This window comes from Fusibacter sp. A1 (assembly GCF_004125825.1).
Classification (GTDB): Bacteria; Bacillota; Clostridia; order Peptostreptococcales; family Acidaminobacteraceae; genus QQWI01.
The window spans coordinates 173,014-230,684 of sequence record NZ_QQWI01000005.1; the positions used below are offsets into that span (position 1 = coordinate 173,014).

Sequence of the window (57,671 nt, forward strand, 5' to 3'; positions counted from 1 at the left end):
CAAGGCTGACTATAAAGACTTCGAGCCTGAGAAATCGCTCGATGTGAAGGTTATGACGCAATTACTCAAAGAGGGAATCGACACACTTCCAGAAAGAGAAAGGTTAATCATCAGCTTGTATTATTATGATGAACTGACTTATAAGGAAATTGCTGCGGTTTTAGGCATTTCCGAATCTCGAATTTCACAGTTACATACAAAGGCGATTGCACGCCTTCAAAATATCTTAAAAGATTGATCGTCTGAATTGTAAGATTCTATGATGATGATCTTCTTTTGATGTTCAATAAAGGGTACAGGGGGATTTATGAGTAAAGTCACTAGCGGTATAAACAGCACCGGGCACGAGATCATCGTCAACGTTTCCAACGACTATTATCAGGCGTTTATTACGATCATCGTTCACGATGCGGATACGGTAATTAAGATGGACGAGCTTACTGAAGCGCTTAAGAAAAAGAACATTACTTTCGGTATTGACAATAACGCCTTGGATAAAATCATTCAAAGTCCCACTTTGGCGGAAAACGTTCTCGTAGCTCAAGGGAAACCCCATGTGAATGGTATAGACGGCGAGATCACCTATAACTTCAATATGGATATGAAAGCAAAACCGACGATGAACGCGGACGGTAGTGTGGATTTTAAGAACATGAATTTTCTACAGACCTGCTTCAAGGGGGATGTTTTAGCGACAAGAACGATGCCCACAGAAGGAAGTCTCGGCATGACGGTTACCGAAAAGAATATCCGTCCTAAGCCAGGGAAAATCGTGAATTTCAAGTTTGGTAAAAATATTGAGCAGACCGAGGACGGCTTATCGATTGTAGCTACAGAAACCGGTTCGATCCAGCTTGAAGGCGAAAGAGTAAGCATCATCAAAGTACTTGAAATCAAGGATGATGTCGGTATAAAAACTGGAAATATCGAGTTTAGAGGTAAAGTCATCATCAATGGCAATGTGACGACCGGTCATTCGGTAATTGCGGATGATGAAATCATCATCAACGGGATTGTAGAAGGGGCTACGGTTAAAACCACAGGCAACTTGTTTATCAACGGTGGAGTTCAGGGTCACGACCAGGCCGAGCTCAACGTTGGTGGAAACTTGGTCTCGAAATTCTTGAACAACGCAAACATCTATTGTAAGGGTAATATCGAAGCGGATGCGATCATGCATTCTACAATCAATTGCGACGGTTCGATTGTTGTTACGGGTAGAAAGGCCTTGATCGTCGGTGGCGAGATCAATGTCAGATACAACATCACAGCAAGAGTGATCGGTTCTGAGATGGGAACGATGACTAAACTCAGGATGGGTGTAGATTCTACGGTGATGAACGAATATCAGAAGCACCTAGAAGAAGTAAAGGATATGAAAGAGACGATCACGAAATTGAGCCAGGCATCACGAATGCTTAGAAAGCAATTTGACCAGACTAGGAATCCTGAGATCAAAGCGATGCTTGATAAGACAGAAATTTCGAGAACAGACTATACAAGACAGATGGCGGAAGCCTCGCAGAAGTTGAGAGATGTGACTGATCTAATTGAGACACTAAAGGGTTCACAGGTCAAGTCCAATGAAATCTTCCCAGGTGTGAAAATACGCATGGGTAATTCATATTACAATGTCAAAGCGAGACTTGATCATGTGATCATTAAACGAGATGAAGGCGATATTAGGGCAGTTTCTTATTAATTGGAGGATCTTATGCCGATTAGACCGATAGACATGCAAGTTTTAATTCCCAAGGCAATCAAAATCGATCATGCCAAACCGTCTGTCGTCAACAAAGCGGCAAATGCACTTCAAACTGTTCAGGCTGAGCAAGAGGCTCAACGTGAAATCAAGCAAAAGAAAGTGAATCAACTGGAGCGGCGTGAACCCACAAAAGTGAAACGCGATCTGGAGCAGGATCAAAAGAAAAAGAAGAACAACGATGCTGACAAAAAGAAAAAGCGCAATACGGCTAAGCATCTGGACCTGAAGATATGATGGAGTATAGTCTCATACTCATAGGAATCGGTCTGGTAATCGCAGGCCTATACCAGATCACTAGATTCCTAATGGACTTTTCATCAAAACTTGTCTTGCTCGATGAAGTGATGGGAACAGAAGGATTTGACGACTACCAAGCGCTCAGGTTGGAGCTGGATGAGTTGAACTACAGCTATTACGAAATTTTGAGCGATTTGGAGGAAAGAATGTCATTACTTGAGGATTCAAGAGCGCTTGACTCCTCTTCAGTGGAAAGGCAAAGTCCCCTTCAAGTCGAAGCGGAGTCTAATGACCTTGTTGCCGGCGTCAGCGTAGACAGCTCGGTTAAGGAAGAAAAAACAATGATCCAGAGCTTGATCGATCAGGGGTTTGGCGATGCGGAAATCGCTAAGATCTTAAATGTCGGTACGGGCAAGGTGGCCTTGATTAGAAAGTTATACCGTGGTTAAAGATAAAGATCGACATTCGATGTTGAATTTATACTTGATGCGTGATATACTAATACAGTTGAGTCAAAGGGACTTAAACATGCACGTATCATAATTTACAGTCGGGTGCCAAAAATATTGGTTCGCTGTAGAGATGATTGATACGGAAGAAAAACTCGGAGGTGCAAGAATGGCAGTAGTATCAATGAAACAACTACTAGAAGCTGGTGTACACTTTGGTCACCAGACTAGAAGATGGAACCCAAAAATGGCGAAGTACATCTTCACAGAAAGAAACGGTATCTACATTATCGATTTGCAAAAAACAACAAAACAAATCGATAAAGCTTACAAACAAATTAAAGATGTTGCAGCTGAAGGCGGAACAGTTCTATTTGTAGGAACTAAGAAGCAAGCTCAAGAAGCAATCGAGCAAGAAGCAAGACGTTCTGGTCAATACTTTGTAAGCCAAAGATGGTTGGGCGGTATGCTTACTAACTACGCTACAATCAAAAAATCAATCGATTTACTATTCAAACTTGAAAAACAAGAGTTAGACGGTACTTTCGAAAAATTACCTAAAAAAGAAGTTCTTGAGCTTCGTAAGCGTAAAGAAAGACTAGAGAAGTTCTTAGGTGGTATCAAACACATGAAAAAACTTCCTGACGTACTTTTCGTTGTTGACCCAAGAAAAGAAAAAATCGCTATCAATGAAGCAAGAGTTCTTGGTATCCCAGTAATCTCTATCGTAGATACTAACTGTGATCCAGATGAAGTTGACTTGGTTATCCCTGGTAACGACGATGCTATCCGTGCTGTAAAACTTATTACTGGCGCAATGGCTAACGCTGTTATCGAAGGTAGACAAGGCGCTCAAGATGAAGAAGCGGCTGCACCTGTTCAAGAAACTGCAACTGAAGCTTAATTAAAACTAAAATACTGAAAAGCGAGAGGTTACTCTTGCTTTTCACTTAAAATAGGAGGATTCTCATGGCTGTAACAGCTCAAATGGTTAAAGAACTGCGCGAAATCTCAGGCGCAGGCATGATGGATTGCAAAAACGTATTGGTTGAAACAGATGGTAACATCGAAGAGGCTATCAAAGTACTACGTGAAAAAGGCTTAGCAAAAGCTGCTAAAAAAGCTGGTAGAATCGCAGCAGAAGGCGCTGTAATTTCTTACATCCACGGTGGTAGAATTGGAGTTCTTTTGGAAATCAACTCTGAAACAGATTTCGTTGCTAAACTTGACGAGTTCCAGACTTTTGCTAAAGACGTTGCTATGCAAGTAGCTGCAGCAAATCCTAAATTCGTTAGACGTGAAGAAGTTTCACAAGCTGACCTTGACGCTGAAAGAGAAATCTTAAGAGCTCAAGCGCTTAACGAAGGAAAACCAGAAAAAATCATCGATAAAATGGTTGAAGGCCGTATCGAGAAATACTACAAAGAAAATTGTCTTTTGGAGCAACCTTTCATTAAAGATGGCGACAAAACAGTTAATGAACTATTGATGGAAAAAGTAGCTAAAATCGGCGAAAACATCTCTATCAGAAGATTTGTTCGTTTTGAAGTTGGCGAAGGTATCGAAAAGAAAGTTGAAAACTTTGCAGCTGAAGTTGCAGCTACGATTGCCAATAAATAAAAAAACAGGGAGCACACAATGTGTGCTCTTTTTTTGAGAGTTTTTTTAGTGAATTTACGGTATAATAGGATTAAAGCGAATAATGATTGGAGGAATCTGGGTGAATGCAAAATACAAACGTATACTTTTAAAGCTTAGTGGTGAGGCTTTAGCAGGTGATAAAGGAACAGGTATCGATCACGAAGTGGTGATTAAGGTTGCCGAGCAGATCAAGTTTCTTATCAACAACGGAATTGAAGTAGCTATCGTCATAGGTGGAGGCAATTTCTGGAGAGGCAGAACCAGCGAGGATATGGATCGCGGAACAGCCGACTACATGGGAATGCTTGCAACCGTCATCAATTCTTTAGCAATTCAAGACGCACTTGATAATCTTGATGTTCCATGCAGGGTTATGAGCGCGATAGAGATGAGACAGATCGCCGAGCCTTACATAAAGAGAAGAGCCAACAGACACCTTGAAAAGGGTAGGGTCGTAATTTTCGCAGCAGGAACAGGAAGTCCTTTCTTTTCGACAGACACAACTGCTGCGCTTAGAGCTGCGGAGGTTGATGCCGAAGTCATCTTGCTTGCTAAGAAAGTGGACGGCGTCTACAGTGCGGATCCGAATGTGGATCCTACAGCGATTAAATTTGATAAGCTGACATACAAGCAGATCATCGATCAGGGCCTTGGTGTCATGGATCAGACTGCGGCTACGCTTTGCATGGAAAACAATATACCGATCATGGTTTTCGCACTTAAGGATACAGACAATATAAGACGCGTTATCGAAGGTGAATCAGTAGGGACAATAGTGAAGGGAGAATTTTAATGCACGTTCAAGTACACGATGAAATGAAAACAAAAATGACGAAAACAGTAAGTGTTTTAAAAGAAGAATTGATGTCGATTCGCGCCGGTCGCGCAAATCCTCACATTCTTGACCGGGTCATGGTTTCTTATTACGGTTCCGAAACGCCACTAAGTCAGATGGCGAACATCTCGGCACCAGAACCAAGGATGATTCAGGTTCAACCTTATGACACGACGGTTATCTCCGATATCGAACGTGCGATCATGATGGCCGACCTTGGCATCAATCCATCGAACGACGGCAAAATGATCCGAATCGCGATGCCTATCTTGACAGAGGAACGTCGTAAGGACCTTGTGAAGATGGTAAAGAAAATCGGTGAGGAATCTAAAGTGGCTCTGCGAAACGAGCGAAGAGAAGCAAACGATAAGCTTAAAAAGCTGAATAAGAACAATGAGCTGACTGAGGATGATTTGAAGAGATCAGAAAAGGAAGTTCAGGAGACAACAGACAAGTTCATGAAGGAAGTTGATGAGCTGGTAGTCCGTAAAGAAGCTGAGGTTATGGAAGTATAACCTCTGTGCATATACAGCCGCTGCGTCCAGCACGCAGTGGCTTGAATTTTAAGGAGATACAATGTTGAAGCAAGTGAATTCAGCGCCACTTCATGTGCCTGAGCATATCGCCATCATCATGGATGGTAATGGAAGATGGGGTACATCTAGAAACCTTCCACGGGTAGCCGGTCATAAGGCTGGCGGAGATACGCTTAAAAAAATTGTAAGAGCAGCTGGCGAACTCGGAATTGGACATTTGTCGGTCTATGCATTTTCTACTGAAAACTGGACTAGGCCTCAGGATGAAGTAGACGGTCTCATGAAACTCCTGGTCGAGTTTTGCAAAAGGGAAGTCCCTGAACTTAAAAAGACAAATACTCGAATTAAATTTGTCGGTGATATAGATAACATGCCTGACAAGCAAAAGAATGCTGCCAGAAATGCCGAAAAGGACTTGGAGGCTTGCACGGGCATGCAACTTAATGTATGCCTCAATTATGGCGGACGAGGTGACATCGTTCATGCGGTCAAAGAAATTGTGAAGGCAGGTTATAAGGAATCTGAGATCACTGACGAGCTTGTGGCAAGCCACTTATACACGCAATCTATTCCTGATCCGGATCTACTGATTAGAACAAGTGGTGAATACCGTATCAGCAACTACTACTTATGGCAAGTCGCTTATAGCGAATTCGTATTTGTAGACAAATATTGGCCTGATTTTACAAAAGAGGATCTTGTGGCTTGCATTGAAGAGTACAATCTAAGGACGCGTAGGTTCGGTGGAATTTAGGAGGAATTATGACTCAATCATTTAAAAGTAGGTTGATCAGTGCCATAGTTGGTGGCGCCTTGATCATCTTTTTACTTATTGTAAAAGGATACTTTGTAATTATACCTGCATCGATCTTAGCGATTATCGGAGTCTTTGAGTTTCATAAGGTGTTTGAAAAGGTTCAAGTTAAACCGATGTATCTTACAGGCATCCTTTTATCCCTCGGAGTGATACTTGCATATCTTTTATATCAACCTGCCTATTTCAGTTATCTGATCGCAGGTGGAATTCTGTGCTTTTATAGCATATTGGCGTATCATGTGTTTTCTGAGCATCACATTCTTGATGTGGTGGTCAGTATTTTCAGTATCTTGTATGTTGTCGTTCCATTCATTCTAATCATGGAGCTTGCTAAGCGCGACGACTACTTCATTTGGCTGGTTTTCATCCTTGCATTTTCTACAGATACCTTCGGATATGTCTTCGGCAAGAAGTTCGGCAAACGCAAGTTGACGGATGTAAGCCCTAAAAAGACGGTAGAAGGCGCGCTAGGTGGCGTTTTAGGATGCATCTTATCCGTAGGTGTTTTCAAGCTCCTTGTCATGCCTGAACTTACTTGGATTGCGGTCTTCCTACTCGCTAGTACAGGATCTGTGGCATCTATCATCGGTGATTTGACAGCTAGTAAGATCAAACGCTTTACAGGTGTGAAGGATTTTGGAAAACTCATTCCAGGACACGGAGGCGTACTTGACAGGTTTGATTCGATCTTGTTTACTGCCCCTGTCATCTATATTTTCACTTGGTTTCTGACTTTGAATTAATAGGTATTTTAACATTATGAAGTGTAAGACAGGCTGCTCCTTTGAGTGGCTTTTTTTATAGCTGGCTTTTAGGCTTTACTTCACATAGTAGTACGCTTATTTTTGTGCCTGTCAAATTAGATGCTGAAATAAGTTCTTGATTAAAGTATAATAGTATTCAAGCGAGAAAAATAAGGAGCAATTATGAAACTAGCTATTTTAGGATCAACAGGTTCCATAGGAACCCAGGCACTGAATATTATCGAAAATCAAAACATAAAGGTATCGGTCTTGTCCTGTTCTAGGAATGTCGACCTGATACTTGAGCAATACAAAAAATTTAAACCGGAATGGATCGTCATAGAAAATTCACAAAGTTATGAGAAAGTTAAACTGGAGTTATCTCAGGAACCGGTCAAGATACTATGCTCACTTGAAGGACTCATCGAGGTCGCTCAAGTCGCAGACTATGACGTGATGTTGACTTCTGTAGTCGGAGCTGTTGGTCTCAGACCGACAATCGAAGCTGTGAAAAGAGGAAAGCGTATCGCACTTGCCAATAAGGAGACCTTGGTTGTTTTCGGCGAGCAGATCATGAGACTTGCCGCTGAGACAGGTAGTGAGATCATTCCTGTGGATAGTGAACATAGCGCCCTTTTTCAAGCGCTTCAAGGCAATTCCTATTCTGAGATTGAAAAATTGATTTTGACAGCCTCAGGCGGACCTTTTAGAGGACGCAGCAGGGATGAGCTTTTGGGAGTCACCAAGCATGAGGCTTTACGACATCCCAACTGGTCTATGGGAGCAAAAATCACAATCGATTCATCGACATTGATGAACAAAGGTCTTGAAGTGATTGAAGCCCGGTGGTTGTTTGGCATCAGAAGCGAAGCGATCGATGTGGTGGTTCATCCGGAAAGCATCGTTCACAGTTTAGTACAATATGTGGATGGTTCGGTGATGGCCCAGATGGGACTTCCCGACATGATGCTACCGATTCATTACGCGCTTCATTATCCCAATAGGATCAAGACTGACCTTGCAAGACTTGATTTGGCTGAAATCGGCTGTTTGAATTTTTCGAAGCCTGATCTGAAGACCTTCCCATGTCTGCAACTTGCCTATGACTCGCTTGAGGAAGGCGGAAGCAGCAGCTGTGTCTTAAATGCGGCCAATGAAGTACTCGTTGAGAAATTTCTAAAGGAAGAGATCGGATTCTATGACATACCAAGAGGTATTGAAATGGCAATGTCTAAGATCGACCTGGTTAGAAATCCTGATTTAGAAACCGTTTTGAGCATCGACAACGAAACCCGCTCGTTTATACGTACTCTAAAATTTTGAGGTGAAATAAGTTATGTTGACATTTATCAGTTTTATTTTTGTTTTTGGTATGATTGTATTCATCCATGAATTCGGTCATTTTCTGCTCGCTAGAGCTAACGGAATCTTTGTTAAGGAGTTTTCCTTAGGAATGGGTCCTAGGTTGTATAGCAGACAGGGAAAAGAAACCTTGTACAGTATCAAGGCTTTTCCCATAGGCGGTTCTGTACAGATGATCGGCGAGGATGAGGAATCCGATTTGCCGAATAGTTTTGGACAGAAGGCCGCATGGAGAAGGTTTACTGTCATCGTCGCAGGTCCTGTGATGAATTTTGTACTCGCGATCTTCCTTTTATTCGTGATCAGTCTGTCGATCGGCTTTCAAACGACTACCATTGGGGAATTCGTAACCGGTTTACCTGCCGGTGACAGCACCTTAAACGTAGGGGATGAGATCATCGTCGTCAACGACACGAAAATCGAGGCTTGGAACCAGTTGACTGTGGCGATCAACGAATCTGGTGGCGAGCCTGTAAGGATACAGACGATAAATAACGGAAAAATTGCTGCTCATGACATATTGCCGATCTACAATGAAGAAGAAGACAGGTATCTTATAGGCATCGTACCTACTGTGGAAAAATCCGTGCTTAAGGCGATGGATTATTCCCTTACGACGACTGCTGAACTCACAAAGATGATACTTGAGTTTATCCCTAGACTTGTTAGTGGACAGGAGTCAATGCAGAATGTCGCCGGTCCTGTTGGAATAGCAAAGGTAGTCGGTCAGGCGGCCAGCATGGGACTTGCCCCATTACTGACCTTTACGGCGTTTATCTCGATCAACCTTGGAATCATGAACCTGCTGCCTATTCCTGCGCTTGACGGCGGAAGAATTCTTTTGATCGCCTATGAGATGATCTTTAGACGCAAAGTCAATCCTAAGATTGAAGAACGAATTCATTATGTGGGCTTCTTGTTGCTGATGGCACTTATGGTCGTTGTGCTCTTTAATGACGTGTTCAATTTGATACGAGGCTAACATGAGAAAAAAAACAAAAAAAATACAGGTCGGCGATCTTTTTATAGGCGGTGACGCCCCGATTTCGATACAATCGATGACGACTACCTATACGGAGGATGTCGATAAGACCGTCGAGCAGATCAAGGCGCTTCTTATCGCAGGGTGTGAAATAGTAAGAGTCGCAGTTCCTACGTTGGAAGCCGCCAGAGCGATCAGGGAAATCAAGAAGCAGGTCTCCTGTCCGATCGTCGCGGATATACATTTCGATTATAGACTTGCCCTCGCGGCGATTGAGGCGGGGGTCGACAAGGTTAGACTGAACCCAGGTAATATCGGGAGCGAAGAGCGGATCAAAGAAGTGGTCGAAGCGCTCAAGAGTAAGAGAATACCTGTGAGAATCGGAGTCAATTCGGGTTCTGTAGAAAAGGATCTGTTGGAAAAGTATGGGGCTCCGACACCAGAAGCGATGGTGGAGAGCGCACTTAGGCATGTACGGCTTGTTGAAAAATACGGCTATGATCAAATTGCGATTTCAATCAAGAGTTCGGATGTTGTAAATACGGTAAAAGCCTATAGGTTGCTATCAGAAGCCGTCGATTATCCTCTTCATGTAGGCGTAACCGAGGCAGGCACCCTTTTTCAGGCCAGTATCAAATCAGCTATGGGGATCGGATCTCTATTGCTAGACGGTATCGGAGATACCATTCGCGTCTCTGTCACTGGAGATCCTGTTCAAGAAATCAGGGTTGCTAAAGGCATTCTTGCATCGGCGGGAGTTAGGGAGTTCGGTCTGAAGATCGTATCTTGTCCTACTTGCGGCAGATGCCATATCGGACTTGAAACACTTGTGAATGAGGTGGAAGCCGCCTTATCACATATTACCGCTCCTGTCACAATCGCCATCATGGGTTGTGCTGTAAACGGCCCGGGAGAAGCGCGCGAGGCTGATTTTGGCATCGCAGGCGGGATCGGTGAGGCGCTTTTGTTCAAAAAGGGAGAGATCATTAAGAAAATCCCGCAGGAAAGCGTTGTTGATGAACTTAAAAAAGAGGTAGAGTCATGGATTGGAGAACTACGTGAGCTTTGATTTAAAACAGTTTCTAGAGTCTCAGACAAATCTTAAAATAGAAAAGGTCGCATTCGATCAAAACTCCAATGCGATCCACCTCGCTTTCGAAGGCCTGTCACTGGTGTCTGCAGAAGATGAAATCGCCATACAGGAATCGATTAAGCGTGAACTTAAATTTATTGAAGCGGTAACGACTCAAATTCGTTACCGCTTTGAATGTAGCCCTGAGCAAATGTTCAATTATGCAATCAGTAAAATGGTCAGAAGCGACCGGATCATGAGTCTAGTCGCCAAAATGCAGGTCACTGTCGAACCCAATGGTATCAAGTGGATGCCTGAGGATCCGGGAACCTACTATCAGGTGCTTAACCTAAAGCTTGAAGACCGAATCACCAGTTTCATCAACGACCGGTTCTCAAAGGCGATAAGGATCGATATCGTTGAGCCTGCGGATCTTGTGACACTTGATGATGAAGCTATCAACGAGAGAATGATCAACATGGTCGAGGCGTCAAAGCCGTCGTATGTCCCTAAGGAGGATCGTCCGGTTGCCAAGAAGTCGAAAGAGGTGCCTGAGGACGAGCTGGTCATCTATAAAAGAGCGATCAAGACGGAGCCTTCTCTTTTAACAGAACAGTTCGAGGAAGAGCAGGTAATCTGCATTGAAGGAGAAGCCTTCTCATTTGATTCAAGGGTCTTGTCTTCTGGAAAGACGATCTTCAGCTTTGCCTTATCAGATCACACCGATGCGATAAAGTGCAAGGTGTTCCTGGATAAGAAGGACGCCCAGTCTGTTCCGCCTAGAATGAGCAGCGGCAATTATTATCGTGTAGAGGGACGTCTTAGATACGATACCTACGAGAAAGACACGATACTTAACATATTGGCTATAAACGCCGCAAGTAGTCCTGAAAAGAGAAAGGATACTTCCGACCTTAAAAGAATTGAGCTGCATGCCCATACGAACATGAGCGCGATGGATGCCACGCCAAGTGCCAAGGCGATGGTCAAGCGCGCGATCAGTTGGGGACATCCAGCGATTGCGATCACAGACCATGGTGTTATCCAGTCGTTTCCAGATGCCATGAACGCTGCCGGCAAGGACATCAAGGTCATTTACGGTGTTGAGGGGTACCTGGTCAACGATGATATGCAAATCGTCGAGAACGTGCATGAGTACGGTCTGAACGACACTTTTATCGTGTTTGACATAGAAACAACAGGATTCTCACCAAGATATGACGGCATCACCGAAATTGGTGCCGTGAAGATAAGAAACGGCGAAGTGATCGACCGCTTCAGCAGATTTGTGAATCCAGAAAAGCAGATTCCACAGGTGGTTGTCGAGCTGACAGGCATCACAGATGAGATGGTCATGAACGAACCCACCATTTCTGAGATCCTGCCTGAGTTCATCGCCTTTTGTGAAGGTTGTCCCGTTGTCGCCCATAACGCCAAGTTCGATATGTCCTTTATGAGAGAAAAGGCGAGGCTCAACGGGTTGACCTTTGAACCTATGGTGCTATGCACACTGAAGCTTTCAAGAATGATCATGAAGGAGCTTGGCAGGCATAAACTAAATTATGTCGCGAAGAAACTCGGGATCAAACTTGAGAACCACCACAGGGCGGTTCATGACGCCGCGGCTACAGCAAAAATATTCGCTCGGTTTGTGGAGATGCTCTCTGAAAGGGATGTTTGTGATATCGATCAACTGATAGCGTACGGAAAAACGGCGATGGATATGAAGGATTACGACTCTTATCATGTGATCCTGCTGGTTAAGAACTATGCCGGTTTAAGAAACCTATATGAGATGATCAGTCATTCCCATATCAAAACCTTCTATAGAAAACCGCTGATTCCAAAGAGTCTCTTAAATGAAAAAAGAGAAGGCATACTTATCGGATCAGCATGTGAAGCAGGTGAAGTCTATCAGGCGATTCTCGCTCAAAAAGAGGACGATGAAGTTTCAGAGATCGCCCAGTTCTATGATTACCTTGAAGTACAGCCTGTCGGCAACAATCAGTTCCTTATTGAAAAAGGGCTGGTCAAGGACGTAGCGGAGCTGCAGCAGATCAATAGAAAGATCATCGACCTTGCAAAAGAGCAGGAAAAACCTTGCGTAGCCACATCGGACAGTCACTTCCTTGATCCTGAGGATGAAGTGTATAGACGCATACTGATGGCAGGTCAAGGATTTAAAGATGCGGATAACCAGCCTCCGCTATACTTAAAGACGACACAGGAGATGCTCGATGAGTTCTCCTATTTGGATAAAGAAACTGCCGAAGAGGTGGTCATTCATGCGACACATAAGGTAAACGACATGATCGAGTCGATTCTACCTGTTCCTGACGGAACGTTTCCTCCTGAAATCGAAGGTTCCAATGAGGAGCTAAGGGAAATGTGTTACCAGAAGGCGAAAAGGATTTATGGAGAGCCTTTACCCGACATCGTTGAAAAAAGACTCGAAAGGGAATTGCAGTCGATTATCGGTAACGGATACGCGGTGATGTACATTATCGCCCAGAAGCTCGTGACAAAGTCGATGGAAGACGGTTATCTTGTAGGCTCGAGGGGGTCTGTCGGATCTTCTTTCGCTGCGACCATGTCGGACATCACAGAGGTTAATCCGCTACCGCCGCATTATCACTGCAGAAGCTGCCTGTACAGCGAGTTCATCACAGACGGTAGTATCGCAAGCGGTGCGGACTTAAAGGATAAGACTTGTCCAAAGTGTGGTGACAATCTTAAAAAAGACGGTCATGATATTCCCTTTGAGACATTCCTAGGATTTGAGGGTGATAAGGAACCCGATATCGACCTCAACTTCGCCGGTGTCTATCAGGCGACCTCGCATGCCTACACAGAAGAGCTGTTTGGCGAAGGTTTTGTCTACAAGGCTGGTACCATCGGTACTGTCGCTGAGAAAACCGCCTTCGGATTCGTGAAGAAGTATGTTGAGGAAAAAGAGAAGAAGATGAATTATCATGAGGTCGTAAGGCTCGCTCAGGGGTGTGTCGGCGTCAGAAGGACTTCCGGACAGCATCCGGGCGGAATCATGGTTATTCCCCATTATAAGAACGTACATGATTTCACACCTATACAGTATCCTGCCAATGACAGTTCGAGCGGTGTCATCACAACGCATTTCGACTACCACTCGATCAGCGGTAGGATTCTAAAGCTTGACATACTCGGACACGATGTTCCGACTATCATTAAGATGACAGAAGATTTCACAGGTATCGACGCGATGGAGATTCCGCTTGACGATCCAGACACGCTAAAGATATTCACTTCAGTCAAATCACTTAAGATAGTCGACAAGGATTACCCGATCAAGATCGGAAGCCTCGGGATCCCCGAGTTTGGTACGAAATTTGTAAGACAGATGCTAGTGGACACTCAACCTACGAGCTTCGCGGAACTTGTTCAGATTTCGGGCCTTTCACACGGTACCGATGTTTGGATCAACAACGCTGCGGATCTTGTAGCCGATGGCATTGTTTCCTTAAAGGATGTTATTGGAACACGTGACGACATCATGGTCTATCTCATGTATGCCGGTCTTCCACCGAAGGATTCCTTCTTTATCATGGAAGGGGTCCGAAAAGGAAAGGGCCTAAAGCCTGAGCAGGAAGAGCAGATGAGGTCGTTCAACGTGCCTAAGTGGTATATTGAATCCTGTAAAAAGATCAAATACATGTTCCCTAAAGCCCATGCGGTAGCTTATGTCATGATGTCTGTGCGTATCGCCTACTTTAAAGTGCATCATCCGCTCGCCTTCTATGCGACCTTCTTTACGATTAAGGTAGACGACTTCGACGCCCATCTTGTTTCCCAGGGAAGAGATGCGATCAAGCAGAGGATGCAGGAGCTTGAGGAAATACCAAAGATGTCGACCAAGGAGCAAAACCAATATACCATTCTTGAAGCGACGTTTGAAATGTATGCCAGGGGTTTCGCCTGTAAGCCTGTGCATCTATACAATTCGGATGCTGAAAAGTTCAAGATAGAAGATGGACAGATACTCCCACCCTTAAGAGCGCTTCAGGGTGTCGGAGAGAACGCGGCTAAAAGTATCGTAGCCGCTAGGGAAGAAAGTGAATTTATTTCGATCAACGATGTCAAGACAAGAGGCAAGGCGAACAGATCCGTCATCGAGGCACTCGTCAACCATGGTGTTCTCAGAGGCCTTCCTGAGAGCAATCAGCTTAGTTTTGACATGTTTCTGACCGATGGTTTTTAAGATTTGCTAAAAATTTGCTTTTATCTGACACTTGTGGTATACTTACGTTAATTGAATCTATAATGACGAAAGAGTGGGCTGAAGCCCACTCTTTGTTATTATATGACTGTTCGAAAGCATTTAAGTGCACAAATATAATTGAAAGAACGTGAAGGAGGTTGTTATGAAAGGCAAGAAAGTGCGTGTTGTCGACTTGGTCGCCGACACTTTTAAGAAACTGGCTCAAAGCGAGCTTGAGAAATACGAGCTTGTGGATGTTGAGTTCGTAAAAGAAGGTAAACACCGTTATTTAAGGGTATATATCGATACGATTGATCCGAATGAAGGTGTGAGTATCGATGATTGCAAAATCGTAAGCCAGCAATTGAACCAGAAACTCGACGCGCTTGATCCGATTGAAGAAGAATATATTCTTGAAGTTTCTTCTCCAGGTATCGAACGCCCGTTAAAAAAGGAAGAGGATTTCATCAAATTTGCTGAAAAACTTGCACAAATCAAATTGTACTTCCCGATTAACGGATCAAAGATCATCGAAGGAATCCTCAAGGGGGTACAAGATGGTGAAGTACTTATTGAAGACGAGCGTAACAATGAGGTGATTTCTATCCCTAAGGATAAGATCGCTGCTGCAAAATTACTTTTTAGATTTTAATTAGGAGGTTTGACTTGTGAAAGGTGAACTAATCGAAGCCTTAGAGCAGATTGAAAAAGAAAAAGGCATATCAAAGGATACATTGATTGAGACTATTGAAGCAGCGCTAATCACTGCTTACAAAAAGAATTTTCCAGATTCCTTAAATGCTAAAATCCTTATCGATCGCGATACTGGTGATGTAAAGGTATATTCTAGAATGGTTGTCGTTGAAGAGTATTATGAAGACTACGATGAAATTCTTTTAGAAGATGCTAAATTGAAGGATCCAAACTACGAAATCGGCGACATCATTGAAGAAGAAGTCACACCGCGCGACTTTGGCAGAATCGCAGCACAAACTGCGAAACAAGTGGTTGTTCAACGTATTAGAGAAGCGGAAAGAAATGTTATTTTCGATGAATTCTCAAGTAGGGAATCAGAAATCGTGACAGGTCTTGTCCAGCGTCAGAACAAAGGTATCGCCTATATCAACCTTGGGAAAACAGAAGCGGTTCTTATTCCTTCTGAGCAGATTCCTGGTGAAGTATACGCACCTAACGAACGCGTCAAGACATATATCGTCGAAGTAAAAAGAACGTCTAAGGGACCTCAGGTTGTTGTGTCAAGAACGCATCCGGGTCTTGTGAAAAGATTGTTTGAACTTGAAGTACCTGAGATACATGACGGTGTCGTTGAAATCAAAAGCATTGCAAGGGAAGCTGGTTCAAGAACAAAACTTGCCGTGTATGCGAATGATGAGAACATCGATGCGGTCGGCGCTTGTGTAGGTCAACGTGGAGCCAGAGTTCAGACGATTGTGGATGAACTTAAGGGTGAAAAAATCGACATCATCAACTGGTCTGAAGACCCTAAGGTGTTTATTTCAAACGCGCTCAGTCCATCAGAAGTAATCAGTGTTCATGAAAATGCAGATGAGCGTAGCGCGCTTGTCATCGTACCGGACCACCAATTGTCTCTTGCCATCGGTAAAGAAGGTCAAAATGCCAGACTTGCTGCTAAATTGACGGGTTGGAAAATTGATATCAAAAGCCAAACGCAATATCAAGCCCTTTTAGATGCGCAAGCTGAAAAAAGCGAGGCGTAAGTCGTGAAAGCGAAAAAGGTACCTCAAAGAAAATGTTTGGGATGTAATGAACAATTTGATAAAAAAGATCTTGTGAGAGTAGTGAGAGATAAAGAAGGCCATGTCATTCTTGATACTACCGGCAAGGCTCATGGTAGAGGCGCTTATATTTGCAACAAGTCATCTTGTCTTGAGACGGCACTTAAGCGCAAAGCTATAGAACGTGCTCTTGAAGTTAAATTAACTGAAGAAGTGATCTCATCACTTAAAGAGGCGATCAAACATGAAAACTAAAGTCTTAACACTGTTAGGTTTTGCTCAAAAATCGGGAAATGTTGTCTCGGGTAGTGAAATTGTGGTTAAAACGATAGATAAGGGTAAAGTACGCCTCGTATTCGTCGGCAAAGACGCTGCGGAAGGTACTACAAAAAAAATAATACTGAGATGTCAGAGATTAAACATACCATTTTATAGTGAGTTGACCGTAGATGAGCTTTCAGGAGCTATAGGCAAGCACAATAGAACGGTGGTGGCAATTACCGATAAGGGATTTGCCACTCAAATACTATCTTTAATCAGCGACATGGGCATCTAGAGAAATTACTGGAGGTGCATGAATATGTCCAAAATTAGAATTTACCAAATTGCTAAAGAACTTAATATTCAGAATAAGGAATTAATAGAGAAACTGCACGAACTTGGGATTGAAGCCAACAACCATATGTCTACTGTGGAAGATGAGACAGTAGCAATGCTACAAGAATTATATGGTAAGTCTGATTCCACTGAAACTTCTAAACCTGCTGAAGAGGCAAAAAAAGAAGTTAAAGAAGAGGTGAAAGCCGAATCTGACGACAGTGATTCAAAAAAAGGCAGAAAGACATCTAAAAAGAGATGGCATTCTGAAGAGGAAGAGGAAGAAGTAGAGGAAGATACTACGATTTATCTACCTGCTAGAATGACAGTCGGTGATTTTTCAACTGTAATCGACGTAGCTGCGAACGAAGTTATCTTAAAGCTGATGAATCTTGGTGTCATGGCTGCGATGAACCACTATGTGGACTATGAGACACTTGAGCTATTGGCAAACGAGTTCGGGGTTGAAGTTGCACCAAAACCTGTAAAAGTTGACAAAGACGTAGTGGGTTATGACTTTGAAGATGAAGATAAGGATCTTGTTAAAAGAGCGCCTGTCGTAACAGTAATGGGCCATGTCGACCATGGTAAGACTTCACTGCTTGATGCGATCAGATCGACTGCCGTTACAGATACGGAAGCTGGCGGTATCACTCAGCATATCGGTGCGTCTGAAGTTCAGATCAACGGAGAGAAAATCGTATTTCTTGATACTCCAGGCCATGAAGCGTTTACATCACTTCGTGCTCGTGGCGCACAAGTTACCGATATCGCAATTTTAGTAGTTGCTGCCGATGACGGTGTTATGCCTCAGACGATTGAAGCGATCGACCACGCACGTGCTGCAAATGTGCCGATTATTGTCGCTGTCAATAAAATCGATAAGGACAATGCAAATCCTGATCGAGTGAAGCAAGAACTTTCTGATCTTGGCGTTTTAGTCGAGGATTGGGGCGGTGATGTCATTTCTGTTCCTGTGTCTGCACTAAAAGGCGAGAACATCGATACATTACTTGAAATGGTTCTATTGGTTGCTGAAATGAACGAGCTAAAAGCGAACCCAGACAGAAACGCTGTCGGTACGGTTATTGAAGCCAAGTTAGACAAAGGTCGTGGCGCGGTTGCAACGGTACTTGTTCAAAACGGTAGTCTTACAGTGGGTGACGCATTTGTTTGCGGTACTACATACGGGCGTGTTAGAGCACTATTCAACCACAAAGGCAAGAAAGTCAAAAAAGTGGGACCTTCATCTGCTGTGGAAGTAATCGGTATGAACGAAGTGGCAATGGCTGGAGATAAATTCTTCGCTGTTGATTCAGATAAGGAAGCAAAAAAAATCGCTGCGAAACGCGCGCTTCAAATTAAGGAAGACGCGATGGCTCGTGCTGATCAACACGTCACGCTTGAAGATATCTTCAATCAGATTCAAGCTGGTAAGGTAAAAGAGCTTAACCTGATCATCAAAGCTGATGCGCATGGTTCGTTAGAAGCACTTAGACACACACTTCTCAAGCTTAACAACGATGAAGTGAAGATCAACATCCAGCATGCCAATATCGGTGCGATCACTGAATCGGATATCATGTTGGCGACAGCTTCAAATACGATCGTTCTTGGTTTTAATGTAAGACCTTCTTCTACGGTTATCGGAATCGCTAAAAAAGAAGGCGTTGAAATTAAAACTTACCAGATCATCTATGAACTGATCAGCGATGTCGAGGCTGCTATGAAAGGTATGCTTGATCCGGAATTCGAAGAAGTTCAACTTGGAGAAGTTCAGGTTCGTGCTACTTTCAGACTACCGAATTCAGGTACCATCGCAGGTGGATACGTCATCAGCGGTAAAGTTGCCCGTAATTGCAAGGTTAGACTTCTTAGAGACGGTATCATCATCCACGACGGCGTATTGTCTTCATTAAAACGTTTTAAAGACGATGTTAAGGAAGTTGCTACCGGTTATGAGTGTGGATTAGGATTTGCCGGGTATAACGACTTAAAAGAAGGCGATATCATAGAAGCATATGTCATTCAGGAAAAACCTAGAAAATAGATATAAGAGGTGCTATTATGAAATTCGAACGTACGTTAAGAATATCAGAAGAGATCAAAAAAGTAGTCAGTCACCTTATCCGTTTTGAAATCAAGGATCCAAGAATTTCTAGTCTGACAAGCATCACTCATGTGGAAACTACAAATGACTTACGATTTGTAAATATCTATATCAGCGTGCTTGACGGACCTGAAAAGGCGCTTGAGACCATCAAAGGGCTCAACAGCGCTAAAGGATTCGTTAGAAAAGCAATCGGTAAGGAAGTGAAACTTAGAGCGACACCTGAACCGATCTTCAAGTTGGACGATTCGATCGCTCAAAGTGTCAGAATGGCTCAGTTAATCACAGAAGTATCAAAAGGACATTCTGATTCAGAGGATGAAATAAATGATAAAAAACAAGACGATTCTGAATAAATTCAATGCAATTGCAATCCTGCCGCATACTATGCCCGATGGTGATACCATCGGGTCGTCTGTGGCGCTTTTTTTAGGCCTGAAACAATTAGGTCACAAGGCTTATATCATCATTGACGACCAGATACCCGATGAGATCAAATGCATATCGGACGGACACATCACTTCAGTCAATGAGGCAAAGAACACAGGTCTGACGTTTGACCTTTGTATTTCTGTGGATATGAGCGATAACGAAAGACTCAGAGAAAGGCAGTTCTTTGCAGATACCGCCAAACTTTGGAACATAGACCATCATCAGACCAATACCTACTTTGGCGACCTTACGCTGGTGGATACCGCTGCCTCTGCGACGGGTGAGATCATCTTTGGTCTACTTCATGCCTGGGGAGTCACGCTGACTAGTGAGATTGCTGAAGCGCTTTACGTTGCAATTGTGACAGACACGGGCAGCTTCAAATATCAGAACACTACTGCTACGACCCACAGGATTGTAGCCGATTTACTTGAAGTCGGCATCGACACGGAAAAGATATCAAGGTCGCTCTATCACAACGAACCGCAAAGTAAGATACAGCTACATGCCGTATGCATGCAGGACCTTGCTTTCTATCAAAACGGCAAAGTCGCTGTGGCGGTGGTCTCGCAAGCGCTTCTCAAGGCTCATGCGGCAAATATGCTCGAGACGGATGGTCTGGTCGAAAAGATCAGGGATATCAGAGGCGTTGAGATGGTAGTGCTTTTAAAGGAAATAAACGATTCAGAGATTAAGATAAGTATGCGTTCTATCGGAGCTGTCGATGTTTCAAGTGTCGCCCAATCCTTTGGCGGTGGCGGACATAAGAATGCGGCCGGCTTTTCTGTCAAAGGCTCATTGCAGCTGGCGATTGATACTGTTGTAAATGAAGTAGTTGAAAAGGTCATCCTATGAACGGATTTTTAGTAATCGACAAGCCGGCAGGCATCACTTCTGCCAGAGTGGTAGGACAAGTGAAGAGGATGCTGCCTAAAAATACAAAGATCGGCCATACCGGAACCTTAGATCCCAATGTCACAGGAATTCTTCCTTTGGCAATCGGCAAGGCTACAAAAACCATCGGGTTTATGGATAATGAGACGAAAACCTACCGGGCGACTTTCTTACTTGGCACATCCACAGATACCGAGGATGTATGGGGAACGGTTCTTGATGAAAAAGACTGTCCGGAATTGTCTGCATCTGCAGTCGAAGAAGCTGTTCTCTCTTTTGTAGGAGAACAGGAACAGATACCGCCGATGTACTCCGCCTTGAAGAAAGATGGTAAGCGACTCTACGATCTTGCAAGGCAGGGAATGGTCGTAGAGAGGGCGCCTAGAAAGATTACGATTCATTCCATTGAGGATATCGTCTACGAGCATCCCTACGTAAGCTACACGGCAGTTTGCTCGCGTGGCACCTATATCCGCACACTTTGCGTGGATATGGCGAAAAAGCTTAACACGCTTGGCACAATGAGTTCGCTGATTAGACTTTCTAGCGGTCCGTTTACGATGGAGCATGCATGTAAGCTCGAGGACCTTGAGCCGCAGTCCATCGAAAGCCGTCTGATACCGCTTGATATCATCTTTGAAGGATTTGACGTCATTGAAGTGGATAGGTTGCACGCAAAACATCTGCTCAACGGTGTAAAGGTCGAGTTGATGCGGTTTGCCAAAAAGAAAGTTGAACCTGGCACGACTATCAAGGTCATGTATGATAATGAACTGATTGGAATTGCGACGGCAAAAGACGGCACGATTGCGATGACACAGCTTTTTAGCATGAACGAATCTTTAAAAAACGACTGCGGAGGTGTATGATGAAGGTTCTTAAACACCTGGAACACATGGAACTCAAAGAGGGCAGCGCTGTCGCACTAGGAACATTCGACGGTCTTCATATAGGACATCAGGCGGTAATCAACCATACTGTAAGGATGGCGTCTGAGAAAAACCTTCAATCCGTTGTGTTTACATTTTCAAATCTCCCAAGGCATTTCAATAAGGGCTTGTATCAGGAAGAACGTATCTTGTGTATCGACGATAAAATCGAACTGTTTGAGCAACTAGGTGTGGACGTGCTCGTTATCGTGCCGTTCAACTCCAAAGTGCAAGGCATGAGTCGTGAAGCGTTTTTAGAATACCTGCTTAAATCCCTGAACATGAAGTCGCTCACGGTGGGCTATAATTTCAGGTTCGGATTGAAGGCAGAGGGTACGGCCCAGTGGCTGCTTGAACAACAAGAGGCGTATGATTTTGAGTGCAAGGTGGTCAGTGCGGTTGTCGACCATTCCGATGTGGTCAGTTCGACACGTATAAGGGAAGCGCTTAGAAACGGCGACATCGAGCTTGCGAATGAACTTCTTGGACGCCACCACTATGTATCTGGTGTGGTTCATCCAGGAAAACAACTCGGTAGAACGATCGGATATCCGACTGCGAATCTCAAGATCAGTCCCAACATGACACTGATAAAATCAGGTGTTTATGTGACTGAAACCATCGTCGACGGCAGGATGTATCAAAGCGTCACCAATGTCGGCTTCAATCCTACTTTCGAGCAAGAGGACTTTAATCTTGAAACATTCATTTTCGACTTTGACGAGGTACTCTACCATAAAAGCATCAAGGTCGTATTTCGAAACAGGATCAGGGATGAACTCAAGTTTGGCTCTGTCGAGGAGTTGAAGGACTGGATTGCGAAGGACGTGCAAGAGGCTATGCGGTTTTTTGAGCGATAAGCCATTTACAAATCAGTTGAATTGATGTATAATTCATAAGTCAACTAGTGCTCAGTATTTAGACACTCCGACTTTATACTTGGCATTAGCGCAGAAAATCTAAGGAGGAATTACAATGATTACAAAAGAAAAAAAAGAAGCAATCATCAAAGAGTTTGGTATTAAAGAAGGCGACACTGGTTCTCCAGAAGTTCAAGTAGCTATCTTGACAAACAGAATCGCTGAACTTACTGAGCACTTGAAAGATCACCACAAAGATCACCACTCAAGAAGAGGTCTTTTGAAAATGGTAGGTCATAGAAAAAATCTTCTAGGCTACCTTAAAAACAAAGACATCGTTCGCTATAGAGAACTTATCGCGAGACTTGGCTTAAGAAAGTAATTGGAGAAGAACGGGTTATCCCGTTCTTTTTTAAATGCCTGAAAATGCTTGATTTGACAAGGGTTTTCTAGTATGCTATATGTAGGTAAAATTGCTCAGATTTCTTAGGATTTATTGTTATTTGTCCTACTTGTTGTGGTTCAAGAGCAAGATCTTTTGAGCTAGTCCAAGTAGGATAAATTCTAAGAAACTGACTGAACTTTCAGGAGGTAATGATGGAAGGTTTAGAAAGAAAAATTCATATTTTTGAAACAGAAATCGCAGATCGTCCACTAAAAGTGGAGATCGGCAAAGTTGCGACACTTGCTAGCGGATCATGTCTGATCAGCTACGGTGACACGATGGTTCTAGTCGCTGTTACAGCGTCTGCAAAGCCAAAAACAGGAATCGACTTCTTCCCGCTAAGTGTCGATTTTGAAGAAAAGCAATATGCGGTCGGTAAGATTCCAGGTGGCTTCATCAAACGTGAAGGCCGTCCATCGGAAAAAGCGGTCCTTACATCAAGACTTATCGACAGACCGATTCGTCCATTGTTCCCAGACGGTTACTTTAACGAAGTACAAGTAATCGCTCAAGTACTTTCTGTAGAACAGGACAATTCACCGGATATGGTTGCAATGCTAGGCGCATCTATCGCTTTATCTATCTCCGATATTCCATTTGATGGTCCTATCGCAGGTGTTACAGTCGGTTATGTGAACGGCGAGTATGTGATCAACCCTACAGTTGTTCAAACAGAAGCGTCTGATCTTCATTTGATCGTCGCTGGTACGGATGATGCCATCAACATGGTTGAAGCCGGAGCAAACATTTTACCTGAGGCAGTGGTTCTTGAAGCCCTACTTAAAGGTCATGATGAAATCAAACGCCTTTGTGCTTTTGTTTCTGACATTCAAGCTCAAATCGGTAAAGAAAAAAGCGTAGTACCTGCACTTCCGACGAATGAGGCACTTGATGCTGATATCGAGTCATTTGCAGGCAGAATGAATGAACTAGTTCGTATCCCTGGCAAAAAGGAACGTGGTTATGCGATTGACGCCTTAAAAGAGGAGATCGTCGCTGAACTATCTGAAAAATATCCAGAGGACGCGGATCGACTTAAAGGTCTGCTTAAAGGACTTGAAAAACGTGTGATGCGTGCGATGATCCTTAATGAGAAAGTCAGACCGGACGGTAGAAAACCTGATGAGATCAGACCGATTACTGTTGAGACAGGACTTATTCCTAGAACTCACGGATCTGGACTATTTACTCGTGGACTAACTCAAGCACTTACAATCACTACACTGGGCGCACTTGGTGAAGCTCAACGTATTGATGGTCTTGGTCTTGAAGAAACGAAGCGTTATATGCACCATTACAATTTTCCACCATACTCAGTAGGTGAGACAGGCTTCATGCGTGGTCCTAACAGACGCGCAATCGGTCACGGTGCTTTAGGCGAACGTGCACTTGTTCCTGTACTTCCAACTGAAGAGGCGTTCCCATACGCAATCAGACTTGTATCAGAAGTTGTAACTTGTAATGGTTCAAGTTCTCAAGCAAGTATCTGTGGTTCTTCACTTTCACTTATGGACGCAGGTGTTCCTATTTCTGCACCAGTTGCCGGTATCGCAATGGGCATGGTCGAGGAAAAAGGCGAACTTACTATCCTAAGTGATATTCAAGGTGTCGAGGACTTCCTAGGCGATATGGACTTCAAGGTTGCCGGTACGACAGAAGGTATCACTGCAATGCAGATGGATATCAAAATTGAAGGATTATCTCGTGATATCCTTGTAAGAGCGATGGAACAGGCTAGAGTGGGTAGACTTCATATCCTTGCTGAGATGGCTAAGGTTATCGATGCTCCTAGAGCTGAGATGTCAGATTACGCTCCAAGAGTTCACAGCTTAAGAATTAAACCAGACAAGATCAGAGATGTTATCGGACCGGGTGGTAAAATCATCAATAAAATCATTGATGAGACTGGCGTTAAGATCGATATCGACGATACAGGACTTGTACTTATCACTGCTCCTGATGGTCCAAGTGGTCAACGTGCTAAAGACATGATTGTTGGAATTACAAAAGACGTTGAAGTTGGTGAAGTTTATACAGCTAAAATTTCTAGAATTATGAAGTTTGGCGCATTTGCCGATCTTGGTAACGGCAAAGAAGGTTTAGTACACATTTCTCAACTTACAAAAGATCGTCTTGCCAATGTGGAAGACAAATTCAAAATTGGTGATGAGATTCAAGTCAAGATTATCGAAATCGATAAGCAAGGACGTATCAACCTTTCTAGAAAAGTTCTTTTGCAAGACGAAAAGTAAACTACAGTTAAGTTAAAACACGATGGATATGACGTAAGAGTCATATCCATCTTATTATATGGTGATTATATGTTTAATGTAAAAAAATTATCTAACGGAATCACAGTAATATCAAGGCATATGGACGCAGTGCGCTCATTGTCTATCGGCGTATGGATTAAGGCCGGATCAAATTTTGAAACAAAAGAGCAAGTGGGGATATCTCATTTGATCGAACATATGCTTTTTAAGGGAACCGATAAGAGAAGCGCCAAGGAAATTGCAGAAACAATCGACGGCATTGGCGGTTCGATCAACGCATTCACCTCAAAGGATTGTACGGCATACTATGCCAAAGTGCTTCATGAGGACGCCCCAATCGCAATCGATATCCTGTCGGATATGCTTCTTCATTCAAAATTTGATGAAAAGGAACTTCAGAAGGAGATCAACGTAGTCAAAGAAGAAATCGCCATGTATGAGGATTCGCCTGAAGATGTGGTATACGATCTTTTTGCCGAGCTCGCATATCCTGACCATCCCCTTGGGCTACCTATTTTGGGCTATCCTGAAACAGTGTCTAAAATCAGTGTCGAGGACATTAGAAACTACATGGACGATTTTTATGTGTCTGGCAATACGGTGATCGCTGTGGCAGGCTACCTACCTGAAAATCTGCTGGAGCTCTTGGAGGAATACTTCAAGTCCTACCCAGTGGGTGATCACGTCGTGGAACTAGGCTCGCCGACGATTGCAGCCGGATATAAGTTCGCGCATAAGGATATTGAGCAAAACCACCTCTGCATAGGTTTTGAAGGGGTGAAATTTGACTCGGAAGACTTTTATGCGATGCTTTTACTTTCCAATTATTTTGGAGGAACATCCAGTTCCAAGTTGTTTCAGCGTATCAGAGAGGATAACGGGCTGACTTATTCCATCTATTCTCATCCGACCTATTTCAAACACGCTGGAAACCTATCCATCTATCTGAGTTACCAACCTCAAAACGAGGAGGAGATCATACCTCTGATTGTGGAAGAATTACTTGATTTGAAGCAGGGTGTGACAGAGGAAATTCTGATCAGCATAAAGAATCAGCTGAAGGGGTCTTATATTCTTGGACTCGAAGGTAGCTCGAGCATTATGAACATTTTAGGAAAACGTGCGATTTACGATGCGCCGCTTCAGACGATGGATGCGATCATCGAAAGTATCAGCTCCATCACTTTGGAGCAGGTTCACAGACTGATCGATCAGGTGATTTCAAGTCCTGTCGCGATGACGATGGCGGGTAGGCTGGAAGAAAATGATGTGAAGGCCGTATACGAGAAGTTCACATCACTATTAGGGGGGTCAAATGAAAAAAATTAGAGTAGTCAATCATTCAAAGTTCGATTTGCCTCAGTATGAGACAGTTGGATCCGCCGGAATGGATTTAAAGGCGAATATCGATGAGCCGATCATCATCAAACCCTTTGAACGCATGCTGGTACCGACAGGACTGTTCATGGAAATTCCGATCGGATATGAAGGACAAGTTCGTGCAAGATCAGGTCTGTCGATTAAAAAGGGTATCACACTGATTAATGCTGTAGGTACAATAGACAGCGATTATCGGGGGGAAGTCAAAGTTCCACTTGTAAATCTTTCTCAAGATGAGTTTGTTTTAAACCCAGGCGAGCGCATCGCTCAGCTTGTCATCACAGAATATACCCGTGCGGAATGGGAGTCTGTTGAATCCCTTGAAGACACGGCTCGTGGAGCAGGCGGATTCGGCTCCACTGGATCATAGGGGGATTTATCGGATTGAAGATCAAGGTGATGAAGTTTGGTGGAACATCGGTAGCAACCGATGCTTCGCGTACTATTCTAGTAGATAAGATCAGACAGAATGTACAGAATGGTTATAAGGTGATTGCAGTGGTTTCTGCAATGGGACGCTTAGGCCAGCCCTATGCGACGGATTCGTTACTTGGCTTATTGCCAAGCGATGTACCGGAAAACGCACCTGAAAGGGACCTTTTGCAGAGCTGCGGTGAAACGATTTCGAGTGCGGTGATCACTTCTTTGCTGAATGTGGCCAAGATACGTTCTTTGCCTCTAATGGGGTTTCAGGCAGGCATTGTCACAGATAGCCATCACGGTGACGCCAATGTCTTAAAAGTGGACAAGGAGAGGGTGAACGCCCTTCTTTGTGACTACGATGTGCTTGTCGTGACTGGATTCCAGGGAATGAGCCAAGACGGATTCATAACGACACTCGGAAGAGGCGGTAGCGACTATACGGCTTCGATCTTAGGCGTGGCATTTGATGCCGAGTCCATCGAGATCTTTACGGATGTGGACGGAGTGATGACCGCTGACCCCCGTGTGGTAAAAGAAGCCAAGGTGCTTAAGGAGATCTCGCATTCCGAGGTCTACCAAATGGCTGTGGACGGAGCGAAGGTTGTCGATCATAAAGCGGTTGAATTTGCCATGAAGGCTGGTAAAGCCCTTGTCATCAAAAATACCTTTTCGGAGGAAGCGGGTACGGTCATCAAAGATATGGTCTATGATATCACAGGCAAGTTTATCGATAAGGGGCCTGTGTTCACAGCGATCACTTCAAAAAGCGATATGGTGATGGTTAGTGTGTATCCTGAAAACAGGGATATATCGATCAATGAAAAGATGATGAGCGGACTTGAATCCGCAGGCGTAGATGTCGATATGATCAATTTCTTCACGAACAGAAGATTGTTTGTCATCCACGCAAAACAGTATGACCTGGCTAGAAAAGTACTTGACCATCTGGAGCTAAAGTACGAATTGACGCAAAGACTTTCAAAGGTAACTGCGATAGGCGCCAATATGAGGTATGTGCCAAGCGTTTCAAAATCCGTTTTGCGAGCCTTGTCAAACGAGGACATTGAGATTCTTCAAGCGGTTGAGACGAGTTCGACAGTAGCGTGTCTTGTTCATCTTGATCAAGCGGATGCAGCTGTCAATGTGCTACATAGGTACTATGCGCTATGAAATTGCTACTATAAATTTAGATACTAAAAAAGCTGTTGTCGGAGTTGAATCCGACAACAGCTTTTTTGCTTGTTCTGTCTATTTGATCGCAAGCATGACTTCGCGAATCAATTTTGAAGCGACTGCGGTACTTACACCTGTCGCATCGTAATCCGGTGATAGCTCGACAATGTCTGCCCCGACCACGTTTAGCGGGATGAACTCGAGTATCGCATCCAGCATTTCATTAAAAGAGATGCCACCTGGTTCAGGCGTGCCTGTTCCAGGGAAGATGGATGGATCTAGGATATCAAGGTCGATTGTGATATAAACAGGCTTTCCAAGCAGTTTTTTAGAAATCTCAGCGAGGGTTTCCGTATTGAACTTGTTCATATACACATGTTTTCCGCTTGCGGCAAAATCAAATTCTGTTTTTGTGCCAGAGCGTATTCCGAACTGGAAGATGCGTCCATCGCCTAAGATGTCATAGATCTTTCTGATCACAGTCGCATGAGAAAGCGGTTCTCCCATATAATCTGTTCTTAAATCCGTATGAGCGTCAAAATGAAGCACGTGAAGATCTGGATATTTCTTTGCTAGTACCTTTGCAAGACCCAATGAGACAAGGTGTTCTCCACCGATCATGACAGGAATCTTATCCGCTTCGATTAGTTGAGTAGAGAAGGTTTCGATTTGTCTTAAGACTTCTTCCTTGTTACCAAAAGGGAACTCCAAATCACCGGCATCGTGGATTCTATAATCTTGAAGATCTCTTTCGCTGTACGGGCTATAGGTTTCAAGACCATATGAATCGAATCGGATCTTACTAGGTGCGAATCTTGAACCTGCTCGGTAGGAGCTTGTGCCGTCGAATGGGGCTCCGAAAAGAACTATTTCAGAAGACTCGTAATCGGAATCACAACCGATGAACTGATACTGATTAAACAGTTCCATTTTCAAATTTCTCCTTCACATAACTTGGAAGCGCGAATGCGCCTTTGTGCAACTCTGTATTGTAGTATTTTGTCTTAAGGCCATGTTGATCCCATGTGGAAGCGTTAAAGTCCTTTAAGGGGTGATGTTTTTTAGATGCGAAGTTGAACAACCAGTAACCACCTGGATAAGTAGGGATAACCGCCTGGTACACTTCAACGATCGGGAACATCTTATTTAATTTGATATTTGAGCTGATACCGACTTCGAAGAACTTTTCGTAGATAGGTGTTTCGTTCTGATTGACTAGAATACCGTCAGCAGTCAAGGCTCTATAGCAATTGTTATAGAATTCTGTTGTGAAGAGGCCCTCGCCAGGACCCACAGGATCTGTTGAGTCGATCAGGATGATGTCGTAATGGTCGACTTTGTCTTCCATCCATTTTACGCCGTCTTCATAATATAGATGTACTTTTTCATGCGTAAGCGCACTTGAGATAGAAGGGAAGTACTCTTTAGCCACATCGCATACCATCTTGTCGATTTCTACCATGTCGATATGTTCTATGCCCGGGTATCTGACAAGTTCTCTTACCGTTCCGCCATCTCCACCGCCGATTACAAGCACGCGCTTAGGATTTGGATGAATAGCCATTGCTGGATGAACAATCATGTCGTGGTAAACAAATTCGTCTTTTTCAGTTACCATAACAAGACCGTCAAGTGTCATAAGGTTTCCGTACTCAAATGTCTTCAGTACATCAACCTTTTGAAATAGACTTTGATCTGAAAATAGGTGTTTATCAACTCTAAGCGATATTTTAACATCGTCGGTGTGCGCTTCACTATACCATAAATCCATTTTGAACCTCCTCGATAATCACTAGATGTGATTCCAATCCATTATTAGCTTATTGCAGGCTGTAAAACACGCAATAAATGACTATATAAATATATCATCAATTCCTTCAAAGTCAATAGTTTGAGTCCTATTTTCATGAATAATTTACATTTGACATGTGTACTCCTACTCCGTATACTAAAAGCGTTGACATAGAAGAAGGAGTGGTTAAATCAATGATACTTTATAAAATAATGAAACAAGCCGATTTTGACGGTGTAGATCAATTGCTTATGGCTAACGGTATGGCGGTTCAACCGTTTATGACGATGATGCACAATGCGACTATTCTTGTTATCGACAATAAGGTCTGCGGATATGCGACCTACAAGATGACCGATGATGAGACGGCCGAACTAAAAGCCTTGCTTATAGATAAAGATGTACGCGCAAAGCAGTATGGAGATGGACTGATAAAAGCACTGCTGAATAATATGGAGCAGAGGGGGATCACCAAGGTATACGCTTCATCTGAGGCCGCACCCGTATCGTTCCTCGAACACGTTGGATTTGATCCTGTTTCTTTAGAGATTTCTAGTCCGGAACAAGCACTTGAAAAGGATGCGTCGTTTACGCATGTAGCTAAGCTGCCTGAGTTTTTCGATACCGCGTGTAAGAGTAAGAGAAAGTAGCTGATGAAGTGAAAAAATTAGGAAACGCCACTCAGATGAACCGCTTGTTCATCAATGAGTTTATAAAAGAGGGGATGATCGTTCTAGATGCGACACTCGGAAAAGGCAGCGACGCCCTTAGCCTGCTAGAAAAAATCGGGTCTTCGGGCAGATTATACGGCTTTGACGTCCAGCAGGAAGCGATCAACTATTCAGAAACTAGGTTGAGTAGCCAGGGGTATGAAAACTACGAGCTTTTGTGCGACTCACATGAGCATATCGAAAACCATATTAAAGAAGCAATTGATTTTGCCGTATTCAATCTTGGCTATCTGCCTTCCTATAATAAGGACATCACGACAACAGCCAGGAGTACGGTCAGTGCAATGGAGAGTGCGTTCAAACTTCTCAAAGTCGGGGGTCTACTCATGGTGACGGTCTATCCAGGTCATCAAAACGGACTAGAGGAGGCAAGGCTGCTCGCTCAACGGATTCCGCAAGTGGATCAGAAGGTAGCCGACATCCTGCATTACCAATTTATCAATCAGGTGAACCATCCGCCTTTTACCTATTTAATTGAAAAGAAAAACGAAGGGAAGCTTTGGAATGAACATACTACTGACAAACGATGACGGTTTTGACGCTCCTGGACTGAAGGCGATTGTCGAAGCGCTAAAGAACGAGCACAACCTATATGTATGTGCGCCGGATGTCGGTATGAGCGCCATGGGACATGCGATCACGATCAACAGGCATATGAGGATCGACGAAGACCAAATCGATGGTATCGTCAAGGGATACCGTATCGGGGGCACACCTGCCGACTGCACCAAGCTTGCGCTGTTGTCGATCTATAAGGATGTAAGCATAGATCTTGTCATTTCAGGAATGAACAATGGAGGGAATATCGGCACAGAAGTCGTCTATTCGGGTACCTTTGCCGCTGCGCATGAAGCCCACCGCTTCAACTATAATGCGATTGCTGTTTCCCTTGTGAACTCAAAAAGAGTTCCTGAGCCTGATTTTACTCCTGCAGCTGAGCACTTTGCAGCGTTTATCGGAAGTATCGGATTCGGTGATCAGGTTTTCTTTTACAATATCAACTATCCTGAAGACAGATCGGAGTTCGACTTGATACAGACATCCTCTGCAGATGTCAGGTATGAGGAAAAGGCGGATGTTGAAATAAGAGCCGGTATCAAGTGGATCGCCCTCGACGGGGATCCTGTCGATGTTTCTTTGGACGCCAATACGGATTTTAAACGGCTAAAGCAAGGTTTTGCAACACTTGTGAACATTAAACCTGATTGGTCGACCTATATTCACGATCAGAATACCAAGAGACTGAAGACACTTTAGACACCCTAAGGTGTCTTTTTGTATACCATTACTCAGTTATGCTGCTATGTGAGTGGACTGTATGCAAAGAAAATTGCAGAAAACATTACTATTTCTTCAAATAATGAATTTTATCTTGCATAATATTGTGAATGTGTTATCATTTTAATGACAAAAGCGATTGAGTTAACTACTTGTTCGCCTTAGGTCAAACCCGCATAGAAAGCCAAGAGCTTTCTTAAATTATTAAACGGGAAACGTTTTCACAAATAAGAGTTTATTTTGAGGTTCAATATAAGGAGGAGTCACCTTGGCTGTAGATCGTGATTTAATCGAAGTTAAGCTTAAAAGAGACTGGTGTAAAGGTTGTGGCATATGTGTAGCATTTTGCCCGAAACAGTGTCTCGCACTCGACGATAAAGACAAAATTTATATGGCAAGACCTGAAGACTGTATCAAATGTGGTCAATGTGAACAGCGTTGCCCGGATTTTGCGATTTTCTTAGGAGGTAAGGCATAATGAGCTCAAGAAAAATCAAGTTAATGCAAGGTAACGAGGCTTGTGTAGAAGGCGCGCTATATGCCGGTATGAAATTCTATGCAGGATATCCGATCACTCCATCAACAGAAATCGCTGAGATTTCTGCTCAAAAACTTCCTTATGTCGGTGGAAAATTCATTCAAATGGAAGATGAGATCGCAGGTATCGCTACTGCTATTGGCGGTTCTATCGCTGGTCTTAAGTCAATGACTGCTACAAGCGGTCCTGGTTTCTCACTTAAACAAGAAAATATCGGCTATGCTGCGATCGCAGAAGTGCCTCTAGTTATAGTAAACGTACAACGTGGTGGTCCGTCAACAGGTCTTCCAACTGCTCCTGCTCAAGGTGATGTGATGCAAGCGATGTGGGGAACACACGGTGATCACCCTGTAATTGCGATTTGTCCATCCTCTGTTAAGGAAACATTCTACGAGACAGTAAGAGCATTCAATTTAGCTGAAAAATACCGTATGCCTGTCATTCTTCTTACAGATGAAGTGGTTGGCCATATGCGCGAAAGCATAGAAATACCAGAACCAGGTGAGATCGAGATCTACGACCGATTACGTCCTGAAACTGACGATCAGAACTATTTGCCATATGGAGTCAATGATGGTGAGATAGTCGGCAGAATGGCTGGATTCGGAGAGGGTCACAGATACCATATCACAGGCCTATTCCACGACGAGACAGGATTCCCTTCTAACTCTACAAAAAATGCAGGTGTGATGCTTGATCACTTAATGAGTAAGATTTCAAACAATACAGATGAAATCATCACTTTTGAAGAGTACCTTTTGGAAGATGCTGAAACAGTGGTCTTATCCTATGGTTCTACTGCAAGAAGTGCAAGAAGTGCTGTCAACAAACTAAGAGCCGCCGGACATAAAGTCGGCATGTTCAGACCGATCACTATCTGGCCTTTCCCTGAAAAGCAAGTAGTGGAATTATCAAAACGCGTGAAAAACATCGTTGTTGCCGAGATGAATCTTGGTCAGCTCGTACTTGAAGTTCAACGCGTCGTGGAAGGAAGAACTAAAGTTCACCACATCGGCAAAGCCAACGGTGAAGTGGTTACTCCTATTGATATCATCAAAAAGGTCGAGGAGGTTCTATAATGGATAACAATCAGCTTGTAGATCAGTATTTTAGAAAAGATCGTTTACCACATATCTGGTGCCCAGGTTGCGGACATGGTGTGATCATGCATTCAATCGTCAAGGCAATCGCAGAGCTTGGATGGGATAAGAATGACGTTGTCGTAGTTTCGGGTATCGGCTGTTCATCAAGAGCACCGGGATACATGGATTTCAACACGCTTCATACGACGCACGGAAGAGCCCTTGCGTTTGCGACAGGTGTAAAACTCGCTAAACCTCACTTGAAAGTTATTGTAATCTCTGGTGATGGAGATGCCTCGGCAATCGGCGGTAACCACTTGATCCATGCTTCAAGAAGAAACATCGATATCACAACGATCGTTTTCAATAACAACACTTACGGAATGACAGGTGGACAGTACTCGCCTACAACGCCTACAAACGAGTTCGGCACGACTGCTCCACATGGTAACATCGACGCACCGTTTGATATCGCAAATCTTGCAGGTGCTGCCGGTGCGACATACACCGCTAGAACAACTGCGTTCCATATGAACCAGATGACTACGATCATTAAAAACGCTCTTGAGCACAAAGGTTTCTCACTTGTTGAAGCGATCAGCGTTTGTCCGACATACTACGGCCGTAAGAACAAAAAAGGTGATGCACCTCAAATGATGAAATGGTTGAAAGACACCTTTATCGACATCAAGGTCGCAGATAAGCTACCAGAAGAGAAAAGAGTCGGAAAACTCTTGATGGGTGAATTCAAGAACGTTCAAAAACCTGAGTATACAGAAGAATATCACAAAATTGTAGACCGATTGAGTGGGGTGAAATAAATGTCTTTAAGAGAAATGAGATTAACAGGTTCGGGTGGTCAAGGCTTGATCCTTGCCGGCATCATCTTTGCAGAAGCCGCATTGCTTGATGGAAACAACGCTATCCAGACACAAAGTTATGGTCCTGAAGCACGTGGTGGCGCATCTAAGGCTGAAGTACTTATCAGCACAGAGGCAATCGATTTTCCTAAAGTTGAGCAGCCGGATATCCTACTTGCGCTCACTCAAATCGCAAGCGACAAATACGTGACAGATATCAGAGAAAAGGGTATACTGATTGTCGATGAGACAGTCGAAATACCATCAAATCTTAAAGTAAGTAAGATTGTAAGAGCGCCTATTCTAAGAACCGCTGCTGAAGTATTAGGTAAATCCATCGTCGCAAACATTGTTGCGATCGGACTGATCACTGAACTTACAAAAGTGGTATCAAGAGAAAATCTTGAAAAGGCTGTTCTGGCAAGAGTACCTAAAGGCACTGAGGATTTAAATCGTCGTGCGCTCGAAGAGGGCTATAAGTTAGCTGAATTGGCATAGTATAATAAGGAGTATTCAATGAGTGAAGAATACCGTGATCTTTTAAACCGGATTCAAGGAAAGTACAAGAAGCTGAGTAAAGGGCAAAAATTAATTGCAGATTACATTTTTGAAAATTATGATAAAGTTGCTTTCATGACTGCATCAAATCTGGGGAACACGGTTGGAGTCAGTGAATCCACTGTGGTACGATTCGCAAATGTTCTCGGTTATGGAGGCTATCCTAAATTACAGAAAGCCTTACAGGAATCGATTAAGACTAAACTGACTACGGTTCAACGATTTGAACTCTCAAAGGATTTGAATTCGGAAGAAAACATCATCAAACGTGTGATGAATTCCGATATAGACAATATAAGAAAAACGATTGACGAGCTTGATTCAGAACTTGTCAAGCGTGTGGTATCGACGATAAAGACTTCTCGTAAGGTCTATATTCTCGGGCTGAGAAGTTCAAAGATACTTGCTGAATACTTTGCCTTCTATTTAAATTTCATCATGGACGATGTGCATTTGATGCCTTCGGGTGCGAATGACTCATTTGATGAGCTCATTAACATCAATGAGAACGACGTTCTTGTCGTATTCTCGTTTCCTAGATATTCAAGAAGAACTTTTGAGGTGGTCCAGTTCGCTAAAAAGCAGAATGCGAATATCATCGGCATCACCGACAGCTTGATGGCACCGCTTGTACCCCATGTGAAGTATGCCTTGACTGCGAAGTACAACATGACTACATTCATCGATTCGCTTGTAGCTCCTATGAGTGTAGTCAACTCGCTGATTATCGCTTTGACGGTGGGAGAGAGGGACCAGCTTAAAGCAAAGTTCGATCTGCTTGAGGAAATCTGGGAACAGAATGATATCTATACCAAAAGATAATTTTTTATGTGCTTTAACTTAAGACTAAGGATCACGTCCTTAGTCTTTTTATTGCAGCTTTTTGTTTACACTATGCTCTAAATAGGTATAATGATAATTGGAGTCATACAAAATTTAAGGAGTCTTACATGTTGCAAATCACACTTGACGGACCATCCGGTTCAGGAAAAAGCACACTGGCAAAGTTGATCGCTTCAAAATTGGGTATTACTTACCTGGACACAGGAGCCATGTATAGGGCGATCACCTATTACTGCCTTTCAAATAAGATTGACGTCACTGACGGGTCGGCTGTAACAGAAAGTCTCGCTCAGCTCAAAATCGATCTTGACGGCGACAAGATATTCGTCAATGGACTCGATGTGTCTGTTCCGATACGCACTGAAGAGACGAGTAGAAACGTGTCTGCGATTGCGAGCATTGGTAGTGTTAGAACATACCTTGTAAAGATGCAGCAATCCATCGCGGCTTCGCAACCCATCGTCATGGATGGAAGAGATATCGGTACCGTCGTGTTGCCCAATGCCCCATACAAGTTTTTTATCACAGCTAGTGTCGAGGAACGTGCCCGAAGAAGATACGACGAACAGCTCCACAAGGGAGAGAAGGTCGATTATGAGGCAATCAAATCCGACATAGAGTTAAGAGACTATAAGGATACAAACCGTGAGATATCGCCACTTAAGGCAGCCGAAGATGCGATACATGTTGATACGACAAGCATGACAATCGATGAGGTCGTTGACTTTATTGTCAATGAAGTTAGGAAGTAACTATGCAAATCCATATCGCAAAATACGGTGGTTTCTGCTTTGGTGTCAGAAAAGCTGTCAATACGGCTATCGAAATCACCGAATCTGAAGACTATACACATCCGATCTATACATATGGACCGTTGATCCACAATCGACAAGTTGTGGAGCGCCTAGAAGCGAATGGGGCGACTGTCATCGATTCAATCGATGGGATCACTTCAGGAACGGTCATCGTCAGATCCCATGGCGTACCGGAAGCCTTCTATAGTGAAGCTGAGAAGCACGGTCTTGACGTGGTCGATGCGACTTGTGTCTTTGTGAAGAAGGTCCATTCCATCGTTAAGGAATATCATGAAAAGAAGTATCAGATTGTCATACTCGGCGATAGGGAACATCCCGAAATCATCGGAATCAATGGCTGGTGTGAACAGGATGCCTATATCATCAATACTGAGGAAGATCTACAAAGCTACGATTTAAAGTCTAAACCCCTATGCGTTGTCGCTCAAACGACCTTCGATACACAGAAGTGGGTTAAGCTTACAAGTATCATCAAAGCGGAATCAGAGGATTGTATTTTGTTCAATACCATCTGTTCTGCAACCAAGCAACGTCAGGATGAAGTTAGAGAACTTTCCCTAAAGATGGACTGTATTATCGTGGTAGGAGGCAAAAACAGCTCCAATACCCAGAAATTGTATGAAATTGCACGAGAAAGTAATGTATTTACGAAACATATTGAAGAAAGTAGTGAAATTAATGTGAATTTCTTTAGAAAATATGATAAGATAGGAATAGTTGCGGGTGCTTCTACTCCTGATTGGATTATTAATGAAGTTATCCATAAACTAAAATGTGAAGGCGAGGTAGTATTTAATGGAAAACAATAACTTGATGCAAGAGATGTTGGATGCTTTTGAAGCGGGCTTCAAAGCTCCGAGACGTGGCGACGTTATCGAAGGTAAAGTCGTTATGGTATCAGCAAGAGAAGTCGTAGTCAACGTAGGCTACAAAGCGGACGGCATCATCCCACAAGAGGAAGTCTCTAATCAAGGAGACGTAGATCTTCTAGCGACTTTCCACGAAGGTCAAGAACTAGATGTTTACGTTCTTAAAACTGACAACGGTGATGGAAATGTCCTATTGTCAATCAAACGTTTGGCTATGGACCAAGACTTTAGAGATCTTGAGCCAGTTTTCGAATCTGGTTCTGTAATCCCAGTAGTCATCAAACAAGTAGTTAAAGGTGGAGTAATCGCTTACTACAAAAATGTAAGAGGATTTATTCCAGCATCACACATTTCATTACGTTTTGAAAATGACTTGAACAAGTACATTAACGAGACTGTTGAAGTAAAAGTAATTGAATACGATAAGCGCAAAAAGCGTGCTGTATTCAGTAGAAAAGAACTTTTAAAAACTGAGCAAGCAAGCAAGAAATCTGAATTCTTCAGTACTGTTGAAGCAGGTCAAATTGTTGAAGGTACTGTAAAACGTCTTGCTAACTTTGGCGCGTTCGTTGATATCGGTGGATTTGATGGTCTTGTACACGTTACAGAGATCACTTATGGCCGTATTAAATCGCCTGCTGAGTACTTAAAAGTGAACGATACTGTAAAAGTAAAAGTTCTTAATGTAGATTCTGATACTGAAAAAATATCTCTTTCTATCAAGCAAACTAACCCGAACCCATGGGATATTGCTGAAGAAAAATATCAAGTTGGATCTAAGCATATCGGTCGTGTAGTAAATACAACTGATTTCGGTGCATTTGTAGAGCTTGAGCCAGGTGTTGAAGGTCTTGTTCATATTTCTCAAATCGCTGTTGAGCGTATAGAAAAACCATCAGATGTTCTTAAGGAAAACGAATCTTACGAGTTTGAAGTACTTGAAATCGACACTGTTGATAAGAAAATCAAACTTTCAAGAAAATCTCTTTTTGAGACTGCTGAAACTACAGAAGAAGCCTAGTATAGGAGAGTGCTTATGCACGGATACGAAGGGTTTAAAGATAAGGTCTACCGGAAAACCGGTATAGACCTTTCTCTTTATAAAGAAAGACAAATGAAAAGACGTATAGATTCGTTGATTAAACGAAACGGTCAATCGGATTACGAGGACTATTTCAATACAATGAGTCATAACAAAAAAGTTTTTGATGAATTTGTCAATTATCTTACAATCAATGTCAGTGAGTTTTATCGAAACCCCAATCAATGGGAGCTTTTGAAAGATGAGATTCTTCCGATGTTGATGGAAGGTAAGCGCTCGCTCAAAATCTGGAGTGCCGCCTGCTCTACAGGTGAGGAACCATACACGTTAGTGATGGTGCTTAGTAATTTTATGCCTTTAAAAGACATCAAGATTATCGCCGCAGATATTGATATCGAAGCAATTGACAAGGCAAAAGCCGGAGTGTATACAGAAAAATCCGTTGCTGGAGTACCCAAGGCCTTTCTTGACAAGTATTTTACTAAAATAGGTCCTGCGTACAGAATCAATGATGAAATTAAGAAATGTGTTGAGTTCAAGCAAATGAACCTCTTGTCGGATCGTTATCCTGACAATTGTGATCTGATTGTTTGCAGAAACGTCATGATTTATTTCACTGAGGAAGCTAAGGAAGAAATGTACCATAAGTTCAATGGCGCACTTTCTAAAAATGGAGTCTTATTTGTTGGTAGCACAGAGCAAATTATTGTTCCAAAGAAATTCAATTTTCATGCTATAAAAACGTTCTTCTATCAGCGCACTGAGTAAACAACAAAAGCAATCCGAAAGGATTGCTTTTTTCTTGTTCTATTTAATACTAAACACACTCTCCGTTTTAGACTGCTGAAGGGACTTGATATATTCTTTTACCTCTTCAACCTGTTCGGTGGTTAAGCCGCTGACCGACAGGCGTTTAGAGCTGATCAGATCCACAACGGTCGCAGGGTTGTTTGATAGGCCAAGGAGATAGTCGGAGGATACCTTGAAATAGGCTGTTGTCCTAATGATGAAGTCCGCATCGGGAACTCTTTTGTTGTTTTCATATCGGGATAGCGTCGTTTTAGTGGTTTCGAGCGCTTGTGCCAGCTCGTCCAAAGTCATTTTTTTATATAGCCTTAAGCTACGTAAGCGTTCGTGAAAACTCATATTGCCCCCCTTTATTACCATCATCCTTATTCTATAACAAATCAACGGATGTCGCAAGATTCTGACGATTATGTAATTAAAGAAATTAATCAATTTCGATTTTGGATTTATGTTTTCTCGCTAATATGTTACTATATAACCTGATGATAAATATAAAACTATACACTAGAATACGCAGCAGGGGGTACCATTATGGATGGACAACATTTATCACATATGTTCTACATTACCAATGAAGTCAATAAATTAGCCGTACATAGGATGAGGTCGATCGGCCTGGATGACTTAGTCATCACCCATGGTTTTATATTGGAAATGCTTTATCGCAATGAAGGTAAGATGGCGATGAAGGATCTTGCACTGGGGATCAGCAGAACGAAGTCGACTGTGACTCAACTCGTTGAGAAGCTGATGAAATATGATTTGGTTCGTAAAGAACGGTGCGAGCTTGACAGACGATATCACTACATTCATCTAACAGAAAAGGGTTATGCCTATAAGGACGAATTGGTCACGATCATCACTGAGCTCTCAGGACAGCTTTACGCCAACCTGACTAGCGAGGCACTCAAACAGTGTGGGGACACGCTTGATACGATGAATAGGAACCTTAAAGAGAAGTAATGCATAGAACATCACTAAAAGCAAGCTGAGAGATCAGCTTGCTTTTTTAGTGAGTCGTCCGCCAGTTTCCATCGCCTGAGGAAAACGCTGATTCGCTTTCTTTTTCAATTCGCGGTCGATCAGACCGGCGCCGTGTCCCATGGGACATACGACACACCAGCTTCTGGGCTTGAAAAAGATACCCATGAGTATTCCGATAATCAGCGAAAGGCTCATAAACCGGAACATTGCAAAGGCCATCTTTGTAAAGTCCGGTGCGGCATGGGTCATGCTGACGCTAAATACGGTAAGCATCAATCCGAGTAGGATGTTTTTAAAGTGTCTTGTCGTCATGAACTTGGGCATATCGCCATTTATGCTGATGCCCTCGAGTGCTCTTTGAAGTAAGGATCCCCTAGGACAGTATTTTCTGCAGTGAACCTTTCCTTCTCCTTTTAGCACATGGTATAGAGGAGCAGTCATGCAAATTACACCTAATATGCCAAATCTAAAATCTACAATTCCGAGCGTTAAAAACGCCACCATCAATATCCACGTCCATTTCATAGGTGTGATTTTTTTCATTTTATACCCTCCCTCATGGGGGTAGGATACTATAAGATCGTGTCCCAAGTCAACAGATTGAGCAATAGTCAGAATATTAGTTTTTTGAACAGGTGAAAATCCTTCATGACGATTAAGCCGCAAGCTCACTTGAAGTTACAGAGGGTAAATGTTAAAATAGAAAGCTAGAAACCTCGTTACCTTTATTCTTTTACTCGAAAGGAATCCTCATGGAAAGAAAGCCGGCAAATGAGACGACAACAGAAGTTGTCATCGAAAATCAATTATATATTCAGGCGATACGTCAGGTTACAGATGATTTTTTACGCGTACATGGGGTCAAGCCCAAGTATCTTATAAAGACTTATGGCTGTCAGATGAACGAGCATGATTCGGAGAAGCTTGCCGCCATGCTCATTCAAATGGGATACCAGCCCACCGAGAATAAAAAGGATGCCGAATTGATCATCTATAATACTTGTTGTGTTCGTGAAAACGCGGAGCTGAAGGTCTTTGGCAATATCGGATCCCTAAAGCCGCTGAAGGTTAAGAATCCAAATCTGAAGATTGCAGTTTGCGGGTGCATGATGCAGCAAGAACATATCGTCAATGAGATCAAATCCAAGTATCGACATGTCGACCTTGTCTTTGGAACTCACAATCTTCATACGTTCCCTTCACTGCTTCAAAGAACCATGGAAACCGATCAGATGCTCGTTGATGTATGGGAATCCGAAAAGGCGATCGTCGAAGGCCTCCCCGTAGTCAGAAAAAAAGAGTTGAAGGCATATCTGAACATCATGTACGGATGCAATAACTTCTGCACCTATTGTATTGTTCCATACACAAGAGGCAGAGAACGAAGCAGGCTTCCAAAGGACATCTTGCATGAAGCTTCAGAGTTGATTGAAAGCGGAGTGAAGGAAATCACTATCTTAGGTCAAAACGTGAACTCCTATGGTAAGGATCTCGAATCGGATTATTCCTTTGCTGACTTGCTGCACGACCTTGATGCGATTGAAGGTAAGTTTAGAATCAGGTTCATGACCCCTCATCCCAAAGACATATCCGATGAAGTCATCGATGCTGTCGCAAGTCTTGAAAGCCTCTGTGAGTATATCCACTTGCCTGTTCAGGCGGGAAGCGACGCCCTGCTTTTAGCAATGAACCGTAAGTATACCCGTAAGGACTACTTGGACCTTGTCAAAAAGATCAGAGAAAGAATCAGCGGTGTCTGCCTGTCAACGGACATCATCATCGGCTTCCCAGGTGAGACAGAAGACGATGTCAAGGAACTGATCGATCTGATTAGAAACGTGCGCTTTGAGTCGGCATTCACCTTTATCTATTCGATTAGGGAAGGAACTCCAGCTGCGAAGATGACCGATCAGATCGATGAACAGACCAAACACGACCGTTTTGAAAGAATGCTCAAAGAACTCAACGACATCATCAGCGAGAGCAACAATTCCATGCTCGATGTGATCGACGAGGTACTTGTTGAAGGCAATTCAAGAACGCAGGGGTGGTTGATCGGAAGAACCAGATCGAACAGGACAGTCCACTTTGAGGGAGACCCTTCGCTGATTGGTGAGTTCGTTCATGTGAAGATCACCGATCCCAAGAACTTTTCTCTTTACGGGGAACGCGTATAGGATGGAATCAACTGGCACGCCCGGACCTGGCTTTTACAAAGCTTGTTTGTCATGGTGTGCCAGTTTTTATTATGTGTTTTGTGGTATAATTTAAGTTGACCTACATCATATTGTAAAGGAAGTAGAATACATGACAAAGTTAACGCCGATGATGGCGCAGTATCACGAAATTAAAAACGATTATCAGGACTATATCCTGTTTTTTAGACTAGGTGACTTTTATGAGATGTTCTTTGAGGATGCCGTCACTGCAAGCAGGGTGCTGGAAATCACCTTGACCAAACGAAACGCTGGCGGTGGTTCGCAGGCTCCACTGTGTGGTATCCCTTATCACGCCTTAGACGGATACCTGTCAAAGCTTGTGGGTAGCGGCTATAAGGTCGCCATATGCGAACAGGTGGAGGATCCCGCCACCGCAAAAGGAATTGTAAAGCGTGAGGTAGTGAGAATTGTCACTCCGGGAACGATAATAGATCCAGGAATGTTAGAAGAAAAATCCAACAATTACATCGCTTCTGTGGTCGTCACCAGCACCCATTACGGTCTTGCCTATGCCGATGTGACGACAGGTCAGCTTAAGACCACGAGTTTCTTTTATGACAAGCTACAGGCGCTTATGGACGATATCATCAGGATCAGTCCATCAGAGCTAATCCTCGAGGATCAGGCTGAATACGCTCCTAAACTGCTCACTCTGTTCGATAAGATGGGTGTTTTGATTTCCAAAAAGGACAAACGCTTCTTCTCCACCGAGGCTTCGACAGAAATGCTTAAAAGAATTTACCAGCTGCATTCCCTAAGCGGACTTGGCATCCAGGACGAGGAGGAACTGATCAAGGCGTCAGGCGGTCTGCTTGCCTATATCGAAGAGACACAAAAGATGGAGCTGGTCCACTTCAAGCAGCTTGAGCATTACCATCTGGGCAGCCATATGATTGTTGACAACTATACACGTGTCAATTTGGAACTGACAGAAACCATCAGACAAAAGGATAAGCGAGGATCGCTTCTTTGGGTACTCGACAAGACAAAGACGGCCATGGGCGCACGACTTTTAAAGCAGTGGATCGAAGAACCTTTACTTGATATTGCAAAGATTGTAAAACGCCAGGACATCGTCAAGTACCTATACGACGAGTTGCTTGTCAGGGCGGACTTGAGGCACTATCTCGATGAGATCTACGACCTTGAAAGACTGATGACAAAAGTGGTTTTCGGTTCGGTGAACGCTAGGGATATGCTGGCGCTTAAGAGCTCTCTTGCAGTACTTCCTGACATCAAATATCTGATTTCGGATGAAGCATCAGAGGCCATGAGTGAAATCACACAAGGCTTTGATGTGCTTGAGGATGTGCATGGCATGCTCGACCACGCGATATGCGACGAACCTCCCTTTTCGCTTAGGGAAGGGGGCATTTTTAAAGACGGTTATCACGAGACGCTTGACGAGCTTAGGGATGCCATTCGAAACGGAAAACAGTGGCTTCTTGAAGTCGAAGAAAGAGAACGCGAGAGAACGGGCATTAAGAATCTGAAGATCGGATTCAATAAGGTGTTCGGCTACTTCATAGAGATCAGTAAGGGACAAGTGAAAAACGCTCCCGAGGATTACATTAGAAAACAGACGCTTGCGAATGCGGAAAGATATATCATGCCGGAGCTTAAGACCATCGAGGATAAGATCCTTGGTGCCGAGGAACGGATCAACAAATTGGAATATGAGCTATTTGTCAGCCTTAGGGAACTGGTCCTACTTGAGATCGATAGGATCAGACAGATCGCAAAGACCATCGCAAGTCTCGATGTGCTGACCAGTTTTGCTGAGGTGAGTGAGAAGAACAACTACGTTCCTCCCGTACTCACCGGCGATCCGGAACTGTCGATAGTAAGTGGAAGACATCCGGTAGTCGAACGCATAGGCACAGAAGAACAGTTCGTTCCCAACAACACGGTCCTTGATACGACGGATGATATGGTATACATCATCACAGGGCCCAACATGGCGGGTAAATCCACTTACCTAAGGCAGGTCGCACTGATCACGCTAATGGCTCAGATCGGCTGTTTTGTCCCTGCGGATAGTGCGACTATCGGCGTTGTCGATCGCATCTTCACTCGAGTAGGCGCTTCGGATGACCTCTTCCATGGACAGAGTACCTTCATGGTTGAGATGAACGAACTTGCGAACATCTTAAACAACGCCACCCATAAGAGCCTGATCATCCTAGATGAGATAGGCCGCGGAACCTCTACTTACGACGGGCTGAGCATCGCATGGTCCGTTGTGGAGTTTATCGCCAACTCCATGGGTGCGAAAACGATATTCGCGACGCATTATCATGAACTGACTGAACTAGAAGGTAAGATAGGCGGCGTGAAGAACTACTGTATCTCTGTCAGAGAGGAAGGCGATCAGATCGTCTTCTTAAGAAAGATCATACGTGGAGGCGCGAACCAAAGTTTCGGTATTCAGGTAGCGAAGCTTGCCGGTGTGCCGAACCATGTGATCCATAGGGCCAAGGCGATTCTTTCAGAGCTCGAGGCCAGCGATATCGCTAGTCCAAAGATCGATGTTTTGAAAAGTAAGAGCAGCAAGGTGGCGACTGAACAGTTGTCGATGATGGACTTCACAGAAGATCCAGTGACCCAGGAGTTGAAGCAGCTTGATATCACTGCTATGACTCCGATGCAGGCGATGGGCAAGCTACATGAGCTGATCGAACGCGCAAAAGAAAAATAGAGGTTTGCCATGATAAGAAAATTAGATCCGAGCATAAGCAATAAGATCGCCGCTGGCGAAGTGGTGGAACGGCCCGCAGCGGTGGTGAAGGAACTCGTCGAAAACTCAATCGACGCAGGAGCGACGGCAATTACAATCGAAATAAAAGATGCTGGAAAATCCTATATCCGAATCAGCGACAATGGTTCGGGCATTCCGTACGAGGAGCTTCCTTTGGCTTTTGAAAGGCACGCGACCAGTAAGATAGACAGTGTCGAAGCCATCTATAAGATCAGCACCTTGGGGTTCAGGGGCGAGGCGCTTGCCAGTATCGCCTCGGTGTCACGAGTGGAGCTTGTCACTAAGACAAAGAATGACGAGACAGGCCACAAGGTAACTGTGAATGGCGGTGTACTTGGAAGTGCTGAGCAAATCGGTACGACAGATGGAACTACCCTGATCATCAGGGATCTGTTCTACAATACGCCGGTCAGGTTCAAGTTTTTAAAGTCCAATCAGGCGGAGCAATCTGTTATTGTTGACCTTGTGAACAAATTGGCCTTATCCCACACCGAGATCCGATTCACGTTAATTGTAGACGGCAGGGAAGCCTACAGAACCGATGGAAAGGCTAAGCTTCAAAACGCCCTTATGCATATCTACGGCAGAGAGCTTGTAAGGCATATGATCCCTGTTGAAGCCAAGACCGACAAGTATGTCATTTCGGGATTCGTATCGAAGCCCAGTTATACTAGAGGCAACAGGAAGTATCAGATGCTCTTTGTCAACGGCAGATACGTGAAGTCGGATGATATCCAAAAAACCGTCAACAACGCATATAAGGGTCTCACCACGATAGGGAAATTCGGAGTTTACGCCTTGGCGATTGAAACTCCTTTTGATCATGTGGATGTCAATATCCATCCCTCAAAAACCGAGATAAGGTTCAAAGAACCTCTTGCGATTGAGGGATTCCTGTTCACCACCATCAAGCATGCGCTGATGGGGGTCGACCTTGTACCCAAAGTCACGTTGTCGGACAAGGTCGCTTCAGTTGAGACAACAACATCCAGGATATCGGTTGAAAACCGTCCCGAACCTCCTGTTAGGACTAAGGAATCCGCTGTCTACATTCCAGATAGCGTTCAGGTTCCCGTCTATCAGGATTCTGTGAAGGAACCCGAAGCGATGCTTGATATGACGATCACAGGCGATATCATGGCAAAGCTTGATGCCGCCTTGACGGATGAGACTTTTGATGATCTTGTGACAGATGATCTTATCACAGACTTCTTCGATACCCAGCCTACCCCTAGGACGGACGAAGGAGAACAGGTGGCGCTTGATGTGACTCCGGTTGAGCTTTCGACCCTCTATGACGATTTACATGTTATCGGAACCCTCTTTTCAACGTATATCATCTGCGAAAGAGGACATAGCGCCTTTATCGTCGATCAGCACGCCGCCCATGAGCGGGTGCTATATGAGCAGTTCATCAGCGCATTCAAAGAGGACAGGGTCGAAAGTCAGATGCTGCTTCAGGCCTTCGTCTACGAGGGCGATTTGGCCTCTAGGGCCGACCAGGAGGATGCGATCAGATGGCTGATGAGATTGGGCGTTACAGTTGAGCCGTTCGGAGAGCACGCATGGGTCATCCGTTCTGTTCCGGTGATCAAAGGCGTGCCTCTTAGTCAGGATACCATCCAGTCGCTTCTTGACCGCTTTGAAGAGGAAAAGAGCGAAACGCTCAACAGTCACTTCGCAGAAGATGTCATCAGGGCATCGTGCAGGGCGGCTGTCAAAGCCAGGGATGTCCTTTCGCTTAGCGAGATTCAAGGATTGTTCTCACTGCTCAAGACACTTGAGAATCCCTATACATGTCCTCATGGAAGACCAATAATCATCGAAATGACTGAAAAGGAATTTGAAAAGAAATTTAAGAGGATTCAATGATGAAGCAAGCCAATAAACCAGTGATAATCATCGCAGGTCCAACAGCAGTCGGCAAGACGGAGGCGACCATCGCCTTAGCCAAAGACCTTGACACAGAGATCATCTCTTGTGATTCCATGCAGATCTATAAAGGCATGACCATCGGATCTGCGAAGCCGACGATAGAAGAACAACAAGGAATCAGACATCACCTTATGGATTTTTTGGATCCGCATGAGCCTTATAGCGTTTCCGACTACTCCCTTGCTGCAAAATCGATCATCAAGGAGCTTCATGACAGGGGAAAGGTCCCCATCGTCACCGGCGGCACCGGTCTTTATGTGAACAGTCTCTTGTACGACATGCCGTTTTCTGAAAAAAGTGCCGACAGCGCCCTTAGGGTGAACCTTGAAAAGGAACTGCAACAGATAGGACCTATTGCGTTTCACCAAAAGCTTAAAGACCTTGACCCGTCTTCAGCTTCAAGGATCCACTTTAACAACACACGAAAGGTGATGAGGGCGCTCGAGATTGTCTTGCAGGGTGGAAGCCCTGAGGATTTTAAGACCGATCTTATCCCTGAAACCTCTTATCTGCCGCATCTGTTCGTACTCAACCGCGACAGGGATGAGCTATACGAGAGAATCAATCTGAGAGTGGAGATCATGCTCGAGGCGGGACTTCTTGATGAGGTTAGGTGCCTGATGGAGCTGGGGCTCACAAGCGATCACCAGTCGATGAAAGGTATCGGATACAAGGAAGTCATCGCCTATTTGAACGGAACATACGATTATGAGGTCATGGTTGATACGCTGAAACAGAATTCAAGACGTTATGCCAAAAGACAGCTGACCTGGTTCAGACGCTACAATCAAGCAAATTGGCTGAATTTAAGTGAATTTGATGGTAAATTGCAGGCGATTAATGGTATAATGGAAGCAGTAAAATCAAGATTATAAAATACAATGAACATAGGGCGTCATACCTGTTAACACCCGAATCACTTGGGTATATAGAGTAGTGTCTAGGTTCGAGTAAAGAGAGAGTGGGAGGGGTTGCATGAAAAGCAATTTAAATCTACAAGATGTATTCTTAAATCAAGTAAGAAAAGAACATGTTCAAATTACAGTTTTCTTAGTAAGCGGCTACCAAATAAAAGGATTGGTTAAGGGTTTTGATCCTTATACGATCGTTATCGACTCTGATGGAAAACAGCAGATGATTTACAAACATGCAATTTCAACGATTATTCCGACACGTCCTGTCAATTTTTTAAACAAGCGTGAGGAAAACGAAATTTAGGAATCGCAAAATTCAGTCAGGCCAAGCGCCTGGCTGTTTTTATGGGAAAAGAGGTACTGATGAATCACCATTTTAATATTTCTAGCAAGACCTTTGAACACGCTACGGCGATCGAAGAGACTCTGCAATCGAAATTCAGCGCCATCGACAAGATCAAGACGCTGAATTTTTATAAAGTGCTTGCCGCGATGCAGTCGGAGAACCTGTCTGACAGACACTTCAGCTGGATGACCGGTTACGGATACAATGACGAAGGTCGGGAGAAGGTGGAATCGATCTACTCGATCATCTTTAAGGCGGAAGATGCCATCGTCAGACCGCAGCTGGTGAACGGAACACATGCGCTTACGCTTGGTCTCACTGCCATATTAAGACCCAACGATACGATGCTCGCCATCACGGGAACTCCTTATGATACCTTGAAGGAGACGATAGGACTAAGCGGACCTAACGGATCGTCCTTGATGGAGATCGGCGTGAACTATGAAGAGATAGAGTTATCAGAGACGGGCGCCATACAGATCGACACGGTGCTTAGTAGGATAAACGAGAAGACTAAAATGGTCTACATCCAGCGCTCGAGCGGATACGCCTTTAGAAGGTCGCTTACGATAAGCGACATAGAAGAGGCGATCACTGCGATCAAACAGAAATGGCCCAAGATGATCGTGATGGTCGACAATTGCTATGGAGAGTTTATCGAAGAAAGGGAGCCGATTGAAGTTGGTGCCGACCTTTGTGCCGGTTCACTGATCAAGAATCCGGGTGGCGGACTCGCACTCACCGGCGGTTATCTTGTCGGTCGACAGGACATCATCGACCTATGCGCCCATAAGCTTACCGCACCCGGAATAGGTAAGGAGTGCGGACTAACGTTCGGACAGACCAGAACTATCCTACAAGGCTTGTTCCTTGCGCCCGAAGTCGTGGCTGGTGCGATAAAAGGAGCTATCTTTACAGCAAAGCTATTTGAGGATGCCGGGTATGACGTCAAGCCCAAGTGGAACGAATCGAGGAGTGACATCATTCAAGCGGTCAAGCTCGGCTCGGAAGAGAAGGTCATCGCCTTTTGCAGGGCAATACAGAATGCCGCACCTGTGGATTCCCATGTGACTCCTTATCCTTGGGATATGCCTGGATACGATACGAAGGTCATCATGGCTGCAGGAGCGTTTGTACAAGGCTCGTCGATAGAACTCAGTGCTGACGCACCGATGAGGGAACCCTATGCGGTGTTCTTCCAAGGCGGACTGACCTATGACCACAGCAAGCTCGGTTCGATGCTTGCCTATGAGGCGATCACTAAATAAATCCAACCTTAAGTTAACCTTAAGTTTTAATGAAGACTACCTTTGGGTAGTCTTTTAAATAGGGATAAGTGATATACTGATGCTATAACGGATTAGGGGGATTATATGAAAAAATATTTACTGGTCGCGGTATTGACCGCAACGGTGATTCTTAGTGCATGTTCGAGCGATAGCACGGTGGATCAACAGACGCAAAACCAAACACAAGTGACTACGCAAGCCATCACCGAGGTAGTTGCAGAGCCTGCCAGCGAGGACGGGTTGACAGCAGAGCAGTGGATAGAGGACCTTGACCAATTCAAGCACGATCTGGAATGGTATTCGACAGGTCCTTATCAAAAAATAGGCAAAGAGACGTTTGAAGAGATGTTCAATCAGCTGAGAGCTGATATTCCAAGTCTCACGGATTCACAAAGGGAATGGCGCTTTAGGGAACTAGTCTACTCGATTGGTGACGGCCATATCGACATGTGGAATCCTGAGCAGTCGAGTGAGAACCTTCCGATTCTGATCAATGAGTTTGAAGACGGTTACTTCATCGTCAACGCATTATCCGATTATGCCGAGCTGATCGGAGAAAAAGTGATTTCGATAAACGGCGTCGAGATTGAAGAGATCGTCAAGAATTTTGAGAAGATATCCAACAAAGAGAGCATCTACTGGATGAGGTCAGGTGCCATCGACAAGTTGCACCATGCCTACTTTTACAAGCTGTTCGACTATACGGACACCCTCGAGGAACTTACTGTAACTACCGGGTCAGGAGATACCGCGCTTCCCTCGATGAGTTACATCAAAATCGCGAACCCGGACCACTGGGATACGCAGTATACCATCGGAAACCTTACAAACTATTCGCTTTGGGGAACTTACACAAGCAACAGGCCTTACAAAGAGGAATGGTTTGCGGACAACAAGGTCTTAGTCGTAAGGTTCTCCTCATGTTCTGACGAGGATCCCAATCTGCCGCTAACTGAGTTCGGACAGATAGTAAGCGAGAATATTGATAAATATGATCCAGAGTACGTGCTCTTCGACTTAAGGGATAACGGTGGTGGGTATCCATCCCAGCTCTATCAGGCGTTTTCTGAAAGCTTTTTCAGAAAACATGACCTGATTGATTCGGGAAGACTTTTTGTGGCTACCAACCGTCAGACCTTTTCAGCAGGCGGCATGACCACCCACTTCATGGTCAAGACTTTCGGTGCCATTCATATAGGGCAACCTACGGGCGGATCGCCGTTCACAACGGTGGTCTCATCAACCGCAGCTAAGGAACTCAAGAATTCTGGATTGGGCTTTAGGGTGAGTAGCGAAAAGATCTCAACGAAAATGATCGAGACACCTTCAGTGATACCTGCAGTAGAGGTCATACCAAAATCAGACGACCTGCTTAATGGAATCGATCCTGTTGTGAATTATGTCATAGAGTTAGTAGAGGAGTAAGAAGCATCCTTGAATCAAAAAAGCGAAAAAAGATCCGATTCAATTCGGATCTTTTTTTTATAGTTTTCTGAAAACGCCTTTTACAATTCCTAAAATTTGAACCGACTCCACATAGATCGGGTCGAGTGACGCATTTTCCGGTTGTAGTCGTATGCGGTTGGCTTCTTTATAGAATGTCTTCACGGTTGCGGAGTCTTCGATCATCGCAACCACCATATCACCGTTGTTGGCGGTGTTCTGCTGTTTGACAAGCACGAAATCCCTATCGAATATGCCTGCCTCGATCATGCTGTCGCCAGAAACACGTAGCATGAAGTGCTTTCCTGAATCGATGAAATCGATCGGTACAGGGAAGGTCTCGTCGTACTCCTCATGCGCGAGTATGGGTTCTCCGGCAGTGACCTTGCCGATAATGGGTACGGATGCGATCTCGTGCTTTGGAAACTCGATTACATTGCTGCTTGTCTCATATTCTTCGACAAGACCTGAAGTCTTAAGAATTTCGATGGTTCTCGGTTTAGTCTTATCTCTTTTGATATAACCTTTCTTTTCAAGGCGCTGTAGGTGACCGTGCACAGTCGATGTTGAATGTAATCCTACCGCTTCACAAATTTCTCTAACAGCGGGTGGGATGTTTCGTCTATGTACTTCTCTTTCAATAAATGCTAGTATTTCTCTTTGCTTATCCGTTAGTTCAGTAGCCATATGTCATTCAACTCCTTCATTTTTTTATAGTATACCAAAAAAAGATGAAAATATCAAACATATGTTTGCTATTTTCGCTTGTCAAAGAACGTGTGTTCGGTTATAATTAAATCATCAAGAACACACGTTCGGTGAGGAGGTTTCATATGAAAACGCTTAAAGTGGTAAATAGAAGGAGATTTGTTAGAAGCACATTGCTGACTATCGTCATGGTAATACTTTTTCTTACTGCGGCGCTTAGTGCTACAGGAAACTTGGTCAGTAATGCGATGGAAGTTAAATCATTATCCGAGTACAATGTAAAAAGCGGTGATACCCTGTGGAAAATCGCTAAAAGCATACAGCAAGAAGGTGACGATATCAGAGCACTTATCCATATAATCGAAACAGAAAACAACTTAGACAGCTCCGTAATTCATCCTGGACAAATCATCCTAATACCAAGCGAGGTGAATTCTTATGTTGCAGACTCAAGTCATTAATCAAGTAGCCCTTATCGTCGAAAAGGCATGTTACCGTGATACCAATCCGTTTGGAACAAGCATCTGGCAGAACCATATCCTTGAAGTCGTAAAATACTCAGACGCCCTAGCAATCGCCCATCAAGCAGATCGTGAGATTTGCATTCTGGCAGCGCTGCTGCATGACTATGCCGGAATCGTCGACGAGAAGTACTACCATCAGCATCACCTTTACGGCATGAAAGCGGCGGAGAAACTACTGAACACCTTAGGATTCGATCCCCAAAGGACAGAACAGGTGAAAGAGGCGATCAAGACTCATCGGGGCAGCTTGTCATTGCCACCCCAGAGTGTAGAAGCCATGTGTGTCGCAAACGCCGACGCCATGGCCCATATCACCCAGTATTCCTCACTGGTTACTTACGCACACGATATCAGGGCCTTGAACTGGTCGCAAAGCAGGGAATTTGTGATGAACAAGATCAACAGAAGCTGGAACAAGATGAGCGCGGGTGTAAAGACGCTCTTTGAATCCCAGTACCAACTGATCATCAATCAGCTCAAGACCGCAGCATAGGCCAAACCCTGAGAATCGACATTAACTTGATATATCCACACAAAAAGAACTCACAGGAATGTGAGTTCTTTTCTTCTATGTTCCGGTTCTAGTCGGCTATTCGAGCAATTCATAATTTTCCAAGATATCTCTCTTTGCGTGCTTTCTATGCGCTGCGTAAAGTTGAGTGGTCGTGATATTGTCGTGATCCATGAGGTTTTGGACATCGTAGATTGAAAAGCCATATTCAATTAGTGATGATGCCGCCGTAGCCCTTAACTTGTGCGGACTGTAACCTTGGTTTCTGGAAGTGTTCATCGCGATGGAGGTATACTTTTTCACAAGGTTTCTGATTGCCCGTTCGGTCATTCTAGTCATCTGAAGAGACAAGAAGAGTGCATCCTTGCTGTCAGCATCCAATTTTTCCTCTTCGGCACGTTCGAACGTCAGATAGTCAGTGATGACCTTCTGAGCGGTCTTGTTGATAGGCATCAGTACTTCCTTGCCTCGTTTTCTGTAGATCATGAACTCTTCTCTGGTGAAATTGAAGGAGCTTAGATTCAGTTGCTGAAGCTCCTTAAGCCTTAGACCGTAGGTTGTGAAAAGAACCAGGATCGCCTTGTCACGATATTTTGTCCTTTCCCAGTAGACGCGCTCTTTTTCTGTGAGTCCGGTTCCTTTTTCTACAGCGGATATCATGGTTGCCACTTCTTCAATCGCCAGACGTTTTATGGCATCCGGTTGGGGCTTTGGGAGCCTGATTGGATTGAATCCTGTGGTGATGTTTACAGGAATCATTTCTTCTCTGAAGATAAATTTGAAAAACACGCTGATCGCTGATTTTTTTCTTGAAAGCGACCGGTTCCTGTTTTCCATCACGTATCTGACTCCATCTTTTTCAAGTTCGTAATGGGAGCAGTAGTCCCCGATGAAGCGATTGACGTCCTTGGCCTTGATTTTTGCGATATCAGAAAGTGGGATGTCTATCGGCAGTTCGGCTTTTGTAAGCAAGGTTTCCTTTACAAGATATTTGAAGAAGAAAAGAAGATCGCTTAAATAGGCATGTCTAGTCGTAAGCGCCACCGCGCTTTTTAAAAAAATGAAATAGTCATATAAGTAATCTGGCATCTGAGATTCGATACTCGCACACAGATCCTTCAGTTCACTTTCGTAGATCACCAGATTATCTGGTCGTGACGTCTTATTGTGTACTCTGGTTTCACGTTTCATAGGTTTGCGACCTCATTTCGGGTAGGTAATATATCGCTATGCCGATTAAAACAACGGCCATTCCAACAACTTGTATAGCGGTTACAGACTCCCTGAAGATCAGAAAGGCCCAGATCGAGGCAAGAATGGGTTCGCCAAGAACCGCTAATGAGATAAAGGATGTGCTCACAGCTTCTAGTGCCTTATTGAACATGCTGTGTCCGAATAGGGTAGGGATAACCGCCAGCCCGATAAAGACCCACCAGTCCGATGTGTGAGTTATGACAAATGCGCCTCCGCCGGTAAGTATCGACATAAGGATAAGTGTCAATGCGCATGTCCCATAGACAAACATCGTATACTGAAAAGTAGTGATTGTTTGTCTACTAAGTTTACCTAGTGTGAGATAAAAGGCGAACAGCATCGCGGAGATTACTGCGTAAATATCACCTATGATCACGTCTCTTGACAGAGTAAGGTCGGATTGTGCTAAGACGTAACTGCCGACCAGAGTGAGTGTCACAGCGAATAGCTGATAAGGCTTAGGTTTTTCCTTGTAAAGAAGAACTCCGATAATCAATATCGCAATCGGATGAACATTCACAAGCACGGTCGCGCTTGCGACGCTTGTAAGCTTTAATGAAGCTATCCAAAAATAAAAATGCAGGGCGAGGAAGACTCCGCTGACCATCGACCAGGAACGCTCCTTGGCAGGCAGGTGAAGAAGTGTGTCGATTCGCTTATAATTTAAAAGCAGCAAGATCAGACAGGCGAAAATCAATCGGTACATGGCGATCGAAAGCGCTGACGACTCGGCAGATTTAGTGATAATCGGTGAAAATGAAACGCCTAGGACACCAATGGCTACATAGGTGAAAGCACGGGATTTTGTCATTTATTTTCCTCAGTCATAGATAATCAGTAATAATGAGTTGTGTGGGCTACACGTAATATTATACTCTTAAGATACTGATAATACTAGGTTCGCAATTGGTCTTATGATATAATTTAATCACAAAACATTCACTGTGATAAGGTAAAGGAGTTGTGATGAGAAAATATTTGATGATGGTCACCATGTTGCTCTTGGCGATCGATGTATCATTTGCGGGTCCTTTTATCGATACACAAAATCATTGGGCGGTCAAAGACATCGAGACGCTATACAATATGGGGATTGTAAATGGAACGAGTGAAACGACCTTCAAACCTGAAGGAATACTGAACATCGAAACTTGGATGACGCTATTACTAAGGAACTCTGACTATGACATCGACGAGCTTTCAACAGATTCCTGGTATGCTCCATATCTTCGTCTCGCACAAGAGCTTGAAATCTATGATAATGATTTGATGCTTGGTGCCAAGTTAAGCAGGGCAGATGCTTCTATACTTCTTGGAAGGCTCCTGCTAAAGGAGAATCTGATTGCTATCGATGAACTGCAGGCGATGACGCTTATCGATTCATTTACTGATCTGGACGTAAATGACGAGTATGTTCTCGCTATCGGGGCCTGTTTGGAATCGAAGCTGCTAAAAGGGAAGGGGATAGGGCTGTTCGCTCCTGAAGACCACTTGACAAGAGCTGAAGCAGCTGTAATATTAAAGCGCCTACTCGTATTTAGGAGCGAGCAAAGTTTTGATAATGAGCTTTTCTATGCGCTGAGCGCGCAGAGTCAACACGCTCAGCTGATAGACATGATCAAAGAGGGATACAAGCCTGACATGAATTTTTCTTGGGCGGCATACACCTTGGTCGACGATAAACTGACATTGGATTTTGATAGCTATAACAGCTACGGATTTAGATTGCCACAGGAATACGGCGCCAACCTTAAGGAATACAAGTCCCTCGGTATCAGTACGAGCCTATCAGTCTTTGCGGATCTGACATTGATTGAAGCCGTGGTAGAAACTGTTGACGAAATGACAGCACTGTTCTTCAATCGCTATGACACAAAGCAAGTATCAGATGCCGATTTTACTTTTGACGGCCTAACACTCAATTTTGAAGGTGAAACATCAGATAAGGACCTATACCCGATGCTGGTCAGCGCTTTTAGCAGGGAAGCGAAGGTGAGGGGGCTTGATTTGAAAATAACGGTTGGTCCGAATCAGATTTCGATGATACCAGATATGATTGATCAAGTGGATTCAGTCATCCTGATGTTTCATGACTATGATTCAAAATATCTTAGTCAGGACATGCTGCTGACAGATATTCCAGTCACACCCGCAGCACCCATCAATCTTGTGATGACGGATATGAAAAAAGTGATCGAATTGAACTTGACACCACAGCAGAAGAAAAAGCTGAATCTGCAAATCAATTTTTCAATTGTGCAGTGGAAAATGGATCGTGGGATTCTTATAGGAAATTCAAATGAATTGGGTGTGCTTCCGTATCGACCGACGTATGCCAAGCTTGATGAACGACTTCTAAAACTAACGGACAGCTTTCAAGATTTCAGTAAGTACAGCAAATTAAGCGAACAGCCATACCTGAGATACATCGACGATGACGGGATTGAAAATGTCATTTGGTATGAAGATGGACGCAGCGTATCAAGCAAAATCGAGTTGGCTCACATCGCTGGCTATGGCGGTGTAAGTTACTGGCGTGTCGGCAACATACCGGATGGTGACTGGAAATATTACTTGAACATATTTGAGTCGTTAGATGATTATTAAGCATTTGATATGGCGCTTAGATTGATTGGTTAAAATCATATGATATAATTCAAAAAAAGATTCTGATATGTCCAAGACATTTAATCAGGATCTTTTTTATGCTTACACAGTTGTTTAATCGATTCCGCTTGATACATGTATCATCAACCGATGTATCAATCAATTGTACAGCCGTCTTATATGAGCATTCTTAGTTGTATCCAAATTTAGGTTCAGTATTGGTCCTTAGCTTTCTATATGCATTAACTATTCCCAAAATATTTATTTAAGGAATAGTTGGATAAAGTCTTCCAACAGCTGGATCAACCTAAGATTTTGATTTCAAGGACTCTTGATGAGCTTTCACATCTATTCAGATGATAAAATGCAATTTCATAAATCGACTCCTCTTATAGGTTCTTTTGTGAGTAATTGGTCCGTTTAGTCATATCGAAGCAAAAGCATCCAATAGGCGATTTAATTATACAAACGGTAACACAAATAGCGAATATGGCGTCAAATGTTGACCAAACGGATACAAGTTTCCGCTTAACCTACCCTCTTATTCGATAATAATTTCATTTTACCCTTGACAGTCGGTGAGAAGGTCTGTTACTATTAGTCAAACACTTTAGCGTGCTAAAGCGCACAAGGAGAAATTTTATGTCAATTAAACCGATGCTTTACGTTTCACTACATCACCATCATCATACTTGAGAGTTTGTTATTAATGGTTAAGGCTTTTGCCGCCATCTGATGCAAGCTCTGTTCTGTATGGACAAATGCTTTGCATTGGATGGTGGTTTTGTTATTAAACACTGCTATCTGATGATAGTGGTGTTTTTTTATTTATAAGGAGGATGCATATGAACACTAGAAACAGCTGTCTTATTATCGATACGACAAACACGAACTTTAAAAACACACACTTATTCAAGGAGCTGAACAGCCATTTTCGTATGCTTGACTATCTTGATAATGTAAAGGAAGTCTACCTTGAGCTTAGAAAAGCCAGTCATAATGAAATTATTGTGGTCGT

At 43.7% G+C, this 57,671-nt stretch carries 59 protein-coding genes (2 of these 59 only partly in view); 52 read left to right on the top strand and 7 right to left on the bottom strand.

What is annotated here, in order from left to right; all coding sequences use genetic code 11:
- The 28 genes from DWB64_RS08405 to DWB64_RS08540 all read left to right on the top strand — a co-directional run.
- On the top strand, positions 1 to 238 hold the 3' end of the coding sequence (locus DWB64_RS08405; protein ID WP_129487778.1) for a sigma-70 family RNA polymerase sigma factor. The gene continues 491 nt to the left of window position 1, outside the view; the window shows 238 of its 729 coding nt (coding positions 492-729); its start codon lies beyond the left edge, outside the window; its stop codon occupies positions 236 to 238.
- A 69-nt stretch (positions 239 to 307) separates the two neighbouring features.
- Positions 308 to 1,702, top strand: a complete 1,395-nt coding sequence (locus DWB64_RS08410) for a DUF342 domain-containing protein (RefSeq protein WP_129487779.1) — start codon at positions 308 to 310, stop codon at positions 1,700 to 1,702.
- A 12-nt stretch (positions 1,703 to 1,714) separates the two neighbouring features.
- Positions 1,715 to 1,999 (top strand): hypothetical protein, encoded by a 285-nt coding sequence (locus tag DWB64_RS08415; RefSeq protein WP_129487780.1) that lies wholly within the window; start codon positions 1,715 to 1,717, stop codon positions 1,997 to 1,999.
- A complete protein-coding gene (locus DWB64_RS08420; RefSeq protein ID WP_129487781.1) occupies positions 1,996 to 2,451 on the top strand; it encodes a DUF6115 domain-containing protein in 456 nt (151 codons plus the stop codon). Before DWB64_RS08415 ends, DWB64_RS08420 begins: the two co-directional genes overlap by 4 nt.
- A 169-nt stretch (positions 2,452 to 2,620) precedes the next feature.
- Positions 2,621 to 3,355 (top strand): 30S ribosomal protein S2, encoded by a 735-nt coding sequence (rpsB, locus tag DWB64_RS08425; protein ID WP_129487782.1) that lies wholly within the window; start codon positions 2,621 to 2,623, stop codon positions 3,353 to 3,355.
- Between the two features lie 65 nt (positions 3,356 to 3,420).
- On the top strand, positions 3,421 to 4,071 hold the full coding sequence (gene tsf, locus DWB64_RS08430) for a translation elongation factor Ts (RefSeq protein WP_129487783.1): 651 nt from the start codon (positions 3,421 to 3,423) through the stop codon (positions 4,069 to 4,071).
- Positions 4,072 to 4,171: 100 nt separating this feature from the next.
- Positions 4,172 to 4,885: a UMP kinase gene (gene pyrH / locus DWB64_RS08435; protein ID WP_243118961.1), complete on the top strand. Its 714-nt coding sequence runs from the start codon at positions 4,172 to 4,174 to the stop codon at positions 4,883 to 4,885.
- Complete coding sequence (gene frr / locus DWB64_RS08440) at positions 4,885 to 5,442, top strand: ribosome recycling factor (RefSeq protein WP_129487785.1); 558 nt, start codon at positions 4,885 to 4,887, stop codon at positions 5,440 to 5,442. Before pyrH ends, frr begins: the two co-directional genes overlap by 1 nt.
- Positions 5,443 to 5,503: 61 nt before the next feature.
- Entirely contained in the window at positions 5,504 to 6,217 is a 714-nt protein-coding gene (locus DWB64_RS08445) for an isoprenyl transferase (protein WP_129487786.1), read from the top strand.
- An 8-nt stretch (positions 6,218 to 6,225) separates the two neighbouring features.
- Positions 6,226 to 7,023, top strand: coding sequence for a phosphatidate cytidylyltransferase (locus DWB64_RS08450; protein ID WP_129487787.1), 798 nt, complete (start codon positions 6,226 to 6,228; stop codon positions 7,021 to 7,023).
- 183 nt (positions 7,024 to 7,206) lie between these two features.
- On the top strand, positions 7,207 to 8,346 hold the full coding sequence (locus DWB64_RS08455; protein WP_129487788.1) for a 1-deoxy-D-xylulose-5-phosphate reductoisomerase: 1,140 nt from the start codon (positions 7,207 to 7,209) through the stop codon (positions 8,344 to 8,346).
- Positions 8,347 to 8,359: 13 nt separating this feature from the next.
- Positions 8,360 to 9,367 (top strand): RIP metalloprotease RseP, encoded by a 1,008-nt coding sequence (gene rseP / locus DWB64_RS08460; RefSeq protein WP_129487789.1) that lies wholly within the window; start codon positions 8,360 to 8,362, stop codon positions 9,365 to 9,367.
- A 1-nt stretch (position 9,368) separates the two neighbouring features.
- Entirely contained in the window at positions 9,369 to 10,436 is a 1,068-nt protein-coding gene (ispG, locus tag DWB64_RS08465; RefSeq protein ID WP_129487790.1) for a flavodoxin-dependent (E)-4-hydroxy-3-methylbut-2-enyl-diphosphate synthase, read from the top strand.
- Entirely contained in the window at positions 10,426 to 14,673 is a 4,248-nt protein-coding gene (locus DWB64_RS08470) for a PolC-type DNA polymerase III (protein ID WP_243118962.1), read from the top strand. The genes ispG and DWB64_RS08470 overlap by 11 nt, the downstream gene beginning before the upstream one ends.
- A gap of 163 nt (positions 14,674 to 14,836) precedes the next feature.
- Positions 14,837 to 15,325: a ribosome maturation factor RimP gene (gene rimP / locus DWB64_RS08475; protein WP_129487792.1), complete on the top strand. Its 489-nt coding sequence runs from the start codon at positions 14,837 to 14,839 to the stop codon at positions 15,323 to 15,325.
- Between the two features lie 16 nt (positions 15,326 to 15,341).
- Complete coding sequence (gene nusA / locus DWB64_RS08480; RefSeq protein WP_129487793.1) at positions 15,342 to 16,412, top strand: transcription termination factor NusA; 1,071 nt, start codon at positions 15,342 to 15,344, stop codon at positions 16,410 to 16,412.
- A 3-nt stretch (positions 16,413 to 16,415) separates the two neighbouring features.
- Positions 16,416 to 16,685, top strand: coding sequence for an RNase P modulator RnpM (gene rnpM, locus DWB64_RS08485; protein ID WP_129487794.1), 270 nt, complete (start codon positions 16,416 to 16,418; stop codon positions 16,683 to 16,685).
- Positions 16,675 to 16,986 carry a ribosomal L7Ae/L30e/S12e/Gadd45 family protein gene (locus tag DWB64_RS08490; RefSeq protein WP_129487795.1) on the top strand — a complete coding sequence of 104 codons (312 nt, stop codon included), beginning with the start codon at positions 16,675 to 16,677 and terminating at the stop codon, positions 16,984 to 16,986. Before rnpM ends, DWB64_RS08490 begins: the two co-directional genes overlap by 11 nt.
- A gap of 24 nt (positions 16,987 to 17,010) precedes the next feature.
- Positions 17,011 to 19,077 (top strand): translation initiation factor IF-2, encoded by a 2,067-nt coding sequence (gene infB / locus DWB64_RS08495; protein WP_129487796.1) that lies wholly within the window; start codon positions 17,011 to 17,013, stop codon positions 19,075 to 19,077.
- 17 nt (positions 19,078 to 19,094) lie between these two features.
- Complete coding sequence (rbfA, locus tag DWB64_RS08500) at positions 19,095 to 19,493, top strand: 30S ribosome-binding factor RbfA (RefSeq protein WP_129487797.1); 399 nt, start codon at positions 19,095 to 19,097, stop codon at positions 19,491 to 19,493.
- Positions 19,465 to 20,424 (top strand): bifunctional oligoribonuclease/PAP phosphatase NrnA, encoded by a 960-nt coding sequence (locus tag DWB64_RS08505; RefSeq protein WP_129487798.1) that lies wholly within the window; start codon positions 19,465 to 19,467, stop codon positions 20,422 to 20,424. The genes rbfA and DWB64_RS08505 overlap by 29 nt, the downstream gene beginning before the upstream one ends.
- Positions 20,421 to 21,332 carry a tRNA pseudouridine(55) synthase TruB gene (gene truB, locus DWB64_RS08510; protein WP_129487799.1) on the top strand — a complete coding sequence of 304 codons (912 nt, stop codon included), beginning with the start codon at positions 20,421 to 20,423 and terminating at the stop codon, positions 21,330 to 21,332. Before DWB64_RS08505 ends, truB begins: the two co-directional genes overlap by 4 nt.
- The gene (locus DWB64_RS08515; protein ID WP_164980317.1) at positions 21,332 to 22,252 is read left to right on the top strand and encodes a bifunctional riboflavin kinase/FAD synthetase; all 921 of its coding nucleotides are present in this window, start codon (positions 21,332 to 21,334) and stop codon (positions 22,250 to 22,252) included. The genes truB and DWB64_RS08515 overlap by 1 nt, the downstream gene beginning before the upstream one ends.
- Before the next feature lie 115 nt (positions 22,253 to 22,367).
- Positions 22,368 to 22,634 (top strand): 30S ribosomal protein S15, encoded by a 267-nt coding sequence (gene rpsO, locus DWB64_RS08520; RefSeq protein WP_129487801.1) that lies wholly within the window; start codon positions 22,368 to 22,370, stop codon positions 22,632 to 22,634.
- A 215-nt stretch (positions 22,635 to 22,849) separates the two neighbouring features.
- Positions 22,850 to 24,949, top strand: coding sequence for a polyribonucleotide nucleotidyltransferase (pnp, locus tag DWB64_RS08525; protein ID WP_129487802.1), 2,100 nt, complete (start codon positions 22,850 to 22,852; stop codon positions 24,947 to 24,949).
- Positions 24,950 to 25,018: 69 nt separating this feature from the next.
- Positions 25,019 to 26,299: a pitrilysin family protein gene (locus DWB64_RS08530; RefSeq protein WP_129487803.1), complete on the top strand. Its 1,281-nt coding sequence runs from the start codon at positions 25,019 to 25,021 to the stop codon at positions 26,297 to 26,299.
- Positions 26,286 to 26,720: a dUTP diphosphatase gene (gene dut, locus DWB64_RS08535; RefSeq protein ID WP_129487804.1), complete on the top strand. Its 435-nt coding sequence runs from the start codon at positions 26,286 to 26,288 to the stop codon at positions 26,718 to 26,720. Before DWB64_RS08530 ends, dut begins: the two co-directional genes overlap by 14 nt.
- Before the next feature lie 14 nt (positions 26,721 to 26,734).
- Positions 26,735 to 27,943 (top strand): aspartate kinase, encoded by a 1,209-nt coding sequence (locus DWB64_RS08540; protein WP_129487805.1) that lies wholly within the window; start codon positions 26,735 to 26,737, stop codon positions 27,941 to 27,943.
- A gap of 78 nt (positions 27,944 to 28,021) precedes the next feature.
- Here the strand turns inward: DWB64_RS08540 and speB are convergent, their stop codons facing one another.
- Positions 28,022 to 28,876, bottom strand: coding sequence for an agmatinase (speB, locus tag DWB64_RS08545; protein WP_129487806.1), 855 nt, complete (start codon positions 28,874 to 28,876; stop codon positions 28,022 to 28,024).
- Positions 28,863 to 29,717: a polyamine aminopropyltransferase gene (speE, locus tag DWB64_RS08550; protein WP_129487807.1), complete on the bottom strand. Its 855-nt coding sequence runs from the start codon at positions 29,715 to 29,717 to the stop codon at positions 28,863 to 28,865. Before speE ends, speB begins: the two co-directional genes overlap by 14 nt.
- A 215-nt stretch (positions 29,718 to 29,932) precedes the next feature.
- On the opposite strand from speE, the gene DWB64_RS08555 reads away from it, so the two are divergent.
- From DWB64_RS08555 to DWB64_RS08610, 12 genes are all read left to right on the top strand, one after another.
- Positions 29,933 to 30,388 carry a GNAT family N-acetyltransferase gene (locus tag DWB64_RS08555; RefSeq protein ID WP_164980318.1) on the top strand — a complete coding sequence of 152 codons (456 nt, stop codon included), beginning with the start codon at positions 29,933 to 29,935 and terminating at the stop codon, positions 30,386 to 30,388.
- An 8-nt stretch (positions 30,389 to 30,396) separates the two neighbouring features.
- Positions 30,397 to 30,999 carry a class I SAM-dependent methyltransferase gene (locus DWB64_RS08560; RefSeq protein ID WP_129487809.1) on the top strand — a complete coding sequence of 201 codons (603 nt, stop codon included), beginning with the start codon at positions 30,397 to 30,399 and terminating at the stop codon, positions 30,997 to 30,999.
- Entirely contained in the window at positions 30,974 to 31,726 is a 753-nt protein-coding gene (gene surE / locus DWB64_RS08565) for a 5'/3'-nucleotidase SurE (protein ID WP_129487810.1), read from the top strand. Before DWB64_RS08560 ends, surE begins: the two co-directional genes overlap by 26 nt.
- A gap of 289 nt (positions 31,727 to 32,015) precedes the next feature.
- Positions 32,016 to 32,225: a ferredoxin family protein gene (locus DWB64_RS08570; protein ID WP_206736658.1), complete on the top strand. Its 210-nt coding sequence runs from the start codon at positions 32,016 to 32,018 to the stop codon at positions 32,223 to 32,225.
- Positions 32,225 to 33,364 carry a 2-oxoacid:acceptor oxidoreductase subunit alpha gene (locus DWB64_RS08575; protein ID WP_129487811.1) on the top strand — a complete coding sequence of 380 codons (1,140 nt, stop codon included), beginning with the start codon at positions 32,225 to 32,227 and terminating at the stop codon, positions 33,362 to 33,364. The genes DWB64_RS08570 and DWB64_RS08575 overlap by 1 nt, the downstream gene beginning before the upstream one ends.
- Positions 33,364 to 34,188 carry a thiamine pyrophosphate-dependent enzyme gene (locus DWB64_RS08580; protein WP_129487812.1) on the top strand — a complete coding sequence of 275 codons (825 nt, stop codon included), beginning with the start codon at positions 33,364 to 33,366 and terminating at the stop codon, positions 34,186 to 34,188. The genes DWB64_RS08575 and DWB64_RS08580 overlap by 1 nt, the downstream gene beginning before the upstream one ends.
- Positions 34,189 to 34,725 carry a 2-oxoacid:acceptor oxidoreductase family protein gene (locus tag DWB64_RS08585; RefSeq protein ID WP_129487813.1) on the top strand — a complete coding sequence of 179 codons (537 nt, stop codon included), beginning with the start codon at positions 34,189 to 34,191 and terminating at the stop codon, positions 34,723 to 34,725.
- Between the two features lie 18 nt (positions 34,726 to 34,743).
- A complete protein-coding gene (locus DWB64_RS08590; protein ID WP_129487814.1) occupies positions 34,744 to 35,607 on the top strand; it encodes a MurR/RpiR family transcriptional regulator in 864 nt (287 codons plus the stop codon).
- A 128-nt stretch (positions 35,608 to 35,735) separates the two neighbouring features.
- Positions 35,736 to 36,380: a (d)CMP kinase gene (gene cmk / locus DWB64_RS08595; protein WP_129487815.1), complete on the top strand. Its 645-nt coding sequence runs from the start codon at positions 35,736 to 35,738 to the stop codon at positions 36,378 to 36,380.
- Between the two features lie 2 nt (positions 36,381 to 36,382).
- The gene (ispH, locus tag DWB64_RS08600; protein WP_129487816.1) at positions 36,383 to 37,252 is read left to right on the top strand and encodes a 4-hydroxy-3-methylbut-2-enyl diphosphate reductase; all 870 of its coding nucleotides are present in this window, start codon (positions 36,383 to 36,385) and stop codon (positions 37,250 to 37,252) included.
- Positions 37,239 to 38,333: a 30S ribosomal protein S1 gene (gene rpsA, locus DWB64_RS08605; RefSeq protein ID WP_129487817.1), complete on the top strand. Its 1,095-nt coding sequence runs from the start codon at positions 37,239 to 37,241 to the stop codon at positions 38,331 to 38,333. The genes ispH and rpsA overlap by 14 nt, the downstream gene beginning before the upstream one ends.
- A 15-nt stretch (positions 38,334 to 38,348) precedes the next feature.
- Positions 38,349 to 39,122 carry a protein-glutamate O-methyltransferase CheR gene (locus DWB64_RS08610; RefSeq protein ID WP_129487818.1) on the top strand — a complete coding sequence of 258 codons (774 nt, stop codon included), beginning with the start codon at positions 38,349 to 38,351 and terminating at the stop codon, positions 39,120 to 39,122.
- 39 nt (positions 39,123 to 39,161) lie between these two features.
- Here DWB64_RS08610 and DWB64_RS08615 read toward each other — a convergent pair whose 3' ends face one another.
- Positions 39,162 to 39,500, bottom strand: a complete 339-nt coding sequence (locus DWB64_RS08615; protein WP_164980319.1) for a helix-turn-helix domain-containing protein — start codon at positions 39,498 to 39,500, stop codon at positions 39,162 to 39,164.
- A 192-nt stretch (positions 39,501 to 39,692) separates the two neighbouring features.
- Between DWB64_RS08615 and DWB64_RS08620 the strand changes: the two genes are divergently transcribed.
- The gene (locus DWB64_RS08620) at positions 39,693 to 40,124 is read left to right on the top strand and encodes a MarR family winged helix-turn-helix transcriptional regulator (RefSeq protein ID WP_129487820.1); all 432 of its coding nucleotides are present in this window, start codon (positions 39,693 to 39,695) and stop codon (positions 40,122 to 40,124) included.
- A 33-nt stretch (positions 40,125 to 40,157) separates the two neighbouring features.
- On the opposite strand, the gene DWB64_RS08625 is transcribed toward DWB64_RS08620, so the two are convergent.
- On the bottom strand, positions 40,158 to 40,688 hold the full coding sequence (locus tag DWB64_RS08625; protein ID WP_129487821.1) for a 4Fe-4S ferredoxin: 531 nt from the start codon (positions 40,686 to 40,688) through the stop codon (positions 40,158 to 40,160).
- 209 nt (positions 40,689 to 40,897) lie between these two features.
- Here DWB64_RS08625 and miaB point away from each other — a divergent pair, with 209 nt between their 5' ends.
- From miaB to DWB64_RS08660, 7 genes are all read left to right on the top strand, one after another.
- A complete protein-coding gene (gene miaB / locus DWB64_RS08630; protein WP_129487822.1) occupies positions 40,898 to 42,322 on the top strand; it encodes a tRNA (N6-isopentenyl adenosine(37)-C2)-methylthiotransferase MiaB in 1,425 nt (474 codons plus the stop codon).
- 130 nt (positions 42,323 to 42,452) lie between these two features.
- Entirely contained in the window at positions 42,453 to 45,062 is a 2,610-nt protein-coding gene (gene mutS / locus DWB64_RS08635; RefSeq protein WP_129487823.1) for a DNA mismatch repair protein MutS, read from the top strand.
- A 9-nt stretch (positions 45,063 to 45,071) separates the two neighbouring features.
- Positions 45,072 to 46,994 (top strand): DNA mismatch repair endonuclease MutL, encoded by a 1,923-nt coding sequence (gene mutL, locus DWB64_RS08640; protein ID WP_129487824.1) that lies wholly within the window; start codon positions 45,072 to 45,074, stop codon positions 46,992 to 46,994.
- Positions 46,991 to 47,932 carry a tRNA (adenosine(37)-N6)-dimethylallyltransferase MiaA gene (gene miaA, locus DWB64_RS08645; RefSeq protein ID WP_243118963.1) on the top strand — a complete coding sequence of 314 codons (942 nt, stop codon included), beginning with the start codon at positions 46,991 to 46,993 and terminating at the stop codon, positions 47,930 to 47,932. The genes mutL and miaA overlap by 4 nt, the downstream gene beginning before the upstream one ends.
- 100 nt (positions 47,933 to 48,032) lie before the next feature.
- Positions 48,033 to 48,275 carry an RNA chaperone Hfq gene (gene hfq / locus DWB64_RS08650; RefSeq protein ID WP_129487825.1) on the top strand — a complete coding sequence of 81 codons (243 nt, stop codon included), beginning with the start codon at positions 48,033 to 48,035 and terminating at the stop codon, positions 48,273 to 48,275.
- 59 nt (positions 48,276 to 48,334) lie between these two features.
- Positions 48,335 to 49,585 (top strand): methionine gamma-lyase family protein, encoded by a 1,251-nt coding sequence (locus DWB64_RS08655; protein WP_243118964.1) that lies wholly within the window; start codon positions 48,335 to 48,337, stop codon positions 49,583 to 49,585.
- Positions 49,586 to 49,690: 105 nt separating this feature from the next.
- Positions 49,691 to 51,031, top strand: coding sequence for a hypothetical protein (locus DWB64_RS08660; protein WP_129487827.1), 1,341 nt, complete (start codon positions 49,691 to 49,693; stop codon positions 51,029 to 51,031).
- Positions 51,032 to 51,088: 57 nt separating this feature from the next.
- Here DWB64_RS08660 and lexA read toward each other — a convergent pair whose 3' ends face one another.
- Positions 51,089 to 51,736 carry a transcriptional repressor LexA gene (gene lexA / locus DWB64_RS08665; RefSeq protein ID WP_129487828.1) on the bottom strand — a complete coding sequence of 216 codons (648 nt, stop codon included), beginning with the start codon at positions 51,734 to 51,736 and terminating at the stop codon, positions 51,089 to 51,091.
- Positions 51,737 to 51,882: 146 nt separating this feature from the next.
- Between lexA and DWB64_RS08670 the strand changes: the two genes are divergently transcribed.
- The gene (locus DWB64_RS08670) at positions 51,883 to 52,218 is read left to right on the top strand and encodes a LysM peptidoglycan-binding domain-containing protein (RefSeq protein ID WP_129487829.1); all 336 of its coding nucleotides are present in this window, start codon (positions 51,883 to 51,885) and stop codon (positions 52,216 to 52,218) included.
- On the top strand, positions 52,196 to 52,774 hold the full coding sequence (locus DWB64_RS08675) for an HD domain-containing protein (protein ID WP_129487830.1): 579 nt from the start codon (positions 52,196 to 52,198) through the stop codon (positions 52,772 to 52,774). Before DWB64_RS08670 ends, DWB64_RS08675 begins: the two co-directional genes overlap by 23 nt.
- A 96-nt stretch (positions 52,775 to 52,870) precedes the next feature.
- Here DWB64_RS08675 and DWB64_RS08680 read toward each other — a convergent pair whose 3' ends face one another.
- Both DWB64_RS08680 and DWB64_RS08685 read right to left on the bottom strand, forming a co-directional pair.
- Complete coding sequence (locus DWB64_RS08680; RefSeq protein ID WP_129487831.1) at positions 52,871 to 53,983, bottom strand: tyrosine-type recombinase/integrase; 1,113 nt, start codon at positions 53,981 to 53,983, stop codon at positions 52,871 to 52,873.
- Entirely contained in the window at positions 53,973 to 54,857 is an 885-nt protein-coding gene (locus tag DWB64_RS08685; RefSeq protein WP_129487832.1) for a DMT family transporter, read from the bottom strand. Before DWB64_RS08685 ends, DWB64_RS08680 begins: the two co-directional genes overlap by 11 nt.
- A gap of 155 nt (positions 54,858 to 55,012) precedes the next feature.
- On the opposite strand from DWB64_RS08685, the gene DWB64_RS08690 reads away from it, so the two are divergent.
- Together DWB64_RS08690 and DWB64_RS08695 are read left to right on the top strand one after the other, a co-directional pair.
- Positions 55,013 to 56,653 (top strand): glycosyl hydrolase family 18 protein, encoded by a 1,641-nt coding sequence (locus DWB64_RS08690; RefSeq protein ID WP_129487833.1) that lies wholly within the window; start codon positions 55,013 to 55,015, stop codon positions 56,651 to 56,653.
- Between the two features lie 845 nt (positions 56,654 to 57,498).
- Positions 57,499 to 57,671, top strand: the 5' portion of a protein-coding gene (locus DWB64_RS08695; protein WP_129487834.1) for a hypothetical protein. Its footprint extends 103 nt past the window's final position; 173 of the gene's 276 nt are visible here — the first part of the coding sequence; it begins with the start codon at positions 57,499 to 57,501; its stop codon lies off the right edge, out of view.

What these genes read in the sequence shown, in the direction of transcription:
- DWB64_RS08670 (WP_129487829.1), top strand. Translation starts at nt 51,883, where the DNA reads ATGAAAACGCTTAAAGTGGTAAATAGAAGGAGATTTGTTAGAAGCACA.
- rpsB (WP_129487782.1), top strand. Translation starts at nt 2,621, where the DNA reads ATGGCAGTAGTATCAATGAAACAACTACTAGAAGCTGGTGTACACTTT.
- DWB64_RS08590 (WP_129487814.1), top strand. Translation starts at nt 34,744, where the DNA reads ATGAGTGAAGAATACCGTGATCTTTTAAACCGGATTCAAGGAAAGTAC.
- DWB64_RS08530 (WP_129487803.1), top strand. Translation starts at nt 25,019, where the DNA reads ATGTTTAATGTAAAAAAATTATCTAACGGAATCACAGTAATATCAAGG.
- miaB (WP_129487822.1), top strand. Translation starts at nt 40,898, where the DNA reads ATGGAAAGAAAGCCGGCAAATGAGACGACAACAGAAGTTGTCATCGAA.
- DWB64_RS08685 (WP_129487832.1), bottom strand. Translation starts at nt 54,857, where the DNA reads ATGACAAAATCCCGTGCTTTCACCTATGTAGCCATTGGTGTCCTAGGC.
- DWB64_RS08490 (WP_129487795.1), top strand. Translation starts at nt 16,675, where the DNA reads ATGAAAACTAAAGTCTTAACACTGTTAGGTTTTGCTCAAAAATCGGGA.
- DWB64_RS08620 (WP_129487820.1), top strand. Translation starts at nt 39,693, where the DNA reads ATGGATGGACAACATTTATCACATATGTTCTACATTACCAATGAAGTC.
- DWB64_RS08625 (WP_129487821.1), bottom strand. Translation starts at nt 40,688, where the DNA reads ATGAAAAAAATCACACCTATGAAATGGACGTGGATATTGATGGTGGCG.
- DWB64_RS08555 (WP_164980318.1), top strand. Translation starts at nt 29,933, where the DNA reads ATGATACTTTATAAAATAATGAAACAAGCCGATTTTGACGGTGTAGAT.
- lexA (WP_129487828.1), bottom strand. Translation starts at nt 51,736, where the DNA reads ATGGCTACTGAACTAACGGATAAGCAAAGAGAAATACTAGCATTTATT.
- DWB64_RS08505 (WP_129487798.1), top strand. Translation starts at nt 19,465, where the DNA reads ATGATAAAAAACAAGACGATTCTGAATAAATTCAATGCAATTGCAATC.
- DWB64_RS08675 (WP_129487830.1), top strand. Translation starts at nt 52,196, where the DNA reads ATGTTGCAGACTCAAGTCATTAATCAAGTAGCCCTTATCGTCGAAAAG.
- DWB64_RS08450 (WP_129487787.1), top strand. Translation starts at nt 6,226, where the DNA reads ATGACTCAATCATTTAAAAGTAGGTTGATCAGTGCCATAGTTGGTGGC.
- DWB64_RS08585 (WP_129487813.1), top strand. Translation starts at nt 34,189, where the DNA reads ATGTCTTTAAGAGAAATGAGATTAACAGGTTCGGGTGGTCAAGGCTTG.
- mutL (WP_129487824.1), top strand. Translation starts at nt 45,072, where the DNA reads ATGATAAGAAAATTAGATCCGAGCATAAGCAATAAGATCGCCGCTGGC.
- DWB64_RS08580 (WP_129487812.1), top strand. Translation starts at nt 33,364, where the DNA reads ATGGATAACAATCAGCTTGTAGATCAGTATTTTAGAAAAGATCGTTTA.
- DWB64_RS08415 (WP_129487780.1), top strand. Translation starts at nt 1,715, where the DNA reads ATGCCGATTAGACCGATAGACATGCAAGTTTTAATTCCCAAGGCAATC.
- DWB64_RS08655 (WP_243118964.1), top strand. Translation starts at nt 48,335, where the DNA reads ATGAATCACCATTTTAATATTTCTAGCAAGACCTTTGAACACGCTACG.
- truB (WP_129487799.1), top strand. Translation starts at nt 20,421, where the DNA reads ATGAACGGATTTTTAGTAATCGACAAGCCGGCAGGCATCACTTCTGCC.
- DWB64_RS08575 (WP_129487811.1), top strand. Translation starts at nt 32,225, where the DNA reads ATGAGCTCAAGAAAAATCAAGTTAATGCAAGGTAACGAGGCTTGTGTA.
- DWB64_RS08410 (WP_129487779.1), top strand. Translation starts at nt 308, where the DNA reads ATGAGTAAAGTCACTAGCGGTATAAACAGCACCGGGCACGAGATCATC.
- DWB64_RS08445 (WP_129487786.1), top strand. Translation starts at nt 5,504, where the DNA reads ATGTTGAAGCAAGTGAATTCAGCGCCACTTCATGTGCCTGAGCATATC.
- DWB64_RS08515 (WP_164980317.1), top strand. Translation starts at nt 21,332, where the DNA reads ATGAAGGTTCTTAAACACCTGGAACACATGGAACTCAAAGAGGGCAGC.
- hfq (WP_129487825.1), top strand. Translation starts at nt 48,033, where the DNA reads ATGAAAAGCAATTTAAATCTACAAGATGTATTCTTAAATCAAGTAAGA.
- tsf (WP_129487783.1), top strand. Translation starts at nt 3,421, where the DNA reads ATGGCTGTAACAGCTCAAATGGTTAAAGAACTGCGCGAAATCTCAGGC.
- ispG (WP_129487790.1), top strand. Translation starts at nt 9,369, where the DNA reads ATGAGAAAAAAAACAAAAAAAATACAGGTCGGCGATCTTTTTATAGGC.
- ispH (WP_129487816.1), top strand. Translation starts at nt 36,383, where the DNA reads ATGCAAATCCATATCGCAAAATACGGTGGTTTCTGCTTTGGTGTCAGA.
- DWB64_RS08680 (WP_129487831.1), bottom strand. Translation starts at nt 53,983, where the DNA reads ATGAAACGTGAAACCAGAGTACACAATAAGACGTCACGACCAGATAAT.
- surE (WP_129487810.1), top strand. Translation starts at nt 30,974, where the DNA reads ATGAACATACTACTGACAAACGATGACGGTTTTGACGCTCCTGGACTG.
- infB (WP_129487796.1), top strand. Translation starts at nt 17,011, where the DNA reads ATGTCCAAAATTAGAATTTACCAAATTGCTAAAGAACTTAATATTCAG.
- DWB64_RS08690 (WP_129487833.1), top strand. Translation starts at nt 55,013, where the DNA reads ATGAGAAAATATTTGATGATGGTCACCATGTTGCTCTTGGCGATCGAT.
- cmk (WP_129487815.1), top strand. Translation starts at nt 35,736, where the DNA reads ATGTTGCAAATCACACTTGACGGACCATCCGGTTCAGGAAAAAGCACA.
- pnp (WP_129487802.1), top strand. Translation starts at nt 22,850, where the DNA reads ATGGAAGGTTTAGAAAGAAAAATTCATATTTTTGAAACAGAAATCGCA.
- rpsO (WP_129487801.1), top strand. Translation starts at nt 22,368, where the DNA reads ATGATTACAAAAGAAAAAAAAGAAGCAATCATCAAAGAGTTTGGTATT.
- speB (WP_129487806.1), bottom strand. Translation starts at nt 28,876, where the DNA reads ATGGAACTGTTTAATCAGTATCAGTTCATCGGTTGTGATTCCGATTAC.
- dut (WP_129487804.1), top strand. Translation starts at nt 26,286, where the DNA reads ATGAAAAAAATTAGAGTAGTCAATCATTCAAAGTTCGATTTGCCTCAG.
- speE (WP_129487807.1), bottom strand. Translation starts at nt 29,717, where the DNA reads ATGGATTTATGGTATAGTGAAGCGCACACCGACGATGTTAAAATATCG.
- miaA (WP_243118963.1), top strand. Translation starts at nt 46,991, where the DNA reads ATGATGAAGCAAGCCAATAAACCAGTGATAATCATCGCAGGTCCAACA.
- DWB64_RS08420 (WP_129487781.1), top strand. Translation starts at nt 1,996, where the DNA reads ATGATGGAGTATAGTCTCATACTCATAGGAATCGGTCTGGTAATCGCA.
- frr (WP_129487785.1), top strand. Translation starts at nt 4,885, where the DNA reads ATGCACGTTCAAGTACACGATGAAATGAAAACAAAAATGACGAAAACA.
- DWB64_RS08610 (WP_129487818.1), top strand. Translation starts at nt 38,349, where the DNA reads ATGCACGGATACGAAGGGTTTAAAGATAAGGTCTACCGGAAAACCGGT.
- DWB64_RS08660 (WP_129487827.1), top strand. Translation starts at nt 49,691, where the DNA reads ATGAAAAAATATTTACTGGTCGCGGTATTGACCGCAACGGTGATTCTT.
- rbfA (WP_129487797.1), top strand. Translation starts at nt 19,095, where the DNA reads ATGAAATTCGAACGTACGTTAAGAATATCAGAAGAGATCAAAAAAGTA.
- mutS (WP_129487823.1), top strand. Translation starts at nt 42,453, where the DNA reads ATGACAAAGTTAACGCCGATGATGGCGCAGTATCACGAAATTAAAAAC.
- rseP (WP_129487789.1), top strand. Translation starts at nt 8,360, where the DNA reads ATGTTGACATTTATCAGTTTTATTTTTGTTTTTGGTATGATTGTATTC.
- DWB64_RS08455 (WP_129487788.1), top strand. Translation starts at nt 7,207, where the DNA reads ATGAAACTAGCTATTTTAGGATCAACAGGTTCCATAGGAACCCAGGCA.
- rpsA (WP_129487817.1), top strand. Translation starts at nt 37,239, where the DNA reads ATGGAAAACAATAACTTGATGCAAGAGATGTTGGATGCTTTTGAAGCG.
- rimP (WP_129487792.1), top strand. Translation starts at nt 14,837, where the DNA reads ATGAAAGGCAAGAAAGTGCGTGTTGTCGACTTGGTCGCCGACACTTTT.
- DWB64_RS08615 (WP_164980319.1), bottom strand. Translation starts at nt 39,500, where the DNA reads ATGAGTTTTCACGAACGCTTACGTAGCTTAAGGCTATATAAAAAAATG.